The organism is Kiloniellales bacterium, from assembly GCA_030064845.1.
In the GTDB taxonomy this organism is placed as follows: domain Bacteria; phylum Pseudomonadota; class Alphaproteobacteria; order Kiloniellales; family JAKSDN01; genus JASJEC01.
This window is the reverse complement of sequence record JASJEC010000038.1, coordinates 1-43,410: the sequence shown is the minus strand read 5'-3', so window position 1 is coordinate 43,410 and position 43,410 is coordinate 1. Positions and strand designations below refer to the sequence as shown.

General features: G+C 65.5%; 31 protein-coding genes. 20 read left to right on the top strand and 11 right to left on the bottom strand.

Annotation, left to right across the window (positions count from 1 at the left end; genetic code table 11):
• Positions 1 to 206 precede the first annotated feature (206 nt).
• Positions 207 to 1,730 carry a malonyl-CoA synthase gene (locus QNJ67_14185; protein MDJ0610121.1) on the top strand — a complete coding sequence of 508 codons (1,524 nt, stop codon included), beginning with the start codon at positions 207 to 209 and terminating at the stop codon, positions 1,728 to 1,730.
• Between the two features lie 45 nt (positions 1,731 to 1,775).
• Here QNJ67_14185 and QNJ67_14180 read toward each other — a convergent pair whose 3' ends face one another.
• Positions 1,776 to 2,525, bottom strand: a complete 750-nt coding sequence (locus QNJ67_14180; GenBank protein ID MDJ0610120.1) for a hypothetical protein — start codon at positions 2,523 to 2,525, stop codon at positions 1,776 to 1,778.
• A 310-nt stretch (positions 2,526 to 2,835) separates the two neighbouring features.
• Here QNJ67_14180 and QNJ67_14175 point away from each other — a divergent pair, with 310 nt between their 5' ends.
• The 4 genes from QNJ67_14175 (at position 2,836) to QNJ67_14160 (ending at position 9,498) form a co-directional block, all read left to right on the top strand.
• Positions 2,836 to 3,711, top strand: coding sequence for a phytanoyl-CoA dioxygenase family protein (locus tag QNJ67_14175; GenBank protein MDJ0610119.1), 876 nt, complete (start codon positions 2,836 to 2,838; stop codon positions 3,709 to 3,711).
• A 566-nt stretch (positions 3,712 to 4,277) separates the two neighbouring features.
• Complete coding sequence (locus QNJ67_14170; GenBank protein ID MDJ0610118.1) at positions 4,278 to 6,725, top strand: penicillin acylase family protein; 2,448 nt, start codon at positions 4,278 to 4,280, stop codon at positions 6,723 to 6,725.
• Between the two features lie 34 nt (positions 6,726 to 6,759).
• Positions 6,760 to 7,989, top strand: coding sequence for a threonine ammonia-lyase (locus QNJ67_14165; protein ID MDJ0610117.1), 1,230 nt, complete (start codon positions 6,760 to 6,762; stop codon positions 7,987 to 7,989).
• Positions 7,990 to 8,127: 138 nt separating this feature from the next.
• On the top strand, positions 8,128 to 9,498 hold the full coding sequence (locus QNJ67_14160; protein ID MDJ0610116.1) for a pyridoxal-phosphate dependent enzyme: 1,371 nt from the start codon (positions 8,128 to 8,130) through the stop codon (positions 9,496 to 9,498).
• A 15-nt stretch (positions 9,499 to 9,513) separates the two neighbouring features.
• On the opposite strand, the gene QNJ67_14155 is transcribed toward QNJ67_14160, so the two are convergent.
• The gene (locus tag QNJ67_14155; protein MDJ0610115.1) at positions 9,514 to 10,107 is read right to left on the bottom strand and encodes a hypothetical protein; all 594 of its coding nucleotides are present in this window, start codon (positions 10,105 to 10,107) and stop codon (positions 9,514 to 9,516) included.
• A 251-nt stretch (positions 10,108 to 10,358) separates the two neighbouring features.
• Here QNJ67_14155 and QNJ67_14150 point away from each other — a divergent pair, with 251 nt between their 5' ends.
• The 6 genes from QNJ67_14150 (at position 10,359) to QNJ67_14125 (ending at position 15,846) form a co-directional block, all read left to right on the top strand.
• Positions 10,359 to 11,531 carry a PLP-dependent aspartate aminotransferase family protein gene (locus tag QNJ67_14150; protein ID MDJ0610114.1) on the top strand — a complete coding sequence of 391 codons (1,173 nt, stop codon included), beginning with the start codon at positions 10,359 to 10,361 and terminating at the stop codon, positions 11,529 to 11,531.
• A 108-nt stretch (positions 11,532 to 11,639) separates the two neighbouring features.
• Positions 11,640 to 12,503, top strand: a complete 864-nt coding sequence (gene motA / locus QNJ67_14145; GenBank protein ID MDJ0610113.1) for a flagellar motor stator protein MotA — start codon at positions 11,640 to 11,642, stop codon at positions 12,501 to 12,503.
• Positions 12,504 to 12,526: 23 nt separating this feature from the next.
• On the top strand, positions 12,527 to 13,420 hold the full coding sequence (motB, locus tag QNJ67_14140) for a flagellar motor protein MotB (protein ID MDJ0610112.1): 894 nt from the start codon (positions 12,527 to 12,529) through the stop codon (positions 13,418 to 13,420).
• A gap of 87 nt (positions 13,421 to 13,507) precedes the next feature.
• Positions 13,508 to 14,017, top strand: a complete 510-nt coding sequence (locus QNJ67_14135; protein MDJ0610111.1) for an RDD family protein — start codon at positions 13,508 to 13,510, stop codon at positions 14,015 to 14,017.
• Between the two features lie 19 nt (positions 14,018 to 14,036).
• Positions 14,037 to 15,185 carry an epoxide hydrolase gene (locus QNJ67_14130; protein ID MDJ0610110.1) on the top strand — a complete coding sequence of 383 codons (1,149 nt, stop codon included), beginning with the start codon at positions 14,037 to 14,039 and terminating at the stop codon, positions 15,183 to 15,185.
• A gap of 61 nt (positions 15,186 to 15,246) precedes the next feature.
• On the top strand, positions 15,247 to 15,846 hold the full coding sequence (locus QNJ67_14125) for a hypothetical protein (protein MDJ0610109.1): 600 nt from the start codon (positions 15,247 to 15,249) through the stop codon (positions 15,844 to 15,846).
• A gap of 222 nt (positions 15,847 to 16,068) precedes the next feature.
• Here the strand turns inward: QNJ67_14125 and QNJ67_14120 are convergent, their stop codons facing one another.
• Positions 16,069 to 16,590, bottom strand: a complete 522-nt coding sequence (locus tag QNJ67_14120; GenBank protein MDJ0610108.1) for a hypothetical protein — start codon at positions 16,588 to 16,590, stop codon at positions 16,069 to 16,071.
• An 81-nt stretch (positions 16,591 to 16,671) separates the two neighbouring features.
• The gene (locus QNJ67_14115) at positions 16,672 to 17,766 is read right to left on the bottom strand and encodes a cyclase family protein (protein ID MDJ0610107.1); all 1,095 of its coding nucleotides are present in this window, start codon (positions 17,764 to 17,766) and stop codon (positions 16,672 to 16,674) included.
• A 300-nt stretch (positions 17,767 to 18,066) separates the two neighbouring features.
• Between QNJ67_14115 and QNJ67_14110 the strand changes: the two genes are divergently transcribed.
• The 4 genes from QNJ67_14110 (at position 18,067) to QNJ67_14095 (ending at position 22,597) form a co-directional block, all read left to right on the top strand.
• Positions 18,067 to 19,515 (top strand): circularly permuted type 2 ATP-grasp protein, encoded by a 1,449-nt coding sequence (locus QNJ67_14110; GenBank protein MDJ0610106.1) that lies wholly within the window; start codon positions 18,067 to 18,069, stop codon positions 19,513 to 19,515.
• Positions 19,508 to 20,497, top strand: a complete 990-nt coding sequence (locus QNJ67_14105; protein ID MDJ0610105.1) for an alpha-E domain-containing protein — start codon at positions 19,508 to 19,510, stop codon at positions 20,495 to 20,497. The genes QNJ67_14110 and QNJ67_14105 overlap by 8 nt, the downstream gene beginning before the upstream one ends.
• Positions 20,498 to 20,506: 9 nt before the next feature.
• A complete protein-coding gene (locus QNJ67_14100) occupies positions 20,507 to 21,268 on the top strand; it encodes an arginyltransferase (GenBank protein ID MDJ0610104.1) in 762 nt (253 codons plus the stop codon).
• A 177-nt stretch (positions 21,269 to 21,445) separates the two neighbouring features.
• The gene (locus tag QNJ67_14095; GenBank protein ID MDJ0610103.1) at positions 21,446 to 22,597 is read left to right on the top strand and encodes a TRAP transporter substrate-binding protein; all 1,152 of its coding nucleotides are present in this window, start codon (positions 21,446 to 21,448) and stop codon (positions 22,595 to 22,597) included.
• 180 nt (positions 22,598 to 22,777) lie between these two features.
• On the opposite strand, the gene QNJ67_14090 is transcribed toward QNJ67_14095, so the two are convergent.
• Positions 22,778 to 23,410, bottom strand: a complete 633-nt coding sequence (locus tag QNJ67_14090) for a biotin transporter BioY (GenBank protein ID MDJ0610102.1) — start codon at positions 23,408 to 23,410, stop codon at positions 22,778 to 22,780.
• Positions 23,411 to 23,669: 259 nt separating this feature from the next.
• On the bottom strand, positions 23,670 to 24,371 hold the full coding sequence (locus QNJ67_14085; protein ID MDJ0610101.1) for a GAP family protein: 702 nt from the start codon (positions 24,369 to 24,371) through the stop codon (positions 23,670 to 23,672).
• Positions 24,372 to 24,820: 449 nt separating this feature from the next.
• Between QNJ67_14085 and QNJ67_14080 the strand changes: the two genes are divergently transcribed.
• A complete protein-coding gene (locus QNJ67_14080) occupies positions 24,821 to 26,455 on the top strand; it encodes a gamma-glutamyltransferase family protein (protein MDJ0610100.1) in 1,635 nt (544 codons plus the stop codon).
• 93 nt (positions 26,456 to 26,548) lie between these two features.
• On the opposite strand, the gene QNJ67_14075 is transcribed toward QNJ67_14080, so the two are convergent.
• Positions 26,549 to 28,072, bottom strand: a complete 1,524-nt coding sequence (locus QNJ67_14075) for a gamma-glutamyltransferase (GenBank protein ID MDJ0610099.1) — start codon at positions 28,070 to 28,072, stop codon at positions 26,549 to 26,551.
• A gap of 609 nt (positions 28,073 to 28,681) precedes the next feature.
• On the opposite strand from QNJ67_14075, the gene QNJ67_14070 reads away from it, so the two are divergent.
• Both QNJ67_14070 and QNJ67_14065 read left to right on the top strand, forming a co-directional pair.
• On the top strand, positions 28,682 to 30,139 hold the full coding sequence (locus tag QNJ67_14070; protein ID MDJ0610098.1) for a VWA domain-containing protein: 1,458 nt from the start codon (positions 28,682 to 28,684) through the stop codon (positions 30,137 to 30,139).
• 268 nt (positions 30,140 to 30,407) lie between these two features.
• Complete coding sequence (locus QNJ67_14065) at positions 30,408 to 32,207, top strand: adenylate/guanylate cyclase domain-containing protein (protein ID MDJ0610097.1); 1,800 nt, start codon at positions 30,408 to 30,410, stop codon at positions 32,205 to 32,207.
• A gap of 424 nt (positions 32,208 to 32,631) precedes the next feature.
• On the opposite strand, the gene QNJ67_14060 is transcribed toward QNJ67_14065, so the two are convergent.
• Together QNJ67_14060 and QNJ67_14055 are read right to left on the bottom strand one after the other, a co-directional pair.
• The gene (locus tag QNJ67_14060) at positions 32,632 to 34,839 is read right to left on the bottom strand and encodes a molybdopterin-dependent oxidoreductase (GenBank protein ID MDJ0610096.1); all 2,208 of its coding nucleotides are present in this window, start codon (positions 34,837 to 34,839) and stop codon (positions 32,632 to 32,634) included.
• 11 nt (positions 34,840 to 34,850) lie between these two features.
• Positions 34,851 to 35,303 (bottom strand): (2Fe-2S)-binding protein, encoded by a 453-nt coding sequence (locus tag QNJ67_14055; GenBank protein MDJ0610095.1) that lies wholly within the window; start codon positions 35,301 to 35,303, stop codon positions 34,851 to 34,853.
• 313 nt (positions 35,304 to 35,616) lie between these two features.
• On the opposite strand from QNJ67_14055, the gene QNJ67_14050 reads away from it, so the two are divergent.
• Positions 35,617 to 37,764, top strand: a complete 2,148-nt coding sequence (locus tag QNJ67_14050) for a C45 family autoproteolytic acyltransferase/hydrolase (protein ID MDJ0610094.1) — start codon at positions 35,617 to 35,619, stop codon at positions 37,762 to 37,764.
• A gap of 482 nt (positions 37,765 to 38,246) precedes the next feature.
• Here the strand turns inward: QNJ67_14050 and QNJ67_14045 are convergent, their stop codons facing one another.
• On the bottom strand, positions 38,247 to 39,740 hold the full coding sequence (locus tag QNJ67_14045) for a hypothetical protein (protein ID MDJ0610093.1): 1,494 nt from the start codon (positions 39,738 to 39,740) through the stop codon (positions 38,247 to 38,249).
• Positions 39,741 to 40,103: 363 nt separating this feature from the next.
• Positions 40,104 to 41,966: a hypothetical protein gene (locus QNJ67_14040; protein MDJ0610092.1), complete on the bottom strand. Its 1,863-nt coding sequence runs from the start codon at positions 41,964 to 41,966 to the stop codon at positions 40,104 to 40,106.
• A gap of 642 nt (positions 41,967 to 42,608) precedes the next feature.
• On the opposite strand from QNJ67_14040, the gene QNJ67_14035 reads away from it, so the two are divergent.
• Complete coding sequence (locus QNJ67_14035; protein ID MDJ0610091.1) at positions 42,609 to 43,286, top strand: hypothetical protein; 678 nt, start codon at positions 42,609 to 42,611, stop codon at positions 43,284 to 43,286.
• Positions 43,287 to 43,410: the final 124 nt, after the last annotated feature.

Sequence of the window (43,410 nt, the reverse complement as noted above, 5' to 3'; positions counted from 1 at the left end):
CTCGGCAACCCCGCGGGCGCGTTATCAAGGCTTTCGGCCCCGTTGAGACCAATGGGGGTCGCGCGGCCCTTGTGATGGCCCGCATCACGGCGGACCACGCTCCTAACCGAAAGACTTGATAACGCGTCATACGACACACCTAATCCTGATAGTGGGTACTAACCTTCGCGCTCTCGCCGCTGCGCCAGCCCAGGGAATGGAAGACTTTGAACGAGAATCTTTACAGCATTATCAAACAGAGGTTGCCGGGGAATATGGCCAGGTCCTTCATCGAAACCCCGGACGGTCGACAGATTTCCTACGGCGAGCTCGACTCCGCCAGCGGCCGCATCGCGGCCCTGCTGCGTGATTGCGGCGTGGTCCAGGGGGACCGCGTGGCTGTGATCGCCGAGAAGTCGCCCGAGGCCACCTTCCTCTACCTCGCCTGCCTCCGGGCCGGGGCGGTCTACCTGCCGCTCAACACGGCCTACCAGGAGGCCGAGCTGGGCTACTTCCTGGGCGACGCCGAGCCGCGGGTCGTGGTGTGCGATCCCAGGGCGGAGGACAAGGTGGCCCCGGTCGCGGCCCGCCACGGCGGCCGGACTCTGACCCTCGACGCCGAGGGCGCCGGCAGCCTGATCGAGGAAAGCCGCGGCCGCGACGGCGACTTCCCGGCGGCCGAGGTGGCGCGGTCAGACCTGGCCGCCCTGCTCTATACCTCGGGCACCACCGGCCGCTCGAAGGGCGCCATGCTGAGCCACGGCAACCTCAGCGCCAACGCCCTGGCGCTGCACGATCTCTGGGGATTCCGGCCCGGCGACACGCTGCTCCACGCGCTGCCGATCTTCCATACCCACGGCCTCTTCGTGGCGATCAACTGCGTCCTGCTGGCCGGCGCCAGGATGCTGTTCCTGCCCCGCTTCGACCCGGAGACCGTCATCCGCCTGCTGCCGCGCGCCACCGTCATGATGGGCGTGCCGACCTTCTACACGCGCCTCTTGGCCCGGGACGACTTCACCGCCGAGCTCTGCCGCGGCATGCGGCTGTTCGTCTCCGGCTCGGCGCCGCTTCTGGAGGAGACTTTCGACGCTTTTCGAGCGCGCTGCGGGCACACGATCCTGGAGCGCTACGGCATGACCGAAACCGGCATGAACAGCTCAAATCCGCTGGACGGCGAGCGGCGCGCCGGGACCGTCGGGTTCGCCCTGCCGGAGGTCGAGCTACGGGTCGCCGACGAGGACGGCCGGGTGCTGGAGGCCGGCGAGGTCGGCGTTCTCGAGGTGCGCGGCCCGAACGTCTTTCACGGCTACTGGCGGCAGCCGGAGAAGACCAAGGAAGAGTTCCGGCCCGACGGCTTCTTCATCACCGGCGACGTCTCGCGGATCGACGAGCGCGGCTACCTGCAGATCGTCGGCCGCGCCAAGGATCTCATCATCTCAGGCGGCTTCAACGTCTATCCGAAAGAGGTTGAGCTGGTCGTCGACCAGGTGCCCGGGGTCGGCGAGTCGGCCGTCATCGGCTTGCCGCACCCGGACTTCGGCGAGGCGGTGGCCGCTGTGGCGACCCGCACGGACGCCGGCGCGGCGGCCTCGGAAGAGGCGGTCATCGCCGCCGCCAAGCGGGAGCTCGCGAACTACAAGGTTCCCAAGAAGGTCTTCTTCCTCGACGCCCTGCCCCGCAACGCCATGGGCAAGGTCCAGAAGAACCTGCTGCGCCAGCAATTCCAGGGCACCTTCAAAGGTCAGGGGTGAGACCTGGACGACCGAAGGCGCTTAAAGGCTGAGTGTCCCGAGGAACTAGAACCGCCACGACAGGCCCAGCAGGCCGCCCAGGTCCGACAGGGTTTCGCCGTTCGCGTCCTTCGAATCCCAGTAGGCGGCGTTGACGCTGGCCGAGACTTTCGGGGTGATGGCATAGCTGACCCCGGCCTGTAGCGTGCCTAGGGCGTCGGCCTGCTCCCCGTCGGAGGCGTCACGGTCGATCATGTAGCTATAGACCAGGCCCATGGAAACCGGACCGGCGTCGTAGCGCGCCTGGGCATTCCAGGCCAGCTTCTCGGCGGGCTTGATCGGATTGGCCTTGTTGCCGAAGGTGCTGCCAAACTGCCACCCGCCCGACTCGAAGACGACGCCGTACCGCAGCAGCTTCGGGCTGTCGACCACCGACAGCCCGTCGCGCACCGGCCGCCGATCCCGGCCGTAGTCGCCCATCAGAGAGAGATTCAAGCTGCCCAGACCCGACTGACCGCGAAAGCCGCGGGGCTCGTCGGGCAGCGCGCCGAAAGCGAAGCTGTCCGCCCTGCCCTCCGGAGCGGAGAAGCCGAGGTCGCCAAGGTCGATCTGCCACGAAAGGGTCGCGTTCGACGCCGCGGGCGCAGAGGTCAGGCTGAAGGCCGCAAGGCCATCCTCGGTCCAACCGACTTCGTCAGGGTCGGTTTCGACAAGAAGCGATACCGGCAGAGCCGTCCAGCCGAAGCGGTCTTGCTGCGCGACGTCCGTCGCGGCCGCGCCCGGCTCTGTCATGATCGCCAGCTGCTCCTGCGCCAAGAGACTTCCAGCGGGCGCAAGAAGCAGCAACGCGAGGCCGACTGCCCGAACAGAGTCCCGAGCACTGCGCGCCCCAAGGCTCGACGCGTGCTTGACAGAAATTAACCTTATGTCGCAATTCGGTTCCATAACTAATTCTATATATTACCACAAAATCGGGCATAATTGTGACATTTCTTGACCAATAGCGTGAACGTCTGCCGAGCCGGAGGGGACGCCCCGGGGTCTTTTTCACCGGGGGGCGCACTGGACCTCGAGGTTCTTGCGGCATAAGCTCTGGGGCTGGCGCCCGCTTCCGTGGGGGAGAGACATGCTGACGCAAGGTCAGATCGAAGCCTTCCGCCGAGACGGTTTCGTCGTCGCGGAGGGCGCGGTGACCGAGGACGAACTGGCAGCGATGAGGAGCGAGCTGGCGGCGTGGATCGACGAGAGCCGCCGCCACCGGGAGCCTTTTGGGCCGCCGACTCAGGACGGGCGCCCCCGCTTCGACATGGGCGCCGAGCACAGCGCGCGACACCCTGCGCTTCGCCGTGTCAACAATCCTTCAGATATCTCCCCCGCCTACGCGGCGGTCATGGGGGGCGCGGCGCTGGTCGACATGGTGTGCGATCTGATCGGCCCCGACGTCAAGTTCCACCACTGCAAGATCAACCTGAAGCTGCCCAACAGCGAAACCGAGGTCGGCTACCACCAGGACTTCGCCTACACGCCGCACACCAACGACGACGTCGTGACCGCGCTCGTCATGCTGGACGACATGACGGAGGAGAACGGCTGCCTCAAAGGCGTGCCGGGCTCTCATCGCGGGCCGCTCTACAGCCTGTTCGACGGTGAACGCTTCACCGGGGCCGTAGCGCCCGCGGTCGCGCGAGACCTGAAGGCTCGAGAGGTCCCAATCACCGGCAAGGCGGGCAGCGTCTGCCTGATGCACACCCGCCTGGCGCACGGTTCCGGCGCCAATCGCTCCCGCTCGCCGCGCGGCCTCTACATCTGCGTCTACACGGCGGCCGACGCCTTCCCTCTGGCGGCCAACCCCATGCCCAATCCCAGCGAGGGCCGCGTCGTACGCGGCACGGCCTCCCGCGCGGCCCGGTTGATGGAAGCCATGGTCGAGCTACCGAAGCAGCCGAAGACCGCCTCGTTCTTCGCTGTCCAAGGGCAGCAATCGGCCGGCTCGGCGACTTAGTCAACGATGAGAAAACTGTTCGACAAGCTCATGGACGCCTGGGGCGAGCTCGGCCTCTGGAACCAGTTCGGCCTCGCCTTCGTCGGCGCGGTCATCGTGATCGCGCTCGCCTTGGTCTTGCTGTGACCCCCTAGAGCGGATTCACATGTTTTTGTCGGAACCGCGAAGCGTTTCCGTCAAAACATGATCCGCTCTAGGGGCGCGCCGAGCGGCGGTGGGATTGCGCCGGCCCGCCGTTCTCCTCCGCATTCTCGCGCGCCCGGTCCTGCCCGCCAAGACTGGGCCTCGATGAAGATCGGCCGGACCTCGGGAACCTCGTTCTTGACCTGACGTTCCATGGCCGAGATGGCGGCGCTGAGGTGTTCGCGGAATTGCCCAAGAGGGCCGCAACCACCACCTTAACGGAACCCCCGGAAGCCATGGCGCCCCTTCCCTGTCGCGCGGCGCCAGGATGGTGGCTCCGCGGTGCCAGGCAAGAGAGCCATGGGGAGCGGCGTGGTGTTTCATGCCGGCCGGGAAATCGGTTAGAAGATCCGCGACGTAGACTGTCCGGAAGGGAGGCGGCTTTGGCGAAACGGGCTCTCCGTTGGATCGGCGTGGTGAGCGGCGTGCTGGTCATCGCCCTGGTGCTCGCGGGCGCCGCCGGCTTCGCTTGGCTGCGCGGCTCCTTGCCGGACATGGACGGCGAGCGCCTGCTGGCAGGGCTGGAGGCGCCCGCCGAAGTGCTGCGCGACGCCGACGGGATCGTCACCATCCGGGCCGCCGGCGAGTCGGACGCGGCGCGCGCCCTCGGCTACGTCCACGCCCAAGACCGCCTGTTCCAAATGGACATGACGCGGCGCACCGCCGCCGGGCGGCTGTCGGAGGTCCTTGGCGAACAGACCCTAGGTTTCGACAAGCTAATGCGCGGTCTCGGTCTCTATCGGCTGGCCGAAGCCAACCTCGAAATTCTCTCGGCCCCTGCCCGGTCGATACTGGAGGCCTACACCGAGGGCGTGAACGCCTACCTGGCGCGGCCTGACCTTCGCCTGCCGCCGGAGTTCCAGGCTCTCCGCTACCGGCCCGAGCCCTGGCGGCCAGCCGACAGCCTGGCCTGGGGCCGGCTCATGGCACTGCAGCTCTCCGGCAACTGGCGCCACGAGCTGCGCCGGCTCGAATTGGCCGAGCGCCTGGCGCCGGAACAGATCGCCTTCCTCTGGCCCGCCTACCCCGAGGACGGTCCGGTCACCCTGGCCAGCCGGGCAACCGAGCGGAAGCGCGCCGCGGCGCCCTCGCCGACCGATCCGGCGGTGCGCCTGGCGCGCCCCGCCGGCGCCAAGGGCCCGATCGATCCCGCGTCCGTCATTCCCTGGTCCTGGGCGCCCAAGAGCGCATCGAACGTCTGGATCCTCGCGGGCGACCAGACGGCGAGCGGCAAGCCGATCCTCGCGAACGACCCCCATCTCGGCCTCAACGCGCCAGGACAGTGGTACCTCGCGCGGATCGAGACCCCGACACTCACTCTGAGCGGCGTCACGGCTCCCGGCATCCCCTTCATGGCGCTGGGCCACAACGGCCATGTCGCCTGGGGCTTCACCACGACCCATGCCGACACCCAGGACCTCTTCCTGGAACGCGAGAGCCGCGGCAAGCCCGGGCACTACGACACGCCGGACGGCCCCAGGCCGTTCGAAACCCGGGAGGAGGTCATCGAGGTGCGGGACGCGGCATCCCAGGTCCTGACCCTGCGCTCGACCCGCCACGGGCCGGTGTTCTCCGACCTCCGGCCGGAATTGGCCAAGGCCCTGCCCGAGGGCCATGTCCTGGCTCTCTCCTGGTCGGCGCTGCGGGAGGACGACCGGACCGGCGATGCGCTCTTCAACCTGAACCGCGCGCGCAACTGGTCGGACTTCGAGGCCGCCATGGCGCTGTGGCACAGCCCGGTCCAGAACGTGGCCTACGCCGACACCGCGGGCGAGATCGGCCTCATCGTCGCCGGGCGCCTCCCGCGGCGCGCCTCGGGGGACGGGCGAAGCGTCGTTCCCGGCTGGAGCGGCGCCTACGACTGGCTGGGACAGATCCCCTTCGCCGAGATGCCGCAAGAGCGCAATCCCGGGTCGGGGCGCCTGGTCAACGCCAACAACCGGGTCGCCGGCCCCGGCTTCCCTCACCTGATCGCCGCGGACTGGCCCGACCCGCACCGGGCCGTGCGGATCGAAGGAGCGCTGGACGGAGATGCCGAGGCCACCGTGGCCAGCTCGGAAATCCTTCAGCTGGACGTGCTGTCCGGGGGGGCGGCCCGGCTCTTGCCGCTGATGCTGGAAGCCCTGGATCGCGCCGAGCCGGGCGGAGACCAGGCCCGACGGGCTTCCGGGCTGTTGTCGAACTGGGACCAAAGGATGGACCGAAGCCGCCCGGAGCCCCTGCTCTTCGCGGCCTGGGTGAACGCGACAGCCCAGCGCCTGCTGGATGACGAGTTGGGTGAAGACCTCTCGCGGCATTGGCGCAACGACCTCGACGTCCTGGCCGAGATCCTGCTGCAGGGCGAGGAGTGGTGCGACGTCACCGCGACCGAGGCGGTCGAGACCTGTCCAGGACAGCTCACGGCCGCGCTCGACGACGCCCTTGCCGAGCTCTCGGCCCGGTTCGGCGGCGACGTCGACGACTGGCGCTGGGGCGAGGCGCATATCGCCCGATTCCACCATCCCCTGCTGCGGTACGTACCACTGGCCGAGCGCATTTTCGGTTTTCCGGTTGAGACCGACGGCGGGTCCTACACGGTCAACCGGGGCGGCGCCCGTTTCGACACCGTGCCCGAGCGACGCTTCGAGCACGTCCACGGGCCCGGCTTTCGCGCCGTCTACGACCTTGCGGACCTGGACAACTCCCGCTTCATGATCGCCACCGGCCAGTCGGGCAACCCCCTGTCGGCGCTCTACGGCAGCCTGGCGGAGCGCTGGCGCGACGGCGCCTACGTAAAATTGGTCGGACCTGAGAAAGCACCGGAGCATAGGCTGGTCCTCAATCCGGAATGAAGTTCCGAACCGAGGCTTCGGCCGGGGGGCCAGAGTGACGGTCACGCTCGACGACATCCGCGCGGCGGCCAAGGAGATCGAAGGCGAGGTGATTCGCACGCCGCTGGTCCCCGCACCGCGCCTGTCCGGGGAACTGGGCTGCGAACTCTACCTAAAACTGGAGAACTTCCAGTTCACCGGCTCCTTCAAGGACCGCGGCGCGCTGGTCAAGCTGAAGAGCCTGACGCCCGAGCAGGCCGGGCGCGGCGTGATCGCCATGTCGGCCGGCAACCACGCCCAGGGCGTCGCGCACCACGCCCGGCGCCTGGGCATCCCGGCCACCATCGTGATGCCGGAGTTCGCGCCCTTCAGCAAGGTCGAGCGCACCCGGAGCTTCGGCGCCCGCGTGGTGCTGACCGGCGACACGCTGGACGCCTCGGCCGTCGCGGCCAGGGAGATCGCCGAGCGCGACGGCCTGACCTTCGTCCACCCCTACGACGACGAGAAGATCATCGCCGGCCAGGGCACGATCGGCCTGGAGATGCTGGCCGACCAGCCGGACCTGGACGAGATCGTCGTGCCGATCGGCGGCGGCGGCATCATCTCCGGCGTGGCGACCGCGGCCAAGGCGCTGAACGACCGTATCGCGATCTGCGGCGTCGAGGTCGAGCTCTTTCCCTCCATGTACCAGGCGCTGCACAAGATGAAGCCGACCTCCGGCGGCACCACCCTGGCCGACGGCATCGCGGTCAAGAACCCGGGCGAGATCACCCGCGGAATCATCGAGCGCCTGGTCGGCGATATCGTGCTGGTCGACGAAGGCGACATCGAGGCCGCGGTCATGAAGCTCTGCGAGCAGCAGAAGGTCGTGGCCGAGGGCGCAGGCGCCGCCGGCGTGGCCGCCATCCTGTCCCGGCCTGAGCATTTCAAGGGCAAGAAGGTCGGCGCGGTGATCTGCGGCGGCAACATCGACGTCCGCCTGCTCTCGGCGGTGCTGTCCCGGGGCATGGTGCGCGACGGGCGCCTGGTGCGGGTGCGGGTCGGCATCGTCGATCAGCCGGGCGTACTGGCCGAGCTGGCCCACCTGGTCGGCGACTGCGGCGGCAACATCATCGAGGTCTTCCACCAGCGACTGTTCCACAACGTGCCGGCGAAGCAGGCCGAGATCGACCTGATCGTCGAGACCCGCAACGCCGACCACGTTCACGAGATCGTCCAGAGCCTCAAGGCCGGCGGCTTTCGCACCCGGGTCCTCTCCGCGCGCTCCGACGACCCCGATGGCTAGCTGCCTGCAGAACCAGGGGCCTTAGCAGCGTATTGACCGGCCCGGGCCGAACGGCGCGGGGCGAGGCTTGCGGAAGCCGCCGGGCGCCCGATACTTTGAGATCCGCGCCAGACCGCAAACTGTCAGGAAGACCGCCCAATGAACGTCTTCGCCAACGTCCTTGAGCTGATCGGCGATACGCCGATGGTCGAGGTCTCCGCTCTCGACACCGGCGTCTGCCGCCTGTTCCTCAAGCTGGAGAGCCAGAACCCCGGCGGCTCGATCAAGGACAGGATCGGCAAGTCCATGATCGAGGCGGCCGAGCGCGACGGCCAGCTGAAGCCGGGCGGTGCGATCATCGAGGCGACCGCCGGCAACACGGGACTTGGCCTGGCGCTGGTCGCAGCCCAGAAGGGCTACAAGCTGACCATCGTCGTCCCCGACAAGATGGCCCAGGAGAAGATCTTCCACCTGAAGGCGCTTGGCGCCGAGGTCCGCCTGACCCGTTCCGACGTCGGCAAGGGCCACCCCGACTACTACCAGGACATGGCCGAGCGCATCGCGGCCGAGACCGGCGCCTTCTACGTCAACCAGTTCGGCAACGAAGCCAACCCGCTGGCTCATGAAACGACCACCGGCCCGGAGATCCTCGAACAGATGGGCGGCGACCTCGACGCCATGGTCTGCGGCGTCGGCTCGGGCGGGACGATCACCGGCCTGGGTCGCTACTTCGCCGAGCATTCGCCCAAGACCGAGATGGTCCTGGCCGATCCCGTCGGCTCGATCCTGGCGGAGTACATCGAGACCGGCCGGGTCACCAACGAGGTCGGCTCCTGGATGGTCGAGGGCATCGGCGAGGACTTCATCCCGCCGATCGCGGACCTGGCGCTGGTCAAGAAGGCCTACACCGTGAGCGACGCCGAGGCCTTCGCCGTGGCGCGCGAGCTGCTCGCCAAGGAAGGCATCCTGGCCGGCTCCTCCTCGGGCACCCTGATCGGGGCGGCGCTGCGCTACTGCCGCGAACAAACCCAGCCAAAGCGGGTCGTGACCTTCGTCTGCGACAGCGGCAACAAGTACCTGTCCAAGATGTTCAACGACTACTGGATGCTCGACCAGGGCTTCATCGAGCGCGAGCACCGCGGCGATCTGAGCGACCTGATCAGCCGGCGGCACGAGGAGCGGGCGACGGTCACCCTCGGTCCGCAGGACACCCTGCTGACGGCACTGGGGCGCATGAAGCTCTACGACATCTCCCAGCTGCCGGTCATGGGCGGGGACGGCGCGGTCGTCGGTATCATCGACGAGGAGGACATCCTGCTGGCGGTGTTCCGCGACGACACCCACTTCCGCGACCCGGTCGAGAGCGCCATGTCGGCCCGTCTCGAGACGCTCCAGGCCGACCAGCCGCTCGACGCCCTGCTGCCGGTCTTCGCCAAGGGCCACGTCGCGATCCTTCTGGAAGGCGAGCGCTTCCTCGGCTTGGTGACCCGGATCGACCTCTTGAACCACCTGCGCCGGCGCATGAAGTAGGCCGGCTTCGCCAAGTCAGTTCGACGACTCTTGCTGGGAACTGCGCTTGCGTCTCTGAGCCTGCCAGATCTTTAGGTAAAACAGGCTGAAACCTGCCATTAGAAGGGTCAGGGAAATGGTCAGGAGAAGACCTGGCCAGTCGGTCTCCTCTTGCATGAGCTCCGTCCAAAGGATGACTGCCATGAGGGCGGTCATGAACGGACCGGCAACGATGCCAAGTTTTGGCACCCAGGGCGCCATCCGCTCGGCAGCGATGTTGGCCCAGTCGAATCCCAGCGCCATGGAGTCCGGCGCTGTCGGAGCGCGTCGAAGGCTGTCCCAATAGGTTTGTTTCCTGTGAGAGCGGTACAAGAGCCATGCAGGGACAAGAAGCAACAACAAGACAATGCCGATGAGATCGTAGCGGTCAGACCTGTAGAGAACGCCGATTGTCGAAGCCAGTCCGGCCGTGGGCCAAACTATCCAAGTCTTGATCTTGCGCCCTTCGAAGACCTTCTGTGCGAGATCAGCCTCCAAGATCACGGTTCTTGCGAAAAAGTGATCACGATAGAGATATCTTCCGTCTTCCAGGCGGCGGAACGCCTTAGACTGGGATAGTTCGTCCACCATGGGATGGCTCACGGCTGGGTTCAGGGCCGCCCGGGCCTAGGTCTCTCATCGAACGCGGCAGATCAGCCGTCCCGATGGGCAGCAATCCTTGCACGGCAAGCCCCAATGGCAGGTTAAGGGCGTCGCTCGGGGATCGACCCGATGAGCCGAGGCTTCTCCTGCCGGCCGCGCCACAAAGGGATTGACACCCGCCGTCTGGATACAGAAGGGTCGCGTTAAATCTCACGCAGCTGCGTTTAGGGTCAGATCATATGCCAGACGACGCAAAGCGCCCGAATCGGCTCGGCTTCGCAACCCGCACGATCCACGCGGGGCAGTCGCCGGACCCCTCGACCGGGGCGATCATGCCGCCGATCTACGCGACCTCGACCTACGTCCAGGAGAGCCCCGGCGTTCACAAGGGCTACGAGTACAGCCGGTCGCAGAACCCGACCCGCATGGCCTACGAGCGCTGCATCGCCGACCTGGAGAGCGGCCGGGCCGGCTTCGCCTTCGCTTCGGGCATGGCGGCCATGGGCACGGTGCTCGAGCTGCTCGACGCCGGCAGCCATGTCGTCGCCATGGACGACCTCTACGGCGGCAGCTACCGCATCCTGGAGAACGTGCGCAAGCGCTCGGCGGGGCTGGAAATCACCCTGGTCGACATGACCGACCTCGACGCGCTGGAAGCCGCAATCCGGCCCGAGACGCGCATGATCTGGGTCGAGAGCCCGACCAACCCCCTGCTCAAGCTGGTCGATCTCGAGGCCGTCGCCGCGATCGCCAAGCGCCGGGGCGTGCTGACCGTCTGCGACAACACCTTTGCGACGCCCTGGGTGCAGCGGCCCCTGGAGCTGGGCATCGACCTCGTCATGCACTCGGCAACCAAGTACCTGAACGGCCACTCCGACATGGTCGGCGGCGTCGTGGTCAGCGGCGCCGCGCCGGAAATCGAGGAGCGGCTGGCCTACCTGCAGAACGCCGTGGGCGGCATCCAGGGCCCCTTCGACTCCTTTCTCGCCTTGCGCGGACTCAAGACCCTGGCGCTGCGCATGGAACGCCACTGCACCAACGCGGCCGCCGTGGCCGGCTTCCTGGCCGAGCACCCCAAGGTCGAGACGGTCTACTACCCCGGCCTGCCGAGCCACCCGCAGCACGCGCTCGCCCAACGTCAGATGCGCGGCGCCGGCGGCATGGTGACCGCGGTCCTCGGGGGCGGGCTGGCCGAGGCCAGGCGGTTCCTCGAGCGGGTCGAGATCTTCGCCCTGGCGGAGAGCCTGGGGGGCGTCGAGAGCCTGATCGAGCATCCGGCGATCATGACCCACGCCTCGATCCCCGCCGAGATGCGCGCCGAGCTCGGCATCAGCGACGGCCTGGTCCGGCTGTCGGTCGGCGTGGAGGACACGGAGGACCTGGTGGCGGACCTGGCCCAGGCCCTGGCCTGAGCCGCCGGAATACTACGGATTTAAGACTAACTTATTTCAACTAAACCGTTTATTTACCAGACTGAGCGAGGTTTTCCGGAGACCCGCGAACTCTCCTGGGAAAGCCTCATGTTCCTTCTGATCGGCTCGCTCGTTGTGATCGGCTGTACCTTCGGCGGCTATGTCGCGATGGGCGGCAAGCTGGGCGTCCTGTGGCAGCCCTTCGAGGTCGTCATCATCTGCGGCGCGGCTTTCGGTGCCTTCCTGATCGCCAATACGAGCCCGGTGCTGAAGGGGGCTCTGCGGGCGCTGGGCGCCAGCTTCAAGGGCCCGGCCTACAAGAAGGAGAGCTACGTCGAGCTGCTCAGCGTGCTCTATCAGGTCTTCAAGCTGGCCAAGACCAAGGGCAACCTAGCCCTGGAGCCGCATATCGAGAACCCGGAAAACAGCGCGATCTTCAACGATTTCCCGACCTTCGCCAACAACCATCACGCGGTCGAATTCCTCTGCGACTACCTGCGCATGATGACCCTCGGCGCCGACAATCCGCACGAGATGGAAGCCTTGATGGACGAGGAGCTGGAGACCCACCACCACGAGCACCACCAGCTGGCAGGCGCGATCCAGACCGTGGCCGACGGCCTGCCGGCGCTGGGCATCGTCGCGGCGGTCCTCGGCGTGATCAAGACCATGGGGTCGATCAGCGAGCCGCCTGAAGTCCTCGGCAAGCTGATCGGCGGCGCCCTGGTCGGCACCTTCCTCGGCGTCTGGATCGCCTACGGCTTCGTCGGTCCCATCGCCTCCAAGGCCACCGCCACCTTCGACGCCGAGGGCAAGTACTTCCAGTGCATCAAGGCCGGCCTGCTGGCCCATATGGCCGGATCGGCACCGGCCGTCTCGGTCGAGTTCGCGCGCAAGGCCCTGCTGTCGAGCGACCGGCCGACCTTCGCGGAGGTCGAGGACGCCTGCGCCGCTCTGCCGCCCGTCAACTGACGCCAGCCTGAAGGAACCGGGTCATGGCTGAGGAAGGCGGCAACAACATCATCATCGTCAAGAAGGTCAAGAAGGCGGCGCACAGCCATCACGGCGGCGCCTGGAAGGTCGCCTATGCCGACTTCGTGACCGCCATGATGGCCTTCTTCCTGCTGCTCTGGCTGCTCAACGCCACCACGGACGAGCAGAAGAAGGGCATCGCGGACTACTTCTCGCCGGCCAGCCTGTCACGGCGCACCAGCGGCGCCGGCGGCGTCATGGGCGGCACGGTGATCGCCGAGGAAGGCGCGCTGACCGACCAGACGGCGGCCCTCAACATCGCCAAGAACGTCCCCAGCAGCGAGCAGGCGAGCACGGACTTCGGGCCGAACGACGGCCGATCGATCGAGGACCTGAGCCGCGAGGAGCTCGACGAGCTCATGGCGAGGCGCGAGCAGGAACAGTTCGACGAGGCCGCGCGGACCCTGCGCCAGGCGATCGAGGCGGTGCCGGACCTCAAGGAGCTGGCGCAGAACATCATCATCGATCACACGCCGGAGGGCATGCGCATCCAGATCGTCGATCAGCACGGCAAGTCCATGTTCCCCCTCGGACAGGCCAATATGTTCGACCATACCCGGAAGCTGATGGACCTGGTGGCCGACGCCATCAGCCGCCTGCCGCAGAAGATCGCGATCAAGGGCCACACTGATGCCGCGCCGTTCGTCTCCAACACGGGCTATTCCAACTGGGAGCTCTCGACCGACCGGGCGAATGCGAGCCGTCGGGCCCTGATCGAGGCCGGCATCGACCCCTCGCGGATCGACTCCGTCGCGGGCCGGGCCGCCCAGGAGCTGCTGACGCCGGAAAACCCCTACGACCCGAGGAACCGGCGCATCTCGATCATCCTGCTGCGCGAGATCGAGAAGCCCGGCTGAATACGCCGGACCGCGGCCGGCTTGCCAAGCCGGCAAGGGCGACCCATGTCCTTTTGTGGTATCCATCGCCTCGAGGGCTGATCCATCGTGCCGAAGTTCGAACTGACCCGCTTCGGGGACCGGGACGCGGTCTGGTCCGAGAACCCGCCCGACCCGCTCGACGACCCGGACCTCTACGACGAGATCATGCTGCGCCGGGTGCTCGCCTACGGCATTGACGCGGCGATCCTGATGGTGCTGGTCGCCGCCATGTGGGTTGGGGTGATCCTCTCTCTCGGCCTGCTCTGGCCCGCCAAGCTGATCCTGACCCCGCTGCTGCCGATCCTCTACCACAGCTACTTCGTCGGCGCCTGCGGCGCGACCCTCGGCATGCAGCTGATGGATGTCGAGGTCCGCAGCTGGACCGGCCGCCGGCCGGACTACTTCCAGGCCTTCGTGCTGACCGCGCTGTTCTACGCCACGGTCTTCCCCAGCGGCTTCCTGATCCTGATCGTCTGCCTGCTGAACGACCGCCGCCGCACCCTGCACGACTTCCTCGCCGGCACCGTCTCGGTGCGCTACAGCCATCGGGCCGCCACCAAGGCGGGCCTGGCCTGACCGCGGCGGCCGCGTTGCCGTGACCGGCCTCCGGCCCTTCAGCCTGACGGTCCCCGACGCGACCCTGGCGGGGATCCGCGACCGCGTCGCGGCCTATCCTTGGCACGAGATGCCGGACGACGGCGGCTGGGGCTACGGCACCAACCTCGACGCCTTGAAGCAGCTCTGCCGCTACTGGATCGAGGGCTTCGACTGGCGCGAGCAGGAGGCGGCGATCAACCGCTTCTCCCATTTCATTGCGCCGGTCGAGGGCATCGACCTCCATTTCATCCACGAGAAGGGCAGCGGGCCCGCGCCGCTGCCGCTGCTGATCAGCCACGGCTGGCCGGGCTCCGTGGTCGAGTTCCTCGACCTGATCGAGCCTTTGGCGCATCCGGAACGCTTCGGCGGCAGGGCCGAGGACGGCTTCGACGTGGTCGCCCCTTCCCTGCCCGGCTTCGGATTCTCGGGCCGGCCGCCCCGGCCCTACGGTCCCCGGCGGATCGCCGGCCTGTTCGACCGCCTGATGACCAAGGTGCTCGGCTACGATCGCTACCTCGCCCAGGGCGGCGACTGGGGCGGCGCGATCTCCAGCTGGCTCGGCTTCGAGCATGCGCCGGCCTGCCGGGCGATCCATCTGAACATCATGACCATGCACGACCCCAAGGGGCCCCGGACGCCCGAGGAGGAGGCCTGGGCCCGGCGCTTCGAGCGCGAGCAGGAGATGGAGAACGGCTACCGCATCCAGCAGGCCACCAAGCCGCAGACCTTGAGCTACGCCATGATGGACAGCCCCGTCGGCCTTGCCGCCTGGATCGTCGAGAAGTTCCACGGCTGGTCGGACCTGGCGGGCGACGACATCGAGAGTGCGCACGACCGCGACCGGGTTCTGGCCAACATCATGGTCTACATCGTGACCCGGACCTTCAACACGGCGTCCTGGATCTACTACGGGCGGCGCGAGGAAGGCGGGCGCTTCCTGTCCCACGACGGCAGCCGGGTCGAGGTGCCGACCGCCTGCGCCCTCTTCCCGAGGGAGCTCCTGGCCTGGCCGCCGCGGTCCTACGTCGAGCGGCTATACAACGTTCAGCGCTGGACCGTGATGCCGCGCGGCGGCCATTTCGCGGCCCTGGAGGCGCCGGACCTGCTGATCGACGACGTCCGGGCCTTCGCCCGCAGCCTGCGTTAGCGCTCGCCTTGGACCGCCGGCTTTTGGTACCATCGACGCCGTGTTCCGGGGACTTCGATCGATGACAGCGACCCTTTTCCGGCCGGCGCTCCGGCGGGTGCTTCCCGCCGTCTGCCTGGCCCTCGTGGCGGCCGGCGCGGGCGTCCCGGAGGCCCGGGCGCAGGGCACGGCCTTCCGGCTCGCCTGCGAGCCGATCCCGGAGAGCGCCGTCTTTTTCGTCGAGCCCTACAACGACGACGACCTCAACACCGGCATCGTCGAGTCGTTCAGCAAGGAAATGAAGAAGCTGGGCCACAAGATCGGCCCCAAAGACCGCTACGAGATCATGATGGACAGCAAGATCGAGCTGGGCCGGATCGACGGCCCCAGCCGGACTCTCGGTCACGCCAAGACCGGCGAGCTGGGAGTCGAAGTCATGGTCAACCTCTGGTCCAGCAGCAACGACAGCCTGCTGTCCGGCCGCCGCGGCAGGGAGACCCGCGAGTCGACGCTCCTGATCGTGACCGCGACTCTGCGCGACGGCGATAGCGGCCGGCCGCTCTGGCGCGGCGAGGCACGCGGTGTGCTCGGCAATTCGGACCCCCTCAGGCTCGGCCGCAAGCTGATGCCCGGCCTCGCCCAGGTCTTCGGCTGCCCGACCGAGGCAGGCGGGGTCCCGTAGAGCAGATCCGGGTTCGACTGAATCGCCAGAGGCGATCCATCAAACCCGGAGAATCTGGCCTTACAAATTGATACAGCGCGGCCCGCATTGAACTGAGGCCCGCCCACGAGCCGCGGCCTGTTTCCGAACCGCTTCGGTTGGAACAGGCACGACCGCCGCCGCGCGGCAAGATCCCAGCGCTCGTTCAGTGAAAGCCGTACTTCCGTCCGAACATGATCTGCCCTAGTCGACGAGGCTCGCGTCTGCCAGCCGGTAGTAGAGCCCGCTGTCGTCATCCTCCAGTATCGCGAAGCGTCCCTCCAGCAGAACCGGCCGCTGCGTAAAGCGGATCGGGTTTTCGCTCCTAATGTCGACCAGCGTCTTCGCGGTGCCCGGCAGGCAGAACGGACAGGCCGGCGGGCGGGCCGAGAGCAGGAAGCGCGTGTGGGCGTCACCGGACTCGAGGGCGTACATGAAGCCCCTGATGCGCACCACCTCACCTTCGAGGTCCAGAAGCTCCGCCGGGAACTCGATGAGGAAAATCGTCTGCAGGGGGGCCGGCGTCTCAACCCGGACATTCAGGTTCGCGAGGCTGTCCCAGGCGAGCACGCCCTCCGCCTGGAGGGACGGATCCTCGGCATGGAGCGACTGTTCGTGCGCCCCGTAGTACGACAGCAGGCCCTTCTGCGCCGCCGCCGGAGCGGATCCTGCAATCAGTGCGGCAGCGACCAGGACACCGACGAGCGCCGAAAGCCGAATTACCATGATACTCCACTCCGAAAGTCTTGGCGGTGCGGGACCGGCCCAACGCGCCGGTCCCGTGCCGCGGTGGCCTGGGTGCCCGGTTTAGCGGATCGCGACCGGCGCGCCCATCGAGCCGGTCGCGCCCTGGACCGGAGCGGGGCTGTACATGTAGGCGAAGACGTAGACGCCGTCGTTCGCCAGTTCCGACAGCTTCATGTTCTCCTGGTTGACGATGCCGTGACGGGTCTGCAGGTAGGTATGGACGCAGAACACGCAGGCCGGGTCCGGGTTGGGCACCGCATCGACCGGCCAGGTGTCGGCGCCGGTCACGCCGGCCTTGACCTCCTCCGCGACCCAGCGCGCGACCTCCATGCCGATCCCGGGGCAGCCGTTGTTGTAGGTCGCCGCGTCGCCCCAGTGTTTCTCCCAGCCGGTGCGGAAGATGATCGCGTCGCCTTCCTCGAACGCGAAGCCTTCCATGCCCTGCTTCTGCAACGCGGCGTTCACGTCGGCCATGGTGATGACCTCGCCCGCTTGCATCGCCTCGACGCCACGGGCGGACGCGATATCCAAGAGGATGCCGCGCGCCACGATGGGATGCAGCTTCTCCGTCCCCAGCTTGTTCAGACCGTAGGGATTGCCCATCTCGGCGGCGGTGAAGCCGTTGTACCAGCGCATTTCCGTCTTGTCGCCGTCCACGCCGACCTGCACGCCGATATGGCCCAGGCCGTCGAACTGTGTGCCGACCTGTCCCACCTCGGTCGCCAGGAACTCGTCGTTCCACATGATCCGGTTGGCGCCGAAGGTACCGCCGGTCGGCGTACCAGGGATGCGCAACGAGAACTTGCGGGCCCCGAACAAGGGCATATCGGCGTTGTAGGGGTGGCCGAGTTTGTAGACCTTGCCATCCTCGACCTGCGCCATGGCGCGCAGCACGACCTCGGGCTTGGTGTACCAGTTGGTCGATCCAGCTTCGTCACCCTCGCCCCAGAGCGGGTTGGGCCACCACTTGGAGCCCAGCGGCGTGTCCATGGTCTTGCCGTCGACCCAGGGCTTGCCGGCGCAGTCCTTCCAGCTCTCCGGCGAACACTCCGCCAGCGCCGGACTGGACAAGGCCAAGGCACCGGCAAAGGCGATCGCCGTCCCGCTCGCCAGAACCGCCGTTGTTTTGAGGGAACCGACTGGACCTTTTCTCATGACTTCCTCCCAATGATTGAAACGCTTGCGCGACCGCGCGTTCTCAGGCGCCCGTTGTGGGCCGCTTCCTGCCGGAAACAGGCGTCCCGATGCTAGCACCAAAACGCGCTGAAGCAGATAGAGCCTCTACTCGCAAGAGAGCGACCTGTGGTAAGCCGGGGCGAGGACGACGGCGCTTTCCACCGAAACCGCGAGCGGGATGTGGACTTCCGATCAGAAGTATTTCATTAGGGCACCCGATATGCTGGCCATCCGCCCCTCTTCCTTGCGATACTTCAGTTTGGTGACAAGGAGCGGCCCATGACGGAAGCGGCAGCCGGCAGCATCCTGTCCGGATACAACCCCGGCGGGTTCCACTGCGAGATGCTGGGGACGGGCGAGCCTGGCCCGCAAGCCGCCGAGATCTGGCGGCGGCTCGGGCGCCTCGGCCTCGAGGAGTTGCGCGGCCGGGCCAAGGACGCCGAGCTGGAGCTGTTCAACTTCGGCATCACCTTCACGGTCTATTCCCAGAAGGACGCGATCGACCGCATCCTGCCGTTCGACGTGATCCCGAGGGTCATCTCGGCGGAGGATTGGCGCCGGATCGAGAGCGGCGTGATCCAGCGGGTGACAGCGATCAACCACTTCCTGGCGGACATCTACAACGACCAGAAGGTCCTGAAGGACGGCGTCGTGCCCGCGGAGCTGGTCCTGACCAACAAGAACTACCGCCCCGAGATGGCCGGCCTGGACGTGCCCTTCGGCACCTACGTCCACATCAACGGCACCGACCTTGTGCGCGACCACGAAGGACAGTTCCTGGTCCTGGAAGACAACGGCCGCACGCCCTCGGGCGTCAGCTACGTGGTCGAGAACCGGCACCTGATGCAGCGCGCCTTCCCCGACCTGATGGCCGACATCGGGATCCGGCCGGTCTCCAACTACGGGCAGAAGCTGCACGAGGCCCTGGCCGAGATCGCGCCCGGCGGCGTGACCGACCCCCAGGTCGTCCTGCTGTCGCCCGGCACCTACAACTCGGCCTACTTCGAGCACATCTTCCTGGCACGGGAGATGGGCGTGCCCCTGGTCGAGGGCGGCGATCTGGTGGTGCAGGACGACGGAGTCTACATGCGGACCATCGCCGGTCTCGAGCCGGTCCACGTGATCTACCGCCGGATCAACGACGACTTCCTCGACCCCAAGGCCTTCAATCCGGACAGCGTACTGGGCACCCCCGGCCTGTTCGAGGCCTACCGCAAGGGCCAGGTCGCCCTGGCCAACGCCATCGGCACCGGCGTGGCCGACGACAAGGCGGTCTACGCCTACATGCCGCGGATCATCCGCTACTACCTGGACGAGGACCCGATCCTGCCCAACGTGAAGACCCACATCTGCCGCGAGCCCGAGGGCCTCAAGTACACCCTGGCGCATCTCGAGGAGCTCGTGGTCAAGCCGGTCGGCGAGGCCGGCGGCTACGGCATCACGGTCGGGCCGCGGGCCAGCCGGCGCCAGCTCCAGGCCTGCCGGGAACAGCTCGAGGCGGATCCCGCCAACTACATCAGCCAGCCCATGGTCCAGCTCTCGGTCTGCCCGACCCTGGTCGAGGAGGGGATCGAGGCGCGCCACGTCGACCTGCGGCCCTTCGCGGTGACCGGGAAATCCACCTGGGTTCTACCGGGCGGGCTGTCGCGGGTCGCCCTCACCAAGGGGTCGATCGTGGTCAACTCGTCGCAGGGCGGCGGTTCGAAGGACACCTGGGTCCTTGAGTAACCTACTGTCACGCTACGCCGAAGCGGCGTTCTGGATGGCCCGCTACATGGAGCGGGCGGAGAACCTGGCGCGCATCCTGGACGTCAACGAGACCTTCAGCCGGGACAGCCGGGGCGCCCAGAACTGGCAGTCCGTGCTCCAGCTCTACGCCGACGAGACCCGCTACCTCGAGCGCAACGAGGCCGTCACGCCCCAGCAGGTCATCTACTTCTACACGCTCGACCTGGAGAACCCAGGCTCGATCGTCTTCGCGCTGCGCGCGGCCCGGGAGAACGCCCGCACCCTGCGGCCGCTGATCTCGACCGAGATGTGGACCCAGGTCAACATCTTCTACAACCGCCTCAGGGCGCTGAAGCCGGAGGACCTGAGCGAGCCGCGCCTGACCCGCTTCTGCAGCTTCGTCAAGGAGTCCTGCCAGACCCATACCGGGGTCGCCGAGGGCACGCTCTACCGCGACGCCGGCTGGTCGTTCTACCATCTCGGCCAGGCCCTGGAGCGGGCCGACCAGACGACACGGTTGCTGGACGTGAAGTACCACCTGCTGCTGCCGAACTCGACCGACGTGGGTTCGCCCGCCGACGTCAGCCAGTGGAACGCCGTGCTGCGCTCGGCGGCCGGCTACCACGCCTACCGGCGGATCCACCCGAGCGGCCTCAGCCCAGAAACGGTCGCCGGCTTCTTCCTGTTCAATTCGGTCTTTCCCCGCTCGGTCCTGGCCTGCGTGACCAGCATGGACCGCCTGCTGAGCGACCTGCGGTGCGACCACGGACTTTCGGCCGGAAAGACGGCCCAAGAGGTCTTGAGGGAACTCTGCGTGACCCTTATGACGGACAGCGCCGCCGACGTGATCGCGCGGGGCTTGCATCAGTACCTCGACCGAACGCAGCTGAAGCTGATCGAGGTCACCGAAAGCCTGAGGCACGATTTCTTCCGGCCCGAGACCGGCGCCGTGGCCGAGGGCGCAGGACAACCGCAAGCTTGAGAGACCGGGATGACCTCCGGAGCTTACAAGAGGAGCGATCAGAAGGGCTCGGGCCCGTGGCCGAAGCCGCCGCTCCACATGTTCTACGTCCTGATGGAGACCGCCTGCCCCTATCTGCCCGGCCGGCTGGAGCGCAAGGTCATGACCCAGATCCAGGGCGACGACGGGGCGCGCCTCTATAGCCGGCTCTCGCGCGCCGGCTTCCGCCGCAGCCATAACTTCGCCTACCGCCCGGCCTGCAGCGGGTGCAGCGCCTGCGTCCCCGTGCGTGTCGAGGCCGAGGCCTTCCGTCCCACCGCGTCCCTGCGCCGGATCCAGCGGCTCAACGCGGGTCTCTCCTGGCAGGAGCGGCCGCCGACGCCGACCCGCGAGCAGTTCGCTCTGTTCAGCAATTACCTGCGGGCCCGGCACCGGGACGGACAGATGTCGACCATGACCTTCGAGGACTACCGGGCCATGGTCGCCGAGACCCATCTGGAGACCACGGTCACCGAGTTCCGCGAGGCCAACGGCCAGCTGGTCGCCGCCTGCCTGAGCGACTGGCTCGAGGACGGCCCCTCCGCGGTCTACAGCTTCTTCGAGCCGGGACTCGAGCGCCGCAGCCTGGGGACCTACATGGTGCTCTGGCTGATCGAGGCAGCGCGCCGCCGGGGCCTGCCCCACGTCTACCTCGGCTACTGGATCGACGGCTCGAGCAAGATGGACTACAAGACCCGTTTCCAGCCGATTCAAGGACTTGGGCCCGAGGGTTGGGTCCGACTCTCGCCCTGATTTCGCCATCCTCGCGTGCGATCAAGCCGCTGCCCGTGCCCCGCGTCCGGCCATGGCTCGGCTTGCGCGGCGGCAGCAAGCGCCATATTCTCTGCCCCCCGCCGCCGTCTCGCTCCTGACCGGAAGCACCGGCTGACCGCCGAGGACAAGGACAGCCAGCAAGGAGAAGCTGCCACAATGGACTCCCGACCTGCCGGCCGGCAGGACGCGGCCCGCAAACGGCCGCGCCGCCGCGCCTTTCTGAAAAAGGCCGGCGTCACCGCCGCGGCCGCCGCGGCCCTTTCCGGCGCCGGCTTTCCGCGCCCCGCCATCGCCCAGGGGGCGCTGAAGTGGCGCGTGGCCATGACCTGGCCAAAAAACTTCCCCGGCCTCAGCACGGGGGCGACCACGCTGGCGGATTTCATCGCGCGGGCCTCGGGCGGGCGCCTGACCGTTGAGGTCTTCAGCGCCGGCGAGATCGTGCCCGGCTTCGAGATCCTCGACGCGGTCAGCCGGGGCGACCTGGAGATGGGTCACGGCGCCCCCTACTACTGGACCAAGCAGCAGCCCGCCATGCAGTTCCTCGCCTCGCTGCCCTTCGGTCTGACCGCCATGGAGCAGAACGCCTGGCTGCAGGCCGGCGGCGGGCAGGAACTGGCCGAGAAGGCCTACCGGGAGCTGGGCTGCAAGTTCTTCGCCTCGGGCAACACCGGCATGCAGGCCGGCGGCTGGTTCACCCGCGAAGTCCGAAGCATGGAGGACTTCAAGAGCCTCAAGATGCGCATCCCGCGGCTCGGCGGCGAGGTGGTCAAGGCGGCCGGCGGCACGGTGCTGGACCTGCGCGCGGGCGAGATCCCTCCGGCGCTGCATTCCGGCGCGATCGACGCGGCCGAGTGGTTCGGGCCCTACAACGACCTCTCCTTCGGCCTGCACAAGAGCGCCAAGCTCTACTACTACCCCGGCTGGCACGAGCCGGCGACCCTGCTCGACAACTTCATCAACATGGCGGCCTGGGAGTCGCTCGACAGTGAGCTCCAAGCGATCGTAGCCGCGGCCAACGCGGTGACCAACCAGCACGTGCTCAACGAGTTCACGGCGCGCAACGCCGCCGCGCTGCGCACACTGCGCACGGAACACGGCGTCGTCTTGAAGAAGTTTCCCGATCCGGTCCTGAACGGCCTCGGCGGGCTATCCGGCGAGGTCATCAGAGACCTCGCCGCGGCCGACCCGCTCAGCGGGGAGGTCCTGGACTCGATCCTGGACTTTCGCGCCAAGGCGCTCGGCCAGGCGCGGATCGCCGAGCAGGCCTTCTACAACGCCCGCACCCTGCCCTTCAGATTCGTGCGCTGAGCCCGGAGTCCTTGACCACAGTCATCCTTCGACACGGGGCGAAGCCCGGCGCTGCGCGCGGATGAGGGCAAATGCTTGAAACACTTCGCCCTCACCCGCGCGTAGCGCGAGTGCTCCGCACTCTCGTCGAAGGGTGATGGTCCCGACTGAGCACTTTCTCAACAGCCCGCTAGCGGCCGGTTAGCCCCGGCGCGCGACGCCTCGCCAGATCAGCGGCAGCGCTGCCGCGGCCAGCGCCAGCTTCAAGGCGTCGCCGAGTAGGAAGGGCAGCGCGCCGGCGGCGACCGCCGCGCCGACGGCGCTCTCCGCCCCGGTCGCGGTGACGAACTGGGCGCCGGGCCCGGCGTAGAACAGGGCGAGCCAGGCGAGCCCGGGCAGGTAGATCAGCACATTGCCGAGCAGCATGGCGGCGGCGGTGGCGAAGACGGAGCGGTCCCAGCCGCGCTCGGCGAGATAGCCGACCAGCCCGGCCGCCAGGACGAAGCCGACGAGATAGCCGCCCGTCGGTCCCATGAGAACCGCGGCGCCGCCGGCAAACTTGGCGAAGACCGGCAGGCCGAGCGCGCCCTGGGCGAGATAGAGCAGCAGCGTGGCGGACCCGAGCCGCCAGCCGTAGGCCATGCCGATCACCAGGACGGCGAAGGTCTGGCCGGTGATCGGGACCGGCCAGAGTGGCACGGTGATCTGCGAGCAGAGCGCCACGAAGAGGCTGCCGGCGACCGCCAGAATCGCGTTCCGCAGCCAGCCGGCCGTCTCGCCCGCTGGCCAGAGCGCGCCCGCCAAGGTCCCCTTCGTCGTTGCCAGTGAGGTCATGCTTTCCCCCTGAAGCCTTTATTGGGTCTGAATCTCCCGGCAGCCGCGCGCAAGACTCCGCGCTCGACGCCCAAACCCTGAATACGGCAAGCGGCACGGCCTGCCAAGGCTCATCCAGGGCCCAGCGCGGCCTCGGGTTTGCCGGTCGCGGCGGTCCGCGTTCCGACACTGGAGCCAAAGCGACGTCAATTGGAGCGGGCTCGGTGTTCGCTGTTTGACCAAAGGCAGACCAGAGAGGGTGGAGGGGTGCCGAGGAGTTTCAAACCGGGATCAGCGGTGTACCAAGGAACCAACCGACACCATCCATAACGAGCAGAGCTCCAAGCATAAGCATCAGGCTTAAGATGAGCCGCTGGCCCCATCGGTCAAAAAAGCCCCTGATACTGTCTAGAAGGCGCTGGCTGCGCTCACCGAGCACTAGTCTCAAGACCACGATGGCAGCGAGTGGCGCAACGAAAACCATGTTGTAGACGACGAGTGCCATGACTTCCTGCCTGGTCGTCTGATCACTTCTGAGGATGAGGTCGATGGCCGCGAGATAGGGCACAGCACCCGGTAAACCGACAATGGTCATCCCGGCGCCGGCGAGAAAGGCCTGGCTAGCCGTCATCGCAGTGGGAGCGTCTTTCTCGGTCTGTTGTCTGCGGGCTCGGGCAATGCGAAGGCCAAGGACGACAAGGACGAAGCCAATCAGGATCTGAAAGATCAGCTCTTCGGTATTGGGGTCTTGCCAGACCTTGAGGGCGTAGGCGTTGATCGCATCGAACACGCTCTGCAGGCCGAACAGGACCAACAACCCGCAGACCAAGTAGGTCACGAAAATGCCAGCGAGGAGGGCTGTGCTTCGAAACAGAGGGCTCGGACCGCCGAGCAGAATTACCAAGACTACAATGCAAAGAGGAATGATCGAGGTGCTGTCCAGCAAGGCAATCGGCGTTAGCACCAGCACTAGTTCTGCCATCGCTGCCTTCCTCGATTCAGCGCTCCGTCAAAGGGTACAGATCAATTTGTGCAAGCGTTAGCGTTTCCGCCCAAGGGCAGTGAATGGGTACCAGCCGGAGACAGGAACCTCCGCTCTCGGGATTGCGATCCCGCGCACGTCCGTCTATGGGGCCAGAGCGGCCCTATCGAGCCCAGCGGTCGGAATCTCGGGCCAAGGCGGACGTGCCACTGCCGTGGCGGGCACGTCAGGGTGAAATCTTGCTGTCTGTCTTCAGATAACATGCCTAATTCGCCGAACGTTCTTGATGACGGCACCAGATTTGTTCGTCATCCCGTGACCCTTCGACCAAGGGCACACCGGGTCGGAAAAACCGACGGCCTTCCGCGCCTTGACACCCTATTCGGGCGTGTCGAGTATCCCGTGCAGGGAGGCGGCCACGCCCAACCGCAAATGGGATTCTCCAGACCATGACTCACGGCATCGTGTGCGCCGCCCAGCCGGAAGCGGTCGAAGCCGGGGCGCTCATGCTTATGCGCGGCGGCAATGCCGTGGATGCCGCCGTTGCCTGCGCGCTGACCCAGGGCGTCGTCGATCCACTCATGACCGGACTCGGCGGCGTCGGCACCGCCATCGTGCGCGTCCCCGGGCACGGGCTGCTTGAGAACCTCAACTTTCTCGGCGCCGCACCGGCGTCAGCGACCCCGGACATGTGGGCGGACCGGATCGTCGGCGAGACCGGCGACGGGTTCGGCTTCGTGCTCGCCGGGCGCGAGAACGCGCTCGGCCACCAGGCGGTGATGATCCCCGGCAATCTGGCCGGCTATTGGGCCATGCATTCGGCGCACGGGGCCCTGCCCTGGGCCGAGCTCTGCGAGCCCGCGATCGATCAGGCGGAACGGGGATGGATGGTGCGCCCCCACGTCTACGCCTACGCGATCCAGGACGAGGCGGCCCAGGGGCGCGTGCCGAACGCTGAGATTCTGGGCTTCACTGAGACGGGCCGCGCGCTCTATCTCGACCCGGCCGACCGTCCCGGGGTGCCCGGCACCATGAAGCCGCCCGGCACCCGCATCCGCAATCCGGATATCGCGGACACCCTGCGCGCGGTCGCTGCCTCGGGCGCCGACGCGCTCTATCGGGGCGAGCTCGGGAAACGCATCGTCGACGACATGCGCGCCCAGGGTGGCTTGATCACGCTGGAGGACTTGGCCGGCTACCGTGTCATTCACCAGGCCGCGCTCGAGGGAACCTACCGCGGCCACAGGATCGCCACGAACCAGCCCGGCGGCTCCGGCGTGCAGGTGCTGGAAACCCTGAAGATCCTGGAGCAGTTCGACCTCCGCGGCCTGCGCCACGGCGGGCCCGAGCACCTGCGCATCGTCGCCGAGGCCATCGCCTATGCCTACCAGGACAAGCGGGCGCACGTCGGCGACCCGGACCACGTCGACGTTCCCCTCGATCTTCTCATCAGCGCCGAGCGGGCAGCCGCGTATGCGCGCCGTATCGAGGGCGGCGAGCAGGCGACGCTGCAGCGACTGGAATCGCTGGACGAACCGCCGGAAACGTCACAGGTCTGCGCCCTGGACGAGCACGGCAACGCCGTGTCGATGACCCACACGCTGGGCGCGCCCTCCGGCGTGATCGCGCCGGGCACCGGTTTCATCCTCAACGGCTGCATGGGGATCTTCGATCCGCGGCCCGGCCACGCGACCTCGATCGCGCCGGGCAAGTCCTACACCAGCTCGATGTCGCCAAGCATCGTGTTCGATCCCGATGGCGCGCTGCGCATCGTTCTCGGCGCACCCGGCGCGACCTACATCCCCCAGGCCATCGCCCAGGCCATCTCGAACGTGCTTGACTTCGGCATGGCGATGTCGGATGCGGTCATCGCGCCGCGCATCGCGGTGACACGCAGCCGCACCATCGACGTCAGCAATCGGATTCCGCGCTTCGTGACCGACGAGCTCGAGGCGGCGGGCTACGCCATCCAGCGCAGCTACCTGAGCTATGCCTTCGCCGGCGTTCATGGCGTCGAGGTCGCCGGCCAGACCTGGCGGGGCGGCGCCGATCCGGGTCGTGACGGGATGGCGCTCTCCGTCTGAGGCCTTCGGTCCCCACTCTGATTCAGCCGTTAAGAGCAGATTCACGCGATTGAATGGATCGCCCCGGGCGAGTCCATTCAATCACGATCCGCTCTAGCGGCTGAGCGCCGTACCCCCTGTTCGGCGGATGTCCGCCGCCATTTCGAAGCGGTCGGGCGGTGCGAAGCACACGGCGCTGACGCCGCCGAAGTACATGTCCAGCCCTTCGAAGCGGCGGCGCGGTATCTCCAGGTCGTCGACCGGCATACCCGGCTCGTAGGCGACGCAGCGCTCCCCCCCTTGCGGCCACTCGACATGCAGGCGGGGGTGATTGACCGCCTCCTGAAGCGGCATGTCGAGATGTATGAAATTCGTCACCGTCTGCAGGATCGCCGTGGTGATGCGGTCCGCGCCCGGCGATCCGATGGACAGCACGGCGCCGTCGGGGCTGCGGCCGGTGGTCGGCGCCATGTTGGAGGGGATGCGTGTACCGGGTCTGAGCGCGTGGAACCCTCGCTTGTTGAGCTCGACCTCGCCCAGGGTGTTGTTCATCCAGATGCCCGTTCCCGCCGGCATGACACCGGAACCGTAGCCGGCCGAGGCGGTTATGGCGCAGGCCAGCCCATCCCCGTCCACCGCGGAGGTATGCACCGTGGACGGCGAGGCCAGCGCCGAGGGATTCCTGTTCGCAAGGCTCAACAGGCGCTCCACGTCGCGCCCGAGCGCGTCGCTCTTGTCCAAACGGCGCCTGCGATACTGCATCACCCGGGTCTGCACGTCGATCAAACGAGCCGCCATCTGCGCCGTCCAGGCGCTGTGTTCGAAGCCGCGCACCAGCAACAGCATGCCCGCCAAGACGGCGCCCCCGACGCTCGGCGCGGCAGCGGTCGCCAGATGCCAGTCATCCATCGTTACCTCGAGAGCCGGCACGACGTGGGGACGGTAGGCCTCGAGGTCCGCCAGGCCCAAGAGGCCGTCGTTGGCTTCCATGTCGCGGGCGATCGAACGCGCGATATCGCCCCGATAGAAGGCCTCCACGCCTTCCTCCGCGATAGCCGCGAGGCTGTCGCTGAGGCCGTCGATGTGGATCGTGTCCCCGACACGTTTCACCACGCCGTGCTCGTCCTGCAGCGGGCGCAAAGCGGGGGGATTCCAGCCAAATATGCCTGTGTGCGTATGCTCGATGTAGCGTTGGGACGCAGCGGAAAGGGGAAACCCGTCTTTTGCGTGGACGTAGGCGGGTTCCACGAGCGCCTTCCAGGGAATGCTGCCGTAGCGCTGGGCGGCCGAGGCGTAGCCGGCGAGCGCGCCGGGCGTGGCGACCGAGGGGTACCCGACCGTCGTCGGCGTGCCGCCACCGTAGGCCAGCATGACGTCCAACCCGCCGCGGCCGATGCGCTCGACCGGCGCATCCCGGCCCGGCATCTCCGACGTCGCATCGATCATGATCGGAGGCTCGCCCGGCGGCCAGATGACGACAAGTGCGCCGCCCCCGAGCGAGACGACGCCCGGCTCCGTCACCAGCTGAACCAGGCTCGCGGCGATCGCCGCATCGACAGCGTTGCCGCCGCCCCTTGCGATCTCGGCGCCTGCGTCCGCTGCGATCTGCGAACTTGCTGCGATGGCGAGACGGGTCATCTCGTTCCAGCCACAAAACACGTCGTTCTGGAATTCTTGCCGCCACCGGCCGGAGACTGCGGTGATCTAAGTCAAACAACGACGCGCGGGCGACAGGCCGGTTCGGCGGGCAGCCGGGCGGTTCCGACGGGTTGGAGGGCCGGTCTGGAGGCTAGATCGGACTTGCGGGTAAGTGTCTCGATAGGTCCGGATGTAGCCAGATCCGGACGTTCCCCCCGCAAAGGCCAAAGGCTAGTTTGCCCTGCACGCCATAGCGGCAAGCGCCTCAATCCTTCGTCAAGCAAGGGCGGTCTTTCTCCGTACCCATCGGCGGCCGCTCCGGAACCTGTCTGCTTCTCCACTGAAGTCCTCCCCAGGCACAATCGCCGGGCCGGTGCCCTGATTCACAGCGGCAATGAATCGCAGGTTCAGGCATTAATAATAAAAGTCCCCGTCTTACAGTCAGTTTAAAACAATTACTGCATTTTATTTAAGTATTATCAAAATAAACGCTGATTATTTATAATTGGTTAAGTTAATATACATAAAATTCACAAAGCTTTAGTGACGTATACACGTCTTATTTTTACTATGTTTGGGAGGCTGACTATGGGGTGGTCCCTGGATGTCGTGGCTTCGAGAGGCCAACTGAAGGCCCTTTGCCGTCGTTTCCTGGTGGGCGAACGCGGGGCGTCGCTGCCCCTCCTGGCCGTTCTGACCATACCGATCGTTGGCATCATCGGCCTCACGATCGACTCGGGGCGCGGCTACCTGGTCAAGGCCCGGATGGGCGACGCCCTCGACGCCGCTATGCTCGCCGCCGCCCACGTCAAGGACGAAACCAAGATCGACGACGAGATCCGCAAGTATTTCGACGCCAACTTCCCGCCCGGCTACATGGGCGCCACCGTGACCCTGACCGCGGCCGACGTCGACCAAGTCGCCGGTACGATCGACGTCAGCGCGTCCGCCAACATGGGCACCACCTTCATGCGCCTTTTCGGCAAGGAGTCCGTGCAGGTCGGCACGGGCACCCAGGTCACCCGCGAGACCGTCAGCATGGACGTGGTCCTGTCCATGGACATGTCGGGCTCGATGAGCAACTCCGACGGCTCGGGCAGCACGCGCATCATCGCCGCGCGGACCGCGGCGCTCACCCTGGTTGACGTGCTCTATGGCAACAAGACGGGCTCGGACCTGCTGACCATCGGCCTGGTGCCCTGGAACGGCGCGGTCAACATCTGGCAGGACGGCACCAGCTTCACCGGCACTTCGCCTTCCACGGTGTCAAGCTTCACCAACCCCTGGGAGGACGAGTCCCAGACCACGCTCTACTATCCGAACAACACGCCAGTTCCCCTGCTGAACAACCCGGACAACACTTGGAACGGCTGCGTCTTCGCGCGCTACCGGAGCGGCTTTGACGAGGACGACGGCGACGGCACGGTCGGCGTCGCCGACCACCTGCTCGGGCCGCTCACCACGACTGACGGCACCGACTGGCTGGGCTGGCAGGCCAACTGGGTAGACCCTGCCGACCCCGGGGAAGAGTGCGATGACGGCTGTCCCGAATACACGGATTGCCTCACCCACGGCATCACGCGCCTGACCGACCAGCGGACGGCGATCGAGAACGCGATCAACGCCCTGACCAGCCCACGAGGCGTCACCAACATCGCCCAGGGCCTGGCCTGGGCCTGGCGCGTGGTCTCGCCGGGCGAGCCCTTCGCCGACGCCGATCCCTTCCCCACGGGCCTCCACGAGCGCGCCATCGTCCTGCTGACCGACGGCGAGCAGTACGGCGGCACCAATGACGGCTACGACGCCGCCTTCGGCACCGGCGCCGCCGCCGGCGCCAACGGCATGAACGACCGCCTGCTGGCGGTCGCCGAGAGCATCAAGGACAGCGGCATCAAGATCTACGTGATCCAGTTCTACTTCAGCAACGGGCCGCTGCAGACCCTCCTGAAGCAGGTCGCCTCCAAGCCCAAGGCGCCCTACTACCACTTCGCGCCCGACGGCGACGCCTTGAACGAGGCGTTCGAGGAGATCGCCGACGACCTCTCGGCCTTGAGGATTTCGCGATGATGGCCGCTTCCCGCCGGATCGTCTCATAGCGGTCTAAGGTCGGGTGTGGGTCATCTCCGCTCTTGGGGCTGCGATCCCGCTCACGTCCGGTTATAGGGCCAGAGCGGCCCTCTCGAGCCTAGAGGTCCTGAGCTCGGGCCAAAGCGGACATGCCGCCGCCGTTGCGGGCACGGCAAGGTTTAGCCACTAGGCGACATCTGGGAACTTGCTCCACGCATAGATTTTTCCAGGGCAGTTGGTTAATCTCAGCGCCGAGGGAGGATCGGCAATGGAGCGCCGCCTCGCGGCCATACTCGCTGCAGACGTGGTGGGTTACTCGCGCCTCATGGGCGAGGACGAGGCAGGCACCCTGGAGACACTCAAAGCGCTGCGCAAGGGTTTGGTGGCGCCGGAGATCGCCAAGGGTAAGGGCCGCATTGTCAAACTATTGGGTGACGGCCTGCTCGCCGAGTTCGGCAGCGTCGTGAAAGCCGTCGAATGCGCCGTTGCGATCCAGACCGGCATGCTGGAACGCAACAAGGCGATACCACTGGAACGCCAGGTCGCACTGCGAATTGGCATCAACCTTGGTGATGTCATCGTCGAGGGCAGCGATATCTACGGCGATGGAGTGAATGTGGCAGCGCGCCTGGAAGGGCTGGCCGAGCCGTGCGGTATCTGCATTTCCGATGCCGTTCGGACAGCTGTCGGAAAGAAGCTCAACCTAAACTTAGAAGATATGGGTCAGCAGCAGGTCAAGAACATCGAAGAGTCAGTAAGAGCCTATAAGGTAACGCTGGGCTCAGAAGACGAGTCAAAAGTAACAGCGGCAAAGACTCCCACACATGAACTCCCAGACAAGCCCTCAATCGCTGTGCTGCCATTTATGAATTTGGCTGGCGATGCTGACGACAATTACTTCGTGGAAGGAATCACCGAAGAGATTATGACTGGCCTCGGCCGATTTCGTGAGATTGTTGTGGCCGCTAAAGGATCGTCCTTCCTTGTTGGCAGTCAATCGTTGGAGATAAGCGAGGCGGCGAAGAAGCTCGGCGTCCAGTACATCCTAGAGGGAAGTGTGCGCAGGGGCGGCGATAGAGTGCGGATCACAGCTAACCTCGTTGAGGGATGGACGGGTCATCAACTCTGGTCCGAGCGCTACGACCGCGTCCTTGACGACATTTTTGAAGTACAGGACGACGTCGCGCAGAGAATCGTAGTGACGCTGGCGGGAAGCATCGAGCGGGCTGACCAAGCGCGGTCACTAGGCAAAGCGACGTCAAATCTGTCTGCATACGAATGTGTCTTGCGTGGTCGACACTTCTATGGCGAGTGGGGGAAAGGCCACAACGACGAAGAAATCCTCCAAGCTCGTAAGATGTTCGAGAGGGCCATCGAGATAGACGAGAGATGTGCGTCAGCTTACGCCGGGCTTGCCGCCACCTACTTAACGGAATTTGAACGAGCGTGGTCGGATACGCCGAAAGTGGCCGGCGAACAAAGTCTAGCGTTTGCCTGCAAGGCGGTGGAACTTGACGATAAAGATAGCTATGCGCATCTGATACTAGCGGCCGCCCAGTGGAAGGTAAATCGGGACTGGGAGCGCTCCCGGTCCCAGCTTGCGGCAGCGATTGAGCGGAATCCTAATTACTACTGGAACTATTGTTTCGGCAGCTGGTTTTGCGCCTGCGCGGGAGATTTGGAGTTGAGCCTTGACCACGGTCATGAGGCTATCCGTCGCAATCCGCTCCTGCCGGACAGCTGTCTCGTAACACTCGGCTTCACAGAATACCTAGCTGGACGGTACGAACACGCCATCGAGAATTTCACTCGGATGACCAACATGGGTGAGGATGCTTGCGCTGGCCTGGCCGCGTCCTATGCCCAACTCGGGCGGCAGGAGGAGGCATCGGCGGCAGCGGCGGAATTTTGGGACCTCAGCAAGAGAGGCCGGATGAATGCGGCAGACTGGGCTTCTTTTTTGGCAACCTATATGCCGTTCAAAGATCAAGAACCAGTTGACCATCTAAGCGAAGGCCTTGGCAAAGCTGGTTTGGTCGCTGATGACATATCAACCGCAGAGCCGTGACCCACCGGTCCTACTCGAAGCCTCAGAGCCATAAATGCAACGAACAGCACCTTGGTGTTCGTAAGCGGGCGGTACACCCGCAACAAGCGATGGCCCCAAAAGCGTCGGGCACGGATCTAGCCCAGCGATTTTAACCTGGCGGAAGCGGAGATTCGCAGAGGGGGATCATCGACCCCGAGTTCGTGTCGACGAGTAGGGGCAGTCAATGTCCGAGTAGGGTCATTCTCTCCCGTCCGCAGCGGCCGACATTTAGTTCCGGAAGCAGGGGCACAGCGGAAGCCGTCAAAAAAACGCGGCCATCCATCACCGGCATTGCCGCGAGACGACGCTCGTCTCGCCGCGCGCGAAGCCGGCCGAGCACAAAGGGATTGCCCTCGGGAGCCCGAGGTCCCGACCAGAGCAGATCGCGATTGAAGGGATTGCCTCAGGCGATCGCTTCGAGCACGCGGTCCGGCGTGAAGGGCATGTGGCGCAGTCGGCGGCCGGTCAGGGCGTAGAAGGCGTTGGCGATCGCCGGCGCGACGACGGGGGTGCTGACCTCGCCGATGCTGGTCGGCGGCGCGTCGACCTTCGCGAAATCGACCTCGATCTCCGGCGTCTCGTCGATGCGCAAGATCTCGTAGTCGAAGAAGTTGCTCTGCTCGACCTCGCCGTCCGCGATCGTGATTCGCTCCTTCAGGGCGCTGCTCACGCCATGCACGACGCCACCTTCGACCTGGGCCAAGGCGTTGTCCGGCGAGACGATCAGCCCCGCGTCCACGGTCGTCCAGAAGCGCTTCACGGCGATGCCGCCGTTCTCGCGGTCGAGGCTGATCTCGGCGACGCCGGCGGCCATGGAGTCGCCGTAGCCGGCGAAGGCCAGCCCGAGCGCCGTGTCCGACCTGGGCTGTCCCCACCCGGACATCTCGAGCACCCGTTCGATCAGCCAGCGGCCGCGCGGGTTGTGCTCGAGCAGGGCCATGCGGAAGGCCACCGGGTCGGCGCCCGCCTCCTCCGCGAGCTCGTCCATGAAGGCCTCGGCGGCGAAGCTGGTGTAGGCCGCGCCGATCCCGCGCCAGGGGGCCAGGCGGGCGCGCCGCTCGGTGATCAGATGCTCCGCCCGCATGGCGCCGAGGTCGTAGAACTTATTCTCCGCGCCGCGCATGGTGATGATGTCCTGCGGCTCGACCTGGCCCCAACGGACCGGGTTGAAGTAGGCGATCACCGAGGGCGCGGCCACGCGGTGCCGCCAGCCCGACAGAGCGCCCTCGGCGGTGAGCCCGGCGACCATCTTCTGGGCTGCCGCCGGCCGGAACGCGCCGAACTTGACGTCGTCCTCCCGGGTCCACAGCACCTTGACGGGCCGCCCGACCGCCTTGGACGCCAAGAGCGCGTCGCGCAAGTAGGGCTGCATCAGCTCCGTGCGGCGGCCGAAGCTGCCGCCCATAGGCATCATGTGCAGCGTGACCTGGTCGGCGGAGATGCCCAGCGTCTCGGTCACGGTGCGGAGAGACCAGCTCTGGGTCTGGCTCGCGATCCAGACCTCGGCGCGACCTCCGCCCTCGGTCACCGCGGCGACCGCGCCCATGGGCTCGAACTGGGCGTGATAGGCGTAGTCGGACAGGTAGGTGTGCTCGACCGTACGGGACGCCGCGTCGAGGGCGGCCTTGACGTCGCCCGTCTCGCGCCACACGGCGCCGTCCTTGGCGAGGTCGCCGGCCGTCGCCGCATAGTCGGCGAGATCCCGGTCGCTGTTGAAGGCGCGGGCCGGCGCGCTCTCGCTCCACTCGATCGACAGGGCGGACTTGCCGAACAGCGCCGCCTCCTGAGTCTCCGCGACGACGGCGACGCCGTCCGGCAGCGTCACGGTGCGCAGGACCCGCGGAACGGCCAGGGCGCCGCCGTCGTCGATCGACAGCGGCGTCTCGCCCTCGACCGGCGCGCGGACGACCGTGGCGTAGAGCATGTCCGGCACGCGAACGTCCGCGCCGTAGTCAAAGGCGCCACGGCTCTTCGCGGGAATGTCGAGGCGCGGCAGGTCGGCGCCGATCAGGCGGAACTCCGACGGCGCCTTCAGGACAGCCTCGGAGGCCTCCGGGATCGGCACCGCGGCCATCTCGGGCAGGGCCGCGATCTCGCCGTAGCTGAGTCGCCGCCCGGTCTCCGGATCGACCACGGCGCTGGGCTCGGTCCGCAGCCGCGCTTCCGGCGCCGACCAATGCGCGGCGGCCGCCCGGATCAGGGTCAGGCGGGCCTGAGCGCCGGCCAGGCGCAGCGGCATGTAGTAGCCCTGCACGGCGCTGCTGCCGGCCGTGTAGAGCACCATGCCGAACTTGGGGTTGCCGTAACGGCGATCGTCGACGTTGAGCTGCTCGACCCGGACCTGCGCCCAATCGGCGTCGAGCTCCTCGGTCAGGATCAGCGGCAACGCGGTCGAGGAGCCCTGCCCCAGGTCCGTGGCCGGATACACGATGCGGATCAGATCGTCCGCGCCGATCTTGACCCAAATGTTCGGCTGCTGTCCGGCGCCCTCGAGCGGATCGCCGGCCGCCGCGACCCGGCTCAGCCCCCCGGTGCCAACGGTGAAAGCGAAGCCGGCGGCGCCGGCCAGGAAGCCCCGCCGAGTGACGGCGAGCGTGGCGTCAGTGGTCACCCGAGCCTCCTTCACGCTTCCCGCGCCGCGCGCTCGACGGCGCGGACAATGCGGACATAGGTGCCGCAACGGCAAAGATTGCTGCTCATGGCCTCGACGATCTCGTCACGGTTCGGGCTCGGGTTCTCTTCCAGCAAGGCGGCGGCGCGCATGATCTGACCCGATTGGCAGTAGCCGCACTGCGGGACCTGCTCGGCGATCCAGGCGCGTTGTACCGGATGGTCGCCGTCCTCCGACAGGCCCTCGATGGTCGTGATCTTGGCGCCCTCGACATCGCCCAGGGCCGTGATGCAGGCGTAGGTCGCGGCGCCGTCGACGTGGACGGTGCAGGACCCGCACATGGCCGCCCCGCAGCCATACTTCGATCCGGTCAGGCCCAGATGCTCGCGCAAGGCGATAAGGAGTGGCGTCTCGGCCGGCGCGTCGATCTCGACGGGCGAACCGTTCACGGTCAGACGGGTCATTCGGGCTTCCTGCGGTTGCGGGACTGCAACTCTTAATACGTCCTCAGGCGCCATACCGATTTGGGTGTCCGAGGCGAAACTTCCAGCCGGCGTTTTCCTCTTCGAGAAATCCGATCAACTGGCGCCGCCTTTCCGATCCTGTTTGGCCGTCGTCGACGGGGCCGAGAAGGCAGGGAAACGCCCATCCGCCGCTGGGGTCGCTACCAATTGTGACTCTTCGCACTTTGCCGACTCCGGAGTCGGTGGATGATAAAGGGACGCCTACTGCGTCGTTCTCTTGTCTCTCGAAGCCCTTTCGCGGAGGAGGCCGCCCATGTCTTTTCGCCATGTCGAAGATCGCCCGACCCCGGCCGACTGCCGCGCCGACAGCCGGCTCCAGGTCTGGGAATGCGCCGGCAAGCCGTTCTTCCTGCTCGCTCAGAAGGGCCGTTTCCCCGATATCTGCTATGACCACGGCCGGCTGCTGGCGTCAGAGATCGAGGACGGGGTCTTTCCGGAGATCCTGGCGACCATCGCCCACGACGTGGACGCCGATCCCGGCCTGAAGGCCGGACTCGCCGACAAGATCCAGGGCGCCTTCTTCAACCGGGTCTGCCGCGACCTGCTGCGTTCCACGAGCGACGAGTTCCGCCGCGGCGTCGAGGCGCTGGAGCGCGGCTGCTTTGCCAGCCGGCCGAACTCGATCTTCGACCGGGACGCGGTGGAACACGCCTGCGTGTCGATCGACGCTGGCAACATCGCGAGCGGCTTCACCCACCTCCGCAAGCACCGCCGGCTCAGCGTCCTCTACGGCTATTGGCGGAACTACGTCACCAACGCCTGGGTCCTGAACCGCTGGGGCCGCCGCTACGCGGATTCGGGGGAAGGCAACGTGCACGACGACGTCCCCCTCGCGGAGTGGCTCGACGGCGCGCCCAGCGCGGGCAGGCTGCAGCCCGCCGGCATGGGCTGCACCGGATTCTGGGCGGCGCCCGGCCTGACCGAGGACGGCTTGGGCCTGCACGCGCGGAACTTCGACGGCGGTTATTTCGCCTGGAACGACTATCCGGTCCTGGGTCTGATCGACGAGACTCCGGAGAACCCCGCCTGGCAGCGCTACGCGGCCGTGGGCACCGCCGGTCTGGTCTACTCGGGCGGCATCAGCGGGCTGAACGAAGCCGGCATCGCCGCCTCGCTGCACCAGATGTCGACCGTGAACTTCACCGTGGGCGACGGCAGCGGCGACTTCGACCTGGCGCCCTACGTCCAGCAGCGCATCCTGCGCGAGGCGCGCACGCTGGACGAGGCGGTCGATATCGCCCGCGGGCGCAAGCACTTCGCCTCCTGGACCATTCTGGTCAGCCACGCTCCTTCGGGTAAGGCGCTCAGGATCGAGATGAACGGCAGCGAGGACGACAGGGGCGCGCAGAGCCAGAAGGTCGAAGCCGCGCCCGAAGCGGAGCGCATGATCCAGACCAATCACTTCCTGTCCGACGCGCTGAGGGAAAGAAACAAGTTCTTCGACGACGCGCACTTCACCAAGACGGTCGGCAAGTGGATGGAGACCCGCGCCCGCTTCGCCACGGCGGGGGCCAAGCTCGATCAGGCGGTCGACCAGGGCGCGCTGGGGACCCGCCGGGCCCTCGAGATCCTCGCCGACCATGACGACCACGCGGCCGGCGGCGAACGGCGCAGCTTCGGCCGGACGATCTGCAAGGCCTATAGCCTGATGACCAGCATCGCGCGGACCAGCGCCGACCGCGCGGCGCCGGCGGACCAGATCTGGTTCACCGTCGGCGACCGGCTGCCCGGCCCGCACGCGACGCTGGCCGGTTTCGCGATCGACTGGGCGGGCCTCTCCGTCACGCCGCTCGACAGCCACGTGGCCGAGACCGTGCCGCCGGGGATGCTGGCGGCCATGGAAGCCTACGTCGAGGCCTTCGCCGCCTATTTCCGCCCGCGCGAGCCGGACGGCGCCTACTTCCGGCGGCGGCCGACGGCGACGGAGATGCAGAACATTCGCCAGGTGGCCCTCGCCGCGCTCGACCGCGCGGTGGAAGGGGCCGAGAGCACGGGAATCGTCGAGCCCACGTTCCGCTATATCCGCGCCCGCCTGTGCCACGAGACCGCCTTGGCGGAGCCCGCCACCAACCGCCCCGAGCTGCTGCAGCGCGCGGCGCGGGACTGGGCCTGGCTGCGCCAGCTGGACCGCGACGGCGCGGTCACGATGACCGACTGGGAGCGGGCGCTGGTCTACACCCTCTCCGCCGTGACCGAGATCGCGCGCGACCAGCAGGCGCGGGCGACCTTCGAGAGCCTGCTGGAGACCGGCCGCGGCTACCTCGAGAAGGTCGCGCGGGAAAGCTTCGGAACGGACGGCCTGCACCAGGACATCAAGACCTGGCGCAAGGTCGCCGCGGCGATCGAAGCCGACGAGGCCGACGCCGCGCTGCCGGACATCGACTTCGTGACCGTGGAGTGAGGCGGAACGACCATTACCCTCGTCGCGGCCGTGACGAAGCGACGGGGTCACCGACGCACTGTCGACCGGTCAGGACGCGCAGTGAGGCAAGTCAGGTCGACCTGGTCGCAGCGAAGCCGATCACGGCATTACCTGCCCCACGCGTCTGAAAACAGGGAGCAGAGCGGTCGTACGATGCTCGTAGGTCCGAACCTGAGGCAACTCCTGACGTGCCGCCGCTAGGATTTTAACGGCGGGAAATAGCCACGAGCAGACTTCAACCTGAAATGTGGGCTTCGGTGGTCAAGAGCTGTTTACTTTGCGGCAGAGCAGCTCTGGGATCCGTTTCTACGCGCTTTTGTCGACAATGCCCGATGTGGAAGCAACACTACTCGGCGTTCGTGTACTCGGTACAACTGCACCAAAAATAAACCACCAGATGATTTTGTGCCATGGCTGTACGCCTATAATTTTGAGTCTTACACGCTCGTATTCCTCAGGAGCTATACTTTCCAATAATTCAAAGTGTTCTTTGTTGTCTTCCAAAAATTCACTATTTCTAATTTCTCCACCAATTTTCTAATCAGATATTCAACAATCTCCCCCCGAAGTTCAGTTTCTATTACATTTTCTAGTACTTCTTTATGAGGGCGGTTTGAGAAGTTCATTCGATCCGACTCTAACGTATCCCGCCAAAGAGCCGCGATTGCACCAGGATCGTACTTACCTAGTCGAGCCAACGCATCTAATTCATAACGAGAAAAACCTGGATCGCTCGATAAGAACCTCTCGGCAAAGTATGGGATCGCCCGCTTCGACTCCTCTCCCAAAGCTTCTAGTGTATCTATGACCAGGCCCTTATCATATTTCTCTAATTTCAAGGATGAAACGATGATAGGTACAGCCTTCGGAGCAATTCTCTCACCTATACTCTTCATCATATTCAAGCTAGTCACGCTCAGACTTCGAAGCTCCGCCAACCAGAATAATTCGATCAAACCATAGGGTTCGCGAATAGCTGCTAAGGCGCGAATAGCCGCATCTCTACCACGCTGATTGATGTCACGTGTGTAATGATATCCTTGGGTTCCTAGGGTACCGGAAAATGATCTCTGAAAGCCGATACTTTTTTGTTCAACCCGTGCTTTAGAGGCATCGATTAGTTTGGGAACAGCTTCCCTAGCGTCTGCCCCCAAAGCTCCCAGTTCCCTACTTGCGAAAACGCGCAACTCTATGATCGTTGACTCGAGATCTCTTGTGAGTTGGCGAATCCATTTTTCAGAGGACATATTTTTGCGATAGAGAAGTCGTTGTTCAGGCGACATGGCGCTGAGGACCTGGTAACCGACCAATCTCAGTTTGGGATTTTCATGACTTAGATACCGAATAACTAGCTGGTGCCCGCCCTCTTGTTGATTGAAATTTCGCGAAACAATAGCTGCGAGCGCGCCAGCAACCTTATCTACTCGGCTCCATGGAGTCTCTTGGTACTCACCCACTGGTAGTCTTACAAGATATTCTTCAACGGCAGGAATAGCCGATGCATCGCCGAAACTTCCTAACGCGCGAATAGCGACTTGGTGATTATAAATCAGTACCAACGGTGTTGTGTGACCCGAAGCGGGTTGATCTGGCCTATTCAAAGCGTCAACATACTTGGGTGTCGCATCTGAAATCTGTGGGCCGCCGATATCGATGAGGGAATTTGTAACTTGTATATCAATTGACCCGGAGGGGGATACCAGATTTTCAATCAAAACAGCAACGGCTCTTTCGTGTTCGCAGCCTGTGCGCCCGGGCTCAGAGCGTTCTCCTAACATTGTCTTCATTTGCGCTTCCATCCAGTCTTCTTGCGCCTGCGAAGCGACAGAAGATGAACCAGACGGTTGATTCAGTTCGTCCCGCGCCGGACATAGGAGCTCCTCAGGCGCCAAAGTACCACCTGGCCATACGATGCCGAACAACATGATTACCAGTGTGACGGTTCGAATGATCAAGCGCAGGCTGCCTTTCGCACCTCACTTTTACGTCAAATCCTGGATTATATCCTACGACACGGAGAGTTGACTACTCGTTTGGATCACACATCCCCTTTCCACGGCTCAGAGTTCCTCTCCTTCAAGGTGAGTTTGGGTCAGAACTATCCCTGGCTGAACGGAGGCAATTACGTCGGGCTTCAGGGGCAAAGCAGAACGACTTCCCGATCTTGGCCGGTCTGCTCTGGGAAGTGTAGACGGCAGACGGATGGCCCGCTGGAAACAACCCTGCAGCTTCGCTTAAGGCCTCCTTCGCGGCGACTCCCATGACCCGGCCTACCTGCTCTGGCCGGGCCGATTGGGAAAGGTGTTGCAGGCTCACATCTAGGCTCCGCCTCCCGGCTGCACGGCGACCGCAGCGGCGTTGCCGCTGGCATCCGTCGCGGTCACGCGCAGGGTGAGGTTCGCTGCCTCGATCTCGAGGACGCCGTCCTCCGACTCCACCTCGGACTCGTCGTCGACCTCGAACTCGATGATCTGGCCGTTCAGGACCGGGATGTCGGTGACTCCCGGCACCTTCAGCACCGCCGTCACCAGGGGCTCCGGGTCGCAGAGGTCGCTGACGGCGAAACCGACGCGCAGCCGTTCGCCACTGACGGTGGTCAGGCTGGCGACGATCCCCGGCGGCGTCGTGTCCGCAACCGTGACCAAAACCTGGTCTGGCTCCGAATCGAGCTCCCCATCATTGACGACGAGAGTGATCGGGTGAACACCGATCGGCAGTTGCACCGTCGGGCTGACGCCATATGCCTTTCCGAAGCCGTTGCGCCATTTATAGCTCAGCGCGTCGCCGTCCGGGTCCTTGGACTCCGAGCCGTCTAGCGTCACCAGGGCGCCGGCCGGGCTCGTGCATTCCGCCGTCTGGTCCACTCCGGCATCGGCGACGGGCGGTGCGTTCTCCGCCAAGGAGAGAACGAACACGCCGGCTGAGCCATCCTCGAGGTCGGCTGCAAAGGCGAGCTTGTCGCCGCTCAGTCCTTCGACCGAGAATTGGAGGCCCTCGATGGCTATGCCGTTGATCGTGTCGTTCAGGTCGATCACCTTGCTGAGCGACCCGAAACGGTTCGTGTAGATGCCTTGCTGCGAGACGGCCCGGCCGAAGAAGGCGACGGCGCCTTCGTCCATGGAGGGATTCGACACATTACGGAAATCACCCACGCCCTCCGGGATCGGGGTCTCGGTGCCGGCGACGAGGGCTATCTCGTACACGCCCATCGCTTGGTGGACCGCGGTGTAGATCCCCCCAAGCCGACCGGCGACACCGAAAAACGCGAGGTTCTGGCCGTCCAGTGACGGGCTGGAAAAGCCTGCAAAGGGCGGGCCGCCACCCTTTGGTGAAACTTTCGTATCGACCACGACGCCGAGCTCGCCGTCCATCCAGAGGTAGATCCCGCCCAGCTCGATCAGGCCCATGTCGCCGCCCGCGCCCACGAAGGCCACCTTGTCGCCCTCGATCGAGGGATCGCGGAACGCGACGGTCGCTTGGCAGAACGTGCCGGGGCAGCCGAAGGCGATAGTCCCGTCACAGTCCGGATCGGTGCTCGGCATGAGCGTCTCCTCGTTGGCCAGGGCCACCAGCGTGCCGTCAGTGTTGCTCTTGTAGACGCCGATCTGGCCGAACGGCTTCACGGTCTCGTCGACGTTCTGGCCGATGAAGGCGGTCATGCCGTCATGGAGCGATGGGGCGGACTCGAAACCGATAAACGTGCCGAAACCGGAGGGGATCGGCGTGAAAGCATCGGCGACCACCTCGAGGCCGGCGCTGTTGCCCGTGTAGACACCGAACTGAGCCACTCCCGGGCCGCCGATAAAGGCGACGGTGTCGTCGGAGATCGAAATGCGCCGGGAGAAGTTCTCGAAGAACCGCACCGGGTCGGTGTTGGGGACGGGGAACGTGATATCGGCCACCCGGGAGAGATCACCGTCGAGGCTTTTGTAGACGCCGAAGGTCGAGGCGCTTCTGGCGCGAACGCCCACGTTGTGGCCGTCGAGCGGCGGCGGGAAGAAATGCGTGAAGGCCTCGTCTTCGTCCGGTGGCACGTCCGTGGCGCTATCCGCAATGGTCCGGCAGGGAAAGGCTTCCGCAGGTCCTACCAGCGGCGTCATGGAGCACTTGAAGTCGACCGCCGCGGCGCCCTGCGATGTAAAGGTCAGCAAAAGAACCGCGAACAAACGCGGCCCGCGCATGAGGCTTCTCATCGTGGCCTCCCTCGGTTTGAAAAGCTGTGCTTTCGCCGCTCGCCCGAAGTCGACCTGATTCTCGATGAACTCTATGCTTCAAAATGCTGCCGGGCTCGCCTAGATCCGCGAGGCGCGCAGCGACCAGTAATCATAAATTTTGTGAGCGGGAGTTTTCCAGCATCCCTTAGATATATATTCTACTACAAAACCGCGACAATTTCACCACCGAATCACGGATGCGGTTCGTAGTGTTTCGACCGTAATGCCAGAAACGGTGAAACCGCAGCCCTAAGGTTCATCGGAGGGCCGGCGGTGGTGCCCAGTTTTCGTTATGGGGCTACGGGTTGTTGTCTATCCGTCGATTCGGGTGGCTAGAATGTCTTGTGCCGAGATTGACCTGTAGACCTCTGCTTCGGGTCAGCCCCGGTCCTGGGGCTCAGATTGCACGCAAGTCCGGATATGGGGGCAGAGCGGTCCTCTCGAGCCCAGAGGTCCGGAGCTGGGAGCAAGGCGGACATACCGGCGCCGATGCAGCCACGGCAAAGTGCAGCCAATACCAGAAGTGGACCTTGAGCCACATCATCGACAACGCCCCTTCCTTGGTTCCTAACTGCTCCTCAAACCAGCCCAATCCAGGAGTTGGCCGAAGTGGTACGTGTCGGCGTGCTGGCATTTACATTGCTCTTGTCTGGGTGCTTCCCCTTGCCGCCCGTCTGGGATGCCGGGGACGCAATCTATCGGATCGACTTTATCGAAGAAGGCATTACCACTAAAGAAGAGGTGATAGCCGAGCTTGGCGAGCCGGATACCCTGGAAGAAGTCCCCGACGGAACCGTATTCGTCTATCGGGGTGAAGCCACAAACGTCCTGACTTATGCGTTTTTTCCAATCCAGCATGGGACCTTCAATTGGAAGGTTCAAATAGAGTTCGACGAAGACGGATTGGTCCATTCCGTTAAGTCTTCCAAGATGAGGCCAGTTCCCGAAGTGATCGAACTACCTGATAGTCCGCACGAACGAGAAATGGCAATTCGCCAACATTGGTTCTCGCTATGTCAGCAGGCAGTTGAAGGGCGTGGTTATGCAAGCTCATACGTGGCTTTTCACTTCCGTTATGGCTGGCACCCGGTAGAGAAAGATCTCGTCAAAGCATATCTCTGGTACACATTTGCTGTTAATCGTGGTTACTCCAGCGCTACAGGACATCGCAGAGATCTCGAAAGCGAAATGAGTGTGGCTGAGATAACCGAGGCCGAGCAACTAGTCAGGGAATGGCAGGCCGATCCCTCAGACTGTGAGCTGAAAGCAGCGCAGGCGGACAACTGACACTCCGTCCGCAACGGGTCATCTCCGGGCCTGCGGTTCCTGCGCCACGCCCGTCCGGTTTCAGGGTCAGACCGGTCGCCGCTGTTCTGAGGTCTGGAGCGGGAGCCAGAGCGGACGTCCCGGC

What these genes read in the sequence shown, in the direction of transcription:
- QNJ67_14175 (MDJ0610119.1), top strand. Translation starts at nt 2,836, where the DNA reads ATGCTGACGCAAGGTCAGATCGAAGCCTTCCGCCGAGACGGTTTCGTC.
- QNJ67_14160 (MDJ0610116.1), top strand. Translation starts at nt 8,128, where the DNA reads ATGAACGTCTTCGCCAACGTCCTTGAGCTGATCGGCGATACGCCGATG.
- QNJ67_14155 (MDJ0610115.1), bottom strand. Translation starts at nt 10,107, where the DNA reads ATGGTGGACGAACTATCCCAGTCTAAGGCGTTCCGCCGCCTGGAAGAC.
- QNJ67_14150 (MDJ0610114.1), top strand. Translation starts at nt 10,359, where the DNA reads ATGCCAGACGACGCAAAGCGCCCGAATCGGCTCGGCTTCGCAACCCGC.
- motA (MDJ0610113.1), top strand. Translation starts at nt 11,640, where the DNA reads ATGTTCCTTCTGATCGGCTCGCTCGTTGTGATCGGCTGTACCTTCGGC.
- motB (MDJ0610112.1), top strand. Translation starts at nt 12,527, where the DNA reads ATGGCTGAGGAAGGCGGCAACAACATCATCATCGTCAAGAAGGTCAAG.
- QNJ67_14125 (MDJ0610109.1), top strand. Translation starts at nt 15,247, where the DNA reads ATGACAGCGACCCTTTTCCGGCCGGCGCTCCGGCGGGTGCTTCCCGCC.
- QNJ67_14120 (MDJ0610108.1), bottom strand. Translation starts at nt 16,590, where the DNA reads ATGGTAATTCGGCTTTCGGCGCTCGTCGGTGTCCTGGTCGCTGCCGCA.
- QNJ67_14115 (MDJ0610107.1), bottom strand. Translation starts at nt 17,766, where the DNA reads ATGAGAAAAGGTCCAGTCGGTTCCCTCAAAACAACGGCGGTTCTGGCG.
- QNJ67_14110 (MDJ0610106.1), top strand. Translation starts at nt 18,067, where the DNA reads ATGACGGAAGCGGCAGCCGGCAGCATCCTGTCCGGATACAACCCCGGC.
- QNJ67_14100 (MDJ0610104.1), top strand. Translation starts at nt 20,507, where the DNA reads ATGACCTCCGGAGCTTACAAGAGGAGCGATCAGAAGGGCTCGGGCCCG.
- QNJ67_14095 (MDJ0610103.1), top strand. Translation starts at nt 21,446, where the DNA reads ATGGACTCCCGACCTGCCGGCCGGCAGGACGCGGCCCGCAAACGGCCG.
- QNJ67_14090 (MDJ0610102.1), bottom strand. Translation starts at nt 23,410, where the DNA reads ATGACCTCACTGGCAACGACGAAGGGGACCTTGGCGGGCGCGCTCTGG.
- QNJ67_14085 (MDJ0610101.1), bottom strand. Translation starts at nt 24,371, where the DNA reads ATGGCAGAACTAGTGCTGGTGCTAACGCCGATTGCCTTGCTGGACAGC.
- QNJ67_14080 (MDJ0610100.1), top strand. Translation starts at nt 24,821, where the DNA reads ATGACTCACGGCATCGTGTGCGCCGCCCAGCCGGAAGCGGTCGAAGCC.
- QNJ67_14075 (MDJ0610099.1), bottom strand. Translation starts at nt 28,072, where the DNA reads ATGACCCGTCTCGCCATCGCAGCAAGTTCGCAGATCGCAGCGGACGCA.
- QNJ67_14065 (MDJ0610097.1), top strand. Translation starts at nt 30,408, where the DNA reads ATGGAGCGCCGCCTCGCGGCCATACTCGCTGCAGACGTGGTGGGTTAC.
- QNJ67_14055 (MDJ0610095.1), bottom strand. Translation starts at nt 35,303, where the DNA reads ATGACCCGTCTGACCGTGAACGGTTCGCCCGTCGAGATCGACGCGCCG.
- QNJ67_14050 (MDJ0610094.1), top strand. Translation starts at nt 35,617, where the DNA reads ATGTCTTTTCGCCATGTCGAAGATCGCCCGACCCCGGCCGACTGCCGC.
- QNJ67_14040 (MDJ0610092.1), bottom strand. Translation starts at nt 41,966, where the DNA reads ATGCGCGGGCCGCGTTTGTTCGCGGTTCTTTTGCTGACCTTTACATCG.